This window comes from uncultured Campylobacter sp. (assembly GCF_938017775.1).
GTDB lineage: Bacteria > Campylobacterota > Campylobacteria > Campylobacterales > Campylobacteraceae > Campylobacter_B.
Window position 1 is genome coordinate 1 of record NZ_CALIIU010000075.1, and the last position, 50,939, is coordinate 50,939.

At 48.3% G+C, this 50,939-nt stretch carries 40 protein-coding genes and 1 pseudogene; 24 read left to right on the forward strand and 17 right to left on the reverse strand.

Going from position 1 to position 50,939, the window contains the following annotated elements:
- Window positions 1-182: 182 nt before the first annotated feature.
- A complete protein-coding gene (locus Q0537_RS09630) occupies window positions 183-710 on the reverse strand; it encodes a hypothetical protein (RefSeq protein ID WP_299227605.1) in 528 nt (175 codons plus the stop codon).
- Window positions 711-807: 97 nt separating this feature from the next.
- Here Q0537_RS09630 and Q0537_RS09635 point away from each other — a divergent pair, with 97 nt between their 5' ends.
- Complete coding sequence (locus tag Q0537_RS09635) at window positions 808-4,251, forward strand: acyl-[ACP]--phospholipid O-acyltransferase (RefSeq protein ID WP_299227608.1); 3,444 nt, start codon at window positions 808-810, stop codon at window positions 4,249-4,251.
- A gap of 813 nt (window positions 4,252-5,064) precedes the next feature.
- On the opposite strand, the gene fldA is transcribed toward Q0537_RS09635, so the two are convergent.
- The 5 genes from fldA to nifJ form a co-directional block, all read right to left on the reverse strand.
- On the reverse strand, window positions 5,065-5,556 hold the full coding sequence (fldA, locus tag Q0537_RS09640; protein ID WP_299227611.1) for a flavodoxin FldA: 492 nt from the start codon (window positions 5,554-5,556) through the stop codon (window positions 5,065-5,067).
- Window positions 5,557-5,567: 11 nt separating this feature from the next.
- The gene (locus Q0537_RS09645; RefSeq protein ID WP_299227614.1) at window positions 5,568-6,803 is read right to left on the reverse strand and encodes a hypothetical protein; all 1,236 of its coding nucleotides are present in this window, start codon (window positions 6,801-6,803) and stop codon (window positions 5,568-5,570) included.
- Window positions 6,796-7,119, reverse strand: a complete 324-nt coding sequence (locus Q0537_RS09650) for a DUF2325 domain-containing protein (protein ID WP_297945424.1) — start codon at window positions 7,117-7,119, stop codon at window positions 6,796-6,798. Before Q0537_RS09650 ends, Q0537_RS09645 begins: the two co-directional genes overlap by 8 nt.
- A gap of 118 nt (window positions 7,120-7,237) precedes the next feature.
- Window positions 7,238-7,930, reverse strand: coding sequence for an aspartate/glutamate racemase family protein (locus Q0537_RS09655; RefSeq protein ID WP_299227617.1), 693 nt, complete (start codon window positions 7,928-7,930; stop codon window positions 7,238-7,240).
- 110 nt (window positions 7,931-8,040) lie between these two features.
- Complete coding sequence (nifJ, locus tag Q0537_RS09660) at window positions 8,041-11,622, reverse strand: pyruvate:ferredoxin (flavodoxin) oxidoreductase (protein WP_299227620.1); 3,582 nt, start codon at window positions 11,620-11,622, stop codon at window positions 8,041-8,043.
- A 787-nt stretch (window positions 11,623-12,409) separates the two neighbouring features.
- Here nifJ and Q0537_RS09665 point away from each other — a divergent pair.
- Window positions 12,410-13,573, forward strand: a complete 1,164-nt coding sequence (locus Q0537_RS09665) for a sugar transporter (RefSeq protein ID WP_299227623.1) — start codon at window positions 12,410-12,412, stop codon at window positions 13,571-13,573.
- Window positions 13,574-13,874: 301 nt separating this feature from the next.
- Here the strand turns inward: Q0537_RS09665 and ttdB are convergent, their stop codons facing one another.
- The 8 genes and pseudogenes from ttdB to Q0537_RS09710 form a co-directional block, all read right to left on the reverse strand.
- Window positions 13,875-14,486, reverse strand: coding sequence for a L(+)-tartrate dehydratase subunit beta (gene ttdB, locus Q0537_RS09670; protein ID WP_299227626.1), 612 nt, complete (start codon window positions 14,484-14,486; stop codon window positions 13,875-13,877).
- Window positions 14,483-15,381 (reverse strand): annotated as a pseudogene (gene ttdA / locus Q0537_RS09675) (L(+)-tartrate dehydratase subunit alpha). Before ttdA ends, ttdB begins: the two are co-directional and overlap by 4 nt.
- Before the next feature lie 13 nt (window positions 15,382-15,394).
- A complete protein-coding gene (locus Q0537_RS09685) occupies window positions 15,395-15,832 on the reverse strand; it encodes a DUF2809 domain-containing protein (RefSeq protein WP_299227632.1) in 438 nt (145 codons plus the stop codon).
- 52 nt (window positions 15,833-15,884) lie between these two features.
- A complete protein-coding gene (gene larB, locus Q0537_RS09690; RefSeq protein WP_299227703.1) occupies window positions 15,885-16,631 on the reverse strand; it encodes a nickel pincer cofactor biosynthesis protein LarB in 747 nt (248 codons plus the stop codon).
- Window positions 16,618-17,400: an ATP-dependent sacrificial sulfur transferase LarE gene (gene larE / locus Q0537_RS09695; protein ID WP_299227635.1), complete on the reverse strand. Its 783-nt coding sequence runs from the start codon at window positions 17,398-17,400 to the stop codon at window positions 16,618-16,620. The genes larB and larE overlap by 14 nt, the downstream gene beginning before the upstream one ends.
- Window positions 17,372-18,619, reverse strand: coding sequence for a nickel pincer cofactor biosynthesis protein LarC (gene larC, locus Q0537_RS09700; protein WP_299227637.1), 1,248 nt, complete (start codon window positions 18,617-18,619; stop codon window positions 17,372-17,374). Before larC ends, larE begins: the two co-directional genes overlap by 29 nt.
- 2 nt (window positions 18,620-18,621) lie before the next feature.
- A complete protein-coding gene (larA, locus tag Q0537_RS09705) occupies window positions 18,622-19,872 on the reverse strand; it encodes a nickel-dependent lactate racemase (RefSeq protein WP_299227640.1) in 1,251 nt (416 codons plus the stop codon).
- A gap of 209 nt (window positions 19,873-20,081) precedes the next feature.
- Complete coding sequence (locus Q0537_RS09710; protein WP_299227643.1) at window positions 20,082-21,749, reverse strand: anaerobic C4-dicarboxylate transporter; 1,668 nt, start codon at window positions 21,747-21,749, stop codon at window positions 20,082-20,084.
- Between the two features lie 295 nt (window positions 21,750-22,044).
- Here Q0537_RS09710 and Q0537_RS09715 point away from each other — a divergent pair, with 295 nt between their 5' ends.
- The 19 genes from Q0537_RS09715 to Q0537_RS09805 all read left to right on the forward strand — a co-directional run bounded on the left by Q0537_RS09715 (window position 22,045) and on the right by Q0537_RS09805 (window position 43,722).
- The gene (locus Q0537_RS09715; RefSeq protein WP_299227646.1) at window positions 22,045-23,202 is read left to right on the forward strand and encodes a hypothetical protein; all 1,158 of its coding nucleotides are present in this window, start codon (window positions 22,045-22,047) and stop codon (window positions 23,200-23,202) included.
- A gap of 12 nt (window positions 23,203-23,214) precedes the next feature.
- The gene (nosZ, locus tag Q0537_RS09720) at window positions 23,215-25,806 is read left to right on the forward strand and encodes a Sec-dependent nitrous-oxide reductase (protein ID WP_005870833.1); all 2,592 of its coding nucleotides are present in this window, start codon (window positions 23,215-23,217) and stop codon (window positions 25,804-25,806) included.
- A gap of 42 nt (window positions 25,807-25,848) precedes the next feature.
- Window positions 25,849-26,625: a hypothetical protein gene (locus Q0537_RS09725; protein WP_005870834.1), complete on the forward strand. Its 777-nt coding sequence runs from the start codon at window positions 25,849-25,851 to the stop codon at window positions 26,623-26,625.
- Window positions 26,622-27,827, forward strand: coding sequence for a nitrous oxide reductase family maturation protein NosD (locus Q0537_RS09730; protein WP_299227649.1), 1,206 nt, complete (start codon window positions 26,622-26,624; stop codon window positions 27,825-27,827). Before Q0537_RS09725 ends, Q0537_RS09730 begins: the two co-directional genes overlap by 4 nt.
- On the forward strand, window positions 27,824-28,648 hold the full coding sequence (locus tag Q0537_RS09735) for a 4Fe-4S dicluster domain-containing protein (RefSeq protein WP_299227652.1): 825 nt from the start codon (window positions 27,824-27,826) through the stop codon (window positions 28,646-28,648). The genes Q0537_RS09730 and Q0537_RS09735 overlap by 4 nt, the downstream gene beginning before the upstream one ends.
- Window positions 28,645-29,262: a hypothetical protein gene (locus Q0537_RS09740; protein WP_299227655.1), complete on the forward strand. Its 618-nt coding sequence runs from the start codon at window positions 28,645-28,647 to the stop codon at window positions 29,260-29,262. The genes Q0537_RS09735 and Q0537_RS09740 overlap by 4 nt, the downstream gene beginning before the upstream one ends.
- Window positions 29,259-29,705, forward strand: coding sequence for a cytochrome C (locus tag Q0537_RS09745; RefSeq protein WP_299227658.1), 447 nt, complete (start codon window positions 29,259-29,261; stop codon window positions 29,703-29,705). Before Q0537_RS09740 ends, Q0537_RS09745 begins: the two co-directional genes overlap by 4 nt.
- A gap of 3 nt (window positions 29,706-29,708) precedes the next feature.
- Entirely contained in the window at window positions 29,709-30,611 is a 903-nt protein-coding gene (locus Q0537_RS09750) for a NapH/MauN family ferredoxin-type protein (protein WP_297883280.1), read from the forward strand.
- 8 nt (window positions 30,612-30,619) lie between these two features.
- A complete protein-coding gene (locus Q0537_RS09755) occupies window positions 30,620-31,258 on the forward strand; it encodes an ABC transporter ATP-binding protein (RefSeq protein ID WP_298101800.1) in 639 nt (212 codons plus the stop codon).
- Window positions 31,242-31,838: a hypothetical protein gene (locus tag Q0537_RS09760; RefSeq protein WP_299227662.1), complete on the forward strand. Its 597-nt coding sequence runs from the start codon at window positions 31,242-31,244 to the stop codon at window positions 31,836-31,838. The genes Q0537_RS09755 and Q0537_RS09760 overlap by 17 nt, the downstream gene beginning before the upstream one ends.
- A gap of 768 nt (window positions 31,839-32,606) precedes the next feature.
- Complete coding sequence (locus Q0537_RS09765) at window positions 32,607-33,434, forward strand: ABC transporter permease subunit (RefSeq protein ID WP_298082342.1); 828 nt, start codon at window positions 32,607-32,609, stop codon at window positions 33,432-33,434.
- Entirely contained in the window at window positions 33,431-34,069 is a 639-nt protein-coding gene (locus Q0537_RS09770; RefSeq protein ID WP_299227665.1) for a nitrous oxide reductase accessory protein NosL, read from the forward strand. Before Q0537_RS09765 ends, Q0537_RS09770 begins: the two co-directional genes overlap by 4 nt.
- Before the next feature lie 217 nt (window positions 34,070-34,286).
- A complete protein-coding gene (locus Q0537_RS09775; RefSeq protein WP_299227668.1) occupies window positions 34,287-37,007 on the forward strand; it encodes a carbon monoxide dehydrogenase in 2,721 nt (906 codons plus the stop codon).
- A gap of 873 nt (window positions 37,008-37,880) precedes the next feature.
- Window positions 37,881-38,873, forward strand: a complete 993-nt coding sequence (locus tag Q0537_RS09780) for an iron ABC transporter permease (protein WP_299227671.1) — start codon at window positions 37,881-37,883, stop codon at window positions 38,871-38,873.
- Window positions 38,866-39,642, forward strand: a complete 777-nt coding sequence (locus tag Q0537_RS09785; protein ID WP_298706275.1) for an ABC transporter ATP-binding protein — start codon at window positions 38,866-38,868, stop codon at window positions 39,640-39,642. The genes Q0537_RS09780 and Q0537_RS09785 overlap by 8 nt, the downstream gene beginning before the upstream one ends.
- Window positions 39,643-40,011: 369 nt before the next feature.
- The gene (locus Q0537_RS09790; RefSeq protein WP_299227674.1) at window positions 40,012-41,451 is read left to right on the forward strand and encodes a DUF4139 domain-containing protein; all 1,440 of its coding nucleotides are present in this window, start codon (window positions 40,012-40,014) and stop codon (window positions 41,449-41,451) included.
- Between the two features lie 480 nt (window positions 41,452-41,931).
- Complete coding sequence (locus Q0537_RS09795) at window positions 41,932-42,759, forward strand: hypothetical protein (protein ID WP_299227677.1); 828 nt, start codon at window positions 41,932-41,934, stop codon at window positions 42,757-42,759.
- Between the two features lie 49 nt (window positions 42,760-42,808).
- On the forward strand, window positions 42,809-42,958 hold the full coding sequence (locus tag Q0537_RS09800; RefSeq protein WP_299227679.1) for a hypothetical protein: 150 nt from the start codon (window positions 42,809-42,811) through the stop codon (window positions 42,956-42,958).
- A complete protein-coding gene (locus tag Q0537_RS09805) occupies window positions 42,955-43,722 on the forward strand; it encodes a hypothetical protein (protein ID WP_299227681.1) in 768 nt (255 codons plus the stop codon). The genes Q0537_RS09800 and Q0537_RS09805 overlap by 4 nt, the downstream gene beginning before the upstream one ends.
- A gap of 157 nt (window positions 43,723-43,879) precedes the next feature.
- Here Q0537_RS09805 and Q0537_RS09810 read toward each other — a convergent pair whose 3' ends face one another.
- Window positions 43,880-44,002: a hypothetical protein gene (locus Q0537_RS09810; protein ID WP_297948934.1), complete on the reverse strand. Its 123-nt coding sequence runs from the start codon at window positions 44,000-44,002 to the stop codon at window positions 43,880-43,882.
- A 60-nt stretch (window positions 44,003-44,062) separates the two neighbouring features.
- Here Q0537_RS09810 and Q0537_RS09815 point away from each other — a divergent pair, with 60 nt between their 5' ends.
- Window positions 44,063-44,638: a hypothetical protein gene (locus tag Q0537_RS09815; protein ID WP_299227685.1), complete on the forward strand. Its 576-nt coding sequence runs from the start codon at window positions 44,063-44,065 to the stop codon at window positions 44,636-44,638.
- Between the two features lie 276 nt (window positions 44,639-44,914).
- Window positions 44,915-45,100: a hypothetical protein gene (locus Q0537_RS09820; protein ID WP_299227688.1), complete on the forward strand. Its 186-nt coding sequence runs from the start codon at window positions 44,915-44,917 to the stop codon at window positions 45,098-45,100.
- 446 nt (window positions 45,101-45,546) lie between these two features.
- On the opposite strand, the gene Q0537_RS09825 is transcribed toward Q0537_RS09820, so the two are convergent.
- Complete coding sequence (locus tag Q0537_RS09825; RefSeq protein ID WP_299227691.1) at window positions 45,547-46,230, reverse strand: alpha/beta hydrolase; 684 nt, start codon at window positions 46,228-46,230, stop codon at window positions 45,547-45,549.
- Window positions 46,231-46,365: 135 nt separating this feature from the next.
- Window positions 46,366-47,187: a DUF364 domain-containing protein gene (locus tag Q0537_RS09830; protein WP_299227695.1), complete on the reverse strand. Its 822-nt coding sequence runs from the start codon at window positions 47,185-47,187 to the stop codon at window positions 46,366-46,368.
- Between the two features lie 241 nt (window positions 47,188-47,428).
- On the opposite strand from Q0537_RS09830, the gene Q0537_RS09835 reads away from it, so the two are divergent.
- Window positions 47,429-50,701: a S8 family serine peptidase gene (locus Q0537_RS09835; protein WP_299227698.1), complete on the forward strand. Its 3,273-nt coding sequence runs from the start codon at window positions 47,429-47,431 to the stop codon at window positions 50,699-50,701.
- The last annotated feature ends 238 nt before the right edge of the window (window positions 50,702-50,939 follow it).

Genomic DNA, 50,939 nt, shown 5'->3' on the forward strand with positions numbered 1-50,939 from the left:
GGGTTTGGGGCGGGAAGGGGAGCGACCTCGCAATTCAAGCCCCTTTCCCGCCCCAAGATTACGATATCACGAACAAAAATTTAAATGCAATTTTGCAAGTAAAAGCTACTGCGACGACCTAAATTCTAGAATTTTAAATTTATATCGCGAATTTTGCGAGCCGCGAATTTAAAAGCAAAGCTTTAAATTTCAACGTCCAGATCTACGGGTTCGATCTGCAAGCCGCGCAGACCGGCAAGATGCTGTACCGCAGCGTCCGTCTCGGCGTTTTTGGGAAGGACGATGTGAAAGCCGCGATCAAACGCCAAGAAAAAATTCTCCCCGCCCGCAGCGATGCGATTTAGCGAGCGCGCGGTAAATTTCTCGCTTGCACGCGGCTCGCCCTTTGAAAACGAGATCGTCTCGTCGTCCGCGACGAAGCTCATCTCCGTGCTCGAGTTTTGCGCGAGCTTGGCGGCAGAGAGATGCTTTCTTAGCATGCGGCGGTAAAATTTCGGATAAAAAATAAGCCACGCCGCACCCAAAATAACCGACGCCACGCTCGCAATCGGCGCCGTTTTTAAAAGCCCGTCGATGATGATGCCAACGAGCAAAAACTCAAACGGTATGGCGTAGGTACTGACTAGGCGCTGCTTGCGCGCCTTTTTGCTGTAAAGCAGCATAAATTTATTGAGGTTATCCACGTCGCGATTGGTGATACGTACTTTCATATTTTTCCTTTAATTTTTGCGTAATTGTAGCGAAGCCGCCTTAAATTTGCGTCCGTTAACTTCCGTGAGATAAAATCCCGTTTTTAAAGGAGCGCCCGTGAAATCTCTATTAAAAATCAACGGATTTTTGCCGTTTTTGGCGATTATGTTTATCAACGCAAGCGTCGATCTGGGCCATAAGATCACGATCCAAAACGTCCTTGTTAAAAGCGCCGATTCGGGCGCTCTCATCGCCCTTACCTCGCTTGTAAATTTGCTGATTTTGCTGCCTTACGTATTTCTTTTTAGCGCCAGCGGCTATCTCAACGACAAATTCTCGCGCACCCGCATTACGCGGATCTGCGCGAAACTCGGCGTCGCGCTTACCGCGCTCATTACGCTCGGCTATGCGTGCGGGTGGTTTTATTTCGCATTTTTTATGACGATCCTGCTTGCGGCGCAAAGCGCGATCTACTCGCCCGCCAAATACGGTCTGATTAAAAAGATCGTCGGCGCGAAAAATTTAGGCGCGGCAAACGGCCTCGTGCAGGCTCTTACCATCATCGCGATTCTGCTTTCATCTCTTGTTTTTTCGGTAATTTTCGAGCTGTTTGCAGCTCGCAGCAGCGACGCGGGCGAGCTGATGAGCTCGGTTTGGTTCATCGGCGTGCTTTTGGTCGCGGGCTCCGTGCTTGAAACATACTACTCATATAAAATTCCATTCTTCGACGCCGCGCAGCCGCAGGCGGAATTTAACAAAGACGACTATCTTAAGCTTCGCTATCTAAGGCAAAATTTAAATTTTGTGCTAAAAGACAAAAATGTCCTACTCTGCACGCTGGGACTTGCGATGTTTTGGGCGGTCTCGCAGCTCGTGATCGCGACCTTCCCGGCTCACTACAAGAGCCTTAGCGGCAGCGACAACGTAATGGTGATCCAGGTGATCTTAGCTCTTAGCGCGATCGGAATCGCGCTAGGCTCGATCTTTGCGGGCAGCTACTGCAAAAAGCATATCGAGCTCGGTATCGTGCCGTTCGGCGCATTCGGGCTCGCGCTTGCGCTAATGGTGCTAGCCAACGCGCACTCGGTATTTTGGCTCGGCACGGCGTCGTTTTTCTTCGGATTTAGCGGCGGAATTTTCATCGTGCCGCTCAACGCCGTCATTCAGTTTTTCACCGCCGATGAGCGCATGGGGCGGGTACTCGCGGGTTCAAATTTCATCCAAAATATCTTTATGGTGCTGTTTTTGCTCATCGCCATCATCTTGGTGCATTTTGCGGTCGCCAGCGGCGAAATTTTCGTTATGGCGGCGTTGTGCGTACTTATCTGCGGGATCTTCGGCGCGAAATATCTGCCGCAGCTTTTCGTTAGAATTTTACTCATTCCGTTTATGAAATTTGGCTATCAAGTCCACGTAGACGGCATCGAAAACATCCCGCAAAAAGGCGGCGTGCTACTTTTAGGCAACCATATCAGCTGGATCGATTGGGCGGTGGTGCAGCTTGCCTGCCCGCGCGGGGTGCGCTTCGTGATGCATCGCAGCTACTACGATCTGTGGTATTTGAAGTGGTTTTTTAAAATTTTCCGCGTCATTCCGATCGGAGCGGGCGTGAGCAAAAGCGCGATCGAAAGTATCCGCGAGGCGCTGAATGCTGGTGAAGTAGTGGGGCTCTTCCCCGAGGGTCACATCAGTTACAACGGCCGCATAGACGAGTTTCAGGGCGGATTTGAGCTAGCCGCGCACGATACAAACTCCGTAATCGTGCCTTTTTATATAAGAGGGCTTTGGGGATCGACATTCTCGCGCGCCAGCGAGCATTATAAAAGAACGATCTCGCAAAGCGGCAAAAACGCGCTTCGCGTAAGCTTCGGCGCGCCGATTGAGGCAAATTCCAAAGCGCACGAGGTAAAGCGTGCGGTAACGGAGCTATCGTTTTTCAGCTGGGGCAAATATCTCGCAAGCCTAAAGCCGCTTGCCTACAACTGGCTAAATCAAGCCAAAAGATCGCCTTTTAAGCGCGTAGCGGTCGATAGTACGGGAGCAAGTCTCACAAATTTAGCGATGATGAGCGCCGTTTTGATACTTCGCAAAAGGCTAAAGAGCCGCATAAGCAGCGAGGAAAACGTCGGTATCGTTTTGCCTAGCTCGGTCATCGCAAGCGCCGTAAATTTAACGCTTTTTGCGATGGGCAAAACGAGCGTAAATTTAAACTACACGCTAAGCGAAGAAAATTTAATCTACTGCGCGGATAAAGCGAATATCCGCACGATCATCAGCTCGCGAAAATTCGTAGAAAAGCTCAAATCAAAGGGCTTTGAGCTGGAAAGCTCGATCGGCGATCGGCTCGTGTATCTTGAGGATCTAAGCGAGGGCGCCTCTAAAAACGAGCGCATAATCTGCGCGCTAAAATCGCTACTGATGCCTAAAATTTTATTTCGCGCGCTGTATTTTAAGCCGCACGCGATAGATGACGTAGCGACAATTTTATTTAGCAGCGGCAGCGAGGGAAAGCCCAAAGGCGTGGTTTTAACGCACAAAAATATAATGGCGAACGTCCGTCAAATTTCAGAACTCATAAACGCCACCGAGCACGACGCGATTTTAGCGTCGCTGCCGATCTTTCACTGCTTCGGGCTTACCGTAACGACGCTATTTCCGCTAAACGACGGAATTTTAAGCATCCACGTACCCGATCCTACGGACGCCTTTAGCGTCGGCAAGATGAGCGCAAAATACGGCGCTACGATAATGTTCGGTACTTCGACGTTTTTTAGGCTCTACACCAAAAACAAAAGGCTCAATCCTCTAATGCTAGCAAGCATTCGCCTGGCGATTGCGGGCGCGGAGAAGCTAAACGAAAACGTCCGAAAGGAATTTAAGATAAAATTCGGCATCGAAATTTACGAGGGCTACGGCACGACCGAGACTGCACCGGTGGTTAGCGTAAATACGCCGAACGTCCTTGAGCCCGATTTTTTCAAAGAGCTTCACTTCAACCGCGAAAAGAGCGTCGGCTTGCCGCTTGCAGGCACGGTCATAAAGATCACCGATCCCGCCTCGCTGCAACCGCTATCAAACGGGCAGGAGGGTCTTATCTTAATCGGCGGACATCAGGTTATGAAGGAGTACTACGATGAACCGGCAAGAACCGCCGAAGCGATCGCACAAATAAACGACGTGCGCTACTACAAAAGCGGCGACATCGGCTATATCGACGATGACGGGTTTTTATTTATCACCGACCGCCTCTCGCGCTTTGCTAAAATCGGCGGCGAGATGATTAGCCTGGGCGCAGTAGAAAGCGCCGTGGGCGAAATTTTAGGCGAGAGCGCGATCTATTCGTGCGTGAACCTAAAAGACGAGAAAAAGGGCGAAAAGATCGCTCTGCTTTACGTGGGCGAGGCGAGCGAGGATGAAATTTCGCGCCGCCTAAAGGACTCCGCACTGGCGCCGATAATGCAGCCAAGCGTCGTGAAAAAGGTCGAGCAAATCCCGGTGCTCGGCAGCGGCAAGGTAAATCTCAAAGCGGTAAAGGATCTGGCGATAGAGCTAGGGCTGTAAATTTTAAAGCCTTAAAATTTGCGCCCTAGATTTTAAATTTACGTCTCGTCGCGCTATTCGCGTGGGATAGTACAAAGAGGATAAGCCCTCTAAATTTTAAATTTATGCTTTGTCGCGCCGCATAGTTTTGCGGTTTTCGCTCCTAGCAGCGGGCGATCTCGCGGTCGCGGCGGCGGTTTATTTGGGGCGATAGCCGCGTGTGGTCGCGGCGCCAGATTTATGCTAAATTTTGCAGAGGTGGGCTGCTGCTGATCCTACGATTTTTCGCGGTCGCAGCGCCAAATATGCTAAATTTTGCAAACAGACGGCAGCCGCTCGCTGTGGGGATAGACAAAATTCCTGTTTTAAACGGCGTGCGAAATTTCACGGCGGAGCCGCGGAGAGAATTTTAACGGCGTACGCACGGAAAGAAATTTCAATGGCGTACGGCGAGAAATTTTAGCGACATCGCCCCTCGCTTCGCCGCTTATAAAATTTGCAAATTTTATCTCCCGAGCGTTCGCCGATGAGGTTTATAAACCGTGACTCAAACTCCCAGCTTCGTCCTTCCGTCATAACGGCGGCTTAAATTTTATCTACTCGCGCTATGTGCGCCTCAAAGTCGGCGCGCATTTACGCTAGCGCAAAGTATCGCGCACCTAAATTTGAAAGATAAATTTCATTCGCGCAGGTATAAAATTTGAAAATTTCAAAGCCGTTTAAATTTAACCGAAGTCGGCAGAGCTTAAATTTTAAAAAGGTCTAAGCTTTAAGGATTTTAAAAAAGATGAAAGAGCCGCGAAGCGCACGCTTCGCAGCAAATTTAAAGGAGGACTATTTAAAAGATGGAGCGATTTGCGCTACCCACGCCTCGATGCGGCTCTCGGTAAGGTCGCTTTGATTGTCATTGTCTAGCGCAAGACCTACGAATTTGCCGTTCACTACGGCCTTGCTCTCGTCAAATTCATATCCGTCGGTAGGCACTGCGCCTACGATATTTGCACCCGCTTTTTTGAAGTTATCGTATAGCTCGCGCATTGCGTTGCAGTAGGCGTCGCTGTAGCTTGAGCTATCGCCCATACCAAAAATCGCGACGGTCTTGCCCGCGACATCAAGGGCTGAGAAATCAAAGCCCGCCCAGTCGTCCTGCAACTCTCCGTCGTTCCATGTGGAGCTGCCGATGATGAGCGCAGTGTATTTATTTAGATCTGCAGGCGCGATGTCCGCAACATTTTTTAGCTCGTTTTCTATGCCTAGCTTTTCGGAGATCAGCTTCGCGGCGTCCTCGGTATTGCCCATCGAGCTTCCAAAAATAATTCCAACCATTTGGTATCCTTTTAATAAATTTTGTCGGTAAGCTTGTATGGTACTAATTTCATAATGAAATTTCCCTTAAAGCATTCGCTTTTTATCTCGACATGGCGGCTAAAATTTTCATTTTTTGGATAGACAAGATACACGGCGTCGAGGTTTGCTCCGCGGCAAAGCTCTAGCGCTTTTTTTATATCATTATCATAAATGGCTGGATTTTGAGGTAAAATTTTTTTAAAGCTCGTAACCACGCCTAGGCTAAAACTGCTCTTGCGAACTACGATGAGCTCGCCCGATTTGCCCACAAGCTGCAGCTGTGCGCCTGCATTTCGCAGCGCGATCTTTGAAAACACAAAATCGCTAAACGCCTCGCAGGCATTTAGCAGCACGCCGCTACGCAGACTCACGATTGCGCGAGTTAGCTTATAAGCAGGCTTAGCGGCAAATACGGGCAGCGGCATGCCGCGCAGATAAGAAAAGATTATCACATTATCCGCTGCGCAAAATTTTACGGCGGGCTTGAAACGGTAAATTTTATGAGCACCGCGCCCAAGCTCGGAAGCGATGAAATTTAAAAACGCAGCGCGAAACTGCGAAGCGCTTTTTAAATTTGCGGGTGGAATTCTATAATCCGCATTAACGTTAAAATTATATAGAGCTAGCATCGCCCGCGCTCGCGAAGCCGCATCATAACCCTGTAGCGCCTCTGGTGCAATCTCGCGTCCATTCGCATCAAAGCCAAAAATTTCGCCGTCAAAGAATTTTTTATTAAAAGCTTCGGTATTTAAAATTTCATCATCAATAAGCTCATTATCGCGCCGCAGATCCGCTTTTTGGCGTTTTTCGCGCGCCGCGATATCTCGTTTTGGCGCGGCAATATCTCGTAACAAAGCTGATTTCTCGTCCGAACGCTTAGTGCAGAAAAAAATCTTTTGCGCGGAGCTAGTGTCGTAAAAGGCCCTTGCTGTAAAATTCCTATTTGCGCCGCCTTTTTGCGCGCTCTTTGCAGCGCACGGCTTAGAGGCATTACGACTAAGTGCGTACGATTTACCACTTGAAAACTTTTTAAATTTGCCGTTAAATTTCTTGCTTTCGGTGTGTGCAAGGCAAGTAGCGTTAAATTTGCTAGAATTTAAAAAATCCTTGGAATTTAGCTCGCCTGTTTCATCGTCGTAAGCATTTGATTGCGACGCAGTGCGCGATTTTTTAACCGCTTGGCTGGGCTTGCCGGCATTATTTAAATTCCTTGGAATTTTAATCATCTTCGCAAGGCTTGCAACCGAATTCTTGATTTAAATTGAAAACCTTACAGTATTCGCAAAATACGCAGCTAACGCTTCTTTTAGCGCATACAAGCGGAATTTTGCGCTTTTTTACTTCGCCTTTGATCTTTTTCATCGTGTTGTGGTTTAAAAAGCTCGTAAGCATAACGACACACTCGGTATCTTGCGGGATCGGCTTACGATTTACGCGATTTTCGTTTCGTGCATCCCAGTGCTCGATGTTACTCGCGCCAAGGTCTTTTAAAACCGCCTTAATGGGCGTAATTTCATCTGCTCCTATAACTAAAACGTTCATTTCATCCCCTTTTATGATTGATAGTTGTTATTATAACAGAGAAAGATTAAATTTAACTGATAATGTATATAAAAATTTGAAATTATAAGCCGGAATTTTACCGGCTCATATTTGATATTTACTCGCTTAAAGCTAGACTTACTGCCGCATCGATGTGGATCTGCGTAGTATCAAATAGCCACGCGGCGGTATCTGCTTGCGATACGAGCAGCCCGATCTCCGTACAGCCCAGTATCACGCCCTGCGCGCCGCGAGCTCTAAGTCCTTCTATAATCCGTAAAAATTTCTCTTTGGAGTGCGGTAAGATTTTACCAAAGCAAAGCTCATCAAAAATTACTTCGTTTACCGCTTCCATTTCGTCCGCGTTCGGTACGAGCACCTCTACGCCACCATCTATCAAGCGCTGTTTGTAAAAATCCTGCGTCATCGTGTAGATCGTGCCGAGCAGCCCTACTTTTTGCACGCCACGTTTTCGCAACTCATTTAGCGTAGCGTCCGCGATATGCACGAAAGGCACGGAGATAGCGGCATTTATCGCCTCGTAGCACTTATGCATCGTGTTAGTGCAAAGAAAAATATAATCCGCTCCGCCGCTTTGCAAAACCCGCGCGTGACGAGCTAAAATTTCGCCCGCCCTGCCCCACTCATTATCTCTTTGGCACCGCTCGATCTCGTCGAAATTTAAGCTACTTAGCAGGATTTCGCCGCTACTTAGCCCACCTAGACGCTCGTTAATTTTGCGATTGATCCCATCATAATAGGTAATCGTAGATTCGTAGCTCATGCCGCCGATTAGTCCGATTTTTTTCATGGATTTCTCTTTTAAAATTTATACGGAATTTTATGCAGTCCCGCGAAATTTAATAAAATTCCGGATTGCAAAATTTGCAGAGCCGGAATTTCAACAAATAGCCGCAACGCTTAAGCATTCTCGCTCGCGACGCCCGCAGAGATAACCTCATCGCCGAAATCGGCATTCGCAAGCCGCTTGAGCTGGCGGTAACGTCTCATCGCATCAGCTTTGTTTGCCTCATAAAGCTTGCCCGCGTGCTCAGGATCGATCTTTTTAAGCGCGTTGTAGCGCACCTCGTTTAGCAAAAATTCCTCATAAAGGCTCCAATCCGGCTCTTTGGATGAAATTTTAAGCGGATTTTTGCCCTCCGCCGCAAGCCGCGGATCGAAGGTGTAGGTCGGCCAATAGCCGCATTTGCTCGCAAGCTCGGCTTGATCGCCGGAGCTGCCCATGCCGCCTTTGATACCGTGCGCGATACACGGCGAATACGCGATGATGAGACTAGGTCCTGGGTAAGCCTCCGCCGCCATGATCGCTTTTAGCGTCGCAGCTTGGTTTGCGTTGGAATTTACCTGCGCGACGAAGATGTTGCCGTAGGTCATCGCGATCTGGCCGAGGTCTTTTTTCTGAACGCGCTTGCCACCTGCAGTAAACTGCGCGATCGAGCCGCGGCGGCTAGCTTTGGAGCTCTGTCCGCCCGTGTTTGAATAAACCTCCGTATCCAGCACCAGCACGTTTACGTCCTCGCCGGTAGCTAGCACGTGATCGAGCCCGCCGTAGCCGATGTCGTAAGCCCAGCCGTCGCCGCCGATGATCCACTGCGATTTTTTGTTTAGATACTGCTTCAGCTCTAAAATTTCACGAACTCCGGGCGCGTCCAAATTTTGTTCTAGTAGCGGCACCAGCCTATCTCTAATCTGAGCGGATTTTAGCGTATCGTTTCTGTTTTCGATCCAGTCGTGATAAAGCGCCTTTAGCGCGTTTGGCACGCTTGAGAGCGAGCCGAGCATCAGATCCTCGATCTTATGGCGCAGCGTCTCGCTTGCGATCTTCATTCCCAGCCCGAACTCGGCGTTGTCCTCAAAAAGCGAGTTCGCCCACGCGACGCCGCGGCCGTTCTCGTCCTTGCGGTACGGCATCGAAGGCGCTGATCCGCCGTAGATCGAGCTACAGCCCGTGGCGTTGGCTACGATCATATGATCGCCGAAAAGTCGCGTGATCAGCGTGATATACGGCGTCTCACCGCAGCCTGGGCATGCGCCATGAAATTCAAAATACGGGCGGGCAAAGCCCATGCCCTTGACGCTTGATCTGTCCATCAAATCATCTTTGTATCTTACGTGCTCGAATAAAAAGTCTGCGCTTTCTTGCTCGCCCTTTGCGAGTTCTTCTTCAAGCGGCACCATGACGAGCGATTTTTCCTTGCTCGGGCAGTTTTCGGCGCAGAGCGCGCAGCCCGTGCAATCTAGCGGGCTTACTTGGATCTTGTATTTTAGCCCCTTTAGCTCCTTGCCCTTAGCTTCTAGCAGGTGCTCTTTTAAATTTAAAGGCGCGGCGGCCTCGTCCTTTTCATCTAGCAAAAACGCTCTGATTACTGCATGCGGGCAGACGAAGGCGCACTGGTTGCACTGGATGCAGTTTTGCTCGATCCATTTAGGTACCGTGATGCCCACGCCGCGTTTTTCAAATCGCGTCGTGCCCGCGTCAAACCCGCCGTCCTCGTGCCCTAAAAACGCCGACACCGGCAAGCTATCACCGCGCGCTGCGTTCATCGGCTTTACGATCTTTTCTATAAAATCGTCGCCTCTGTATTTATCGTCCGCGCCCGCTGGGTCGTCCTTTAAATTTGCCCACGCGGGATCGATCGCTACCTGCACTAAGGCGTCCGCGCCCCTATCGATCGCGTCGCAGTTCATCGCCACGACCGCTTCGCCCTTTTTAGCGTAAGTTTTCTTGGCGTATTCCTTCATATAGCTCTGCGCCTGCTCGAACGGGATGATGCCGCTGAGCTTGAAAAACGCCGATTGCATGATCGTATTAGTGCGGCCTCCGAGCCCTATATCGCGTGCTAGCTTGGTGGCGTTTAGGATATAAAATTTTACCCGCCTGGCAGCTAGAATTTTTTTGACCTTATTCGGAAGCTTTGCCGCCGTCTGCTCGGCATCCCAGATGGAATTTAAAAGAAAGGTCCCTCCTTCGCGGATGCCCCCGATGACGTCGTAGATGTCCAGATACGCAGCGACCGAGCAGGCGACGAAATGCGGATTTGAGACGAGATAGGTCGAGCGGATTGGTCTTTTGCCGAAGCGCAGGTGCGAGCGCGTGTAGCCGCCCGATTTTTTGCTATCGTAGGCGAAATACGCCTGCGCATAAAGATCTGTTTTATCACCGATGATTTTTACGGAATTTTTATTCGCACCCACGGTGCCGTCTGCGCCCAGGCCGTAAAATAAGCACTCGGTCTCATCCTCGTAGCCGAGCGAAATTTTATCTCCCACGGGTAGGGATAGATGAGTCACGTCGTCGTCGATGCCGATCGTAAAGCCGTTTCTAGGCTCGTCCGCCTTTAAATTTTCATACACGGCGATTAGCTGCGCTGGATCAACGTCTTTAGAGCTTAGCCCATACCTGCCGCCCACGATGAGCGGAGCGTCCTCGCGTCCGTAAAACGCGGCTTTTATGTCCAGATACAGCGGCTCGCCGAGGCTGCCCGGCTCCTTCGTGCGATCGAGTACGGCGATTTTACGCACGCTTTTAGGCATCGCAGCGAAGAGATATTTGAGGCTAAAAGGCCTGTAGAGATGCACTTTTAGCACGCCCACTTTCTCGCCCTTCGCGTTTAGATGATCGACCACTTCTTCGAGCGCTTGATTGACCGAGCCCATCGCGACGATCACGCGCTGCGGCTCGCTAGCGCCGTAATAGACGAAAGGCGCGTACGACCGCCCCGTGATCTTTGAAATTTCGCTCATATATTCCGCGACGATGTCCGGAAGCGCGTCGTAAAATTTATTAACTAGCTCGCGCGTCTGAAAATACACGTCGTCGTTTTGCGCCGTGCCGCGAGTTTTAGGATGCTCGGAGTTTAGCGCACCCTCTCTAAATTTACGCACGGCCTCGCGATCGAGCAAGCGATCAAACTCGGCATAGTCCATCACCTCGATCTTTTGAATTTCATGGCTCGTGCGAAATCCGTCGAAAAAGTGCAAAAACGGCACTCGCCCCTTAATAGCCGCAAGATGCGCGATGCCGCCTAGATCCATCACCTCCTGCACGCTGTCGCTTGCGAGCATCGCAAAGCCGCTTTGGCGACAGGCATAGACGTCTTGGTGATCGCCGAAAATGGAGAGCGCTTGCGCCGCAAGCGCACGCGCCGCGACGTGAATGACGCCCGGAAGCATCTGGCCCGCGATCTTGTACATATTTGGGATTTTTAGCAAAAGCCCCTGCGATGCGGTGTACGTCGTCGTAAGCGCGCCCGCTTGTAAGGATCCGTGCACGGTACCCGCCGCGCCGCCTTCGCTTTGCATCTCGACTACTTTAACGGGCATGCCGAAGAGGTTCTTTTTGCCCTGCGACGCCCAAATATCGGTGTAATCCGCCATAGGCGAGCTAGGCGTGATCGGATAGATGCCCGCGACCTCGGTGAAGGCGTATGAGACGTAAGCCGCCGCCTCGTTTCCGTCCATAGTTTTCATAACTTTTGCCATTTTTCGTTCCTTTGGAATTATCAAATTTCACTAATTTTACATATTTATTGCTTAAAAATTTAAATGCTTCGCAAACCGAATAAAATTCTAAAGCTTTATCACAGCAGGCGGGCTACAAGCGCGATCTGCTGGCAGTTTTAGACGAGCATTGCGGACGATTTGAGACGGGCTCTTTCGCCGCTTTGAAAATAAAATTTTGCGCACTTTAAGCGCAGATCGCGAGCAATGGGTAGAGATTAAATGCAAATTTAGCCGTCTGACTCGAAATTCCAACCTAAATATCAAATGACGGGAATGCGCGAAAATTAAGAAATTTAAAAATGCACGTACCACAAAATGGGGCAAGTCTCATATCGTTAACAAGACCGGGGTGATAAAATTTAGCCACTACAAAATCTCAACCGCTATACGCATCCAAACTCGACGTAGCGAAATTTTGTTTATGACTTGCTATATCGCGGTACATAAAATTTCAGCGCATTCTGCTAAATATAAGAAATTTTATTGCCACCTGCCGAGCGCAGCGCAAATTTCATTTTAAATTTTCATTGATTGATCGCTATGTGAATTTTGCCCCATGCAACTTTGCGTTTTGAGCGCAAATTCTATTTCCGCAAGCTGCGAGGAGGATAAATTTAGCTATAATCCTCCGCTTAGAATTTAGCGCGGCACGTATATACGGCACGGAATTTAAAATTTTAAAATTCCAAGCAGAACTCGAAAAGCTGAAAACCGCTAAATGCGCTAAATTTAAATTCTAAATTTAAAAGCTGGAAAGAGAAAGCCGATGAACGTCCATAAAATCGCTTACACGAGAGTTATCGCGCTGGCGTTTGCCGCCTTTATTTTTAACACGACGGAATTTATCCCCGTGGCTCTGCTAAGCGACATCGCGGCGGATTTTAGCATGGACGTTACAAGTACGGGGCTAATCATCACGATCTATGCGTGGGCGGTGAGTATCCTTTCGCTGCCGCTGATGCTGCTTACATCGAGGCTCGAGCGCAAGAGGCTGCTTTTGCGGCTTTTCGTACTATTTACGCTAAGCCACGTCTTGGCGGCGGTAGCGTGGAATTTTGCCGTTTTGGTAATCGCGCGACTCGGTATCGCGATTTCGCACGCGATCTTTTGGTCGATCACCTCATCGCTCGTCGTGCGCCTAGCGCCGATAAACAAAGACTCTCAGGCCATCGGCATGCTGGCTTTGGGCACCTCGCTAGCCATGGTTTTGGGACTTCCTTTGGGGCGCGTGGTCGGCGAGCTTTTCGGCTGGAGAATTACGTTTTTTGCGATCGGCGCGCTTGCGGCGGCGGAGGCGCTGTTTCTTTGGAAAATTTTACCGTTTTTGCCAAGCCGCCGCGCGGGCTCTCTTGCGAGCTTGCCGATGCTAGCAAGACGCCCTATGCTGCTTTCTTTGTATCTGCTGACGCTTTTGATCGTAGGCGCGCATTTTACGACCTACAGCTACGTCGAGCCCTTCGTGGCGAAATTTAACCCTGCAGGCGATCACTTCGTAACCTACGTCCTGCTTGCGTTCGGTGCTTCTGGTATCGCTGCGAGCGTGCTTTTTTCGAAGCTTTACCGCTCATTTCCGAACGCATTTTTGATCTGCTCGATTTTATTTATATTGGCATCGGTGCTGACGCTAAAAGTTTTTGCCGCAAATAACGTAGCGCTGCTGCTCGCGGCTTTCGTCTGGGGAGTGGGGATTTTCGGCTTCGGACTCTGCTTGCAGATTAGGGTTTTGGCGCTAGCTCCCGACGCTACCGACGTCGCGATATCGATCTATTCGGCGATCTATAACGTAGGCATCGGCGGAGGAGCACTTTTGGGGCATCAGATCGCAACGAGATTCGGGCTTGAATACATAGGCGAGGCGGGCGCGATACTGGGCGCACTGGGACTTGTAAGCTACCTCTACGCAAGCGTGAAATTCGCAGCGAAAAAATAGCGCGTAGGTTAAATTTATGAAAGAGCTTCGGAGAGATTAGTACGCTTTTATATGGTGCTTTAAAACAGCGGCTTTGCGGGATAAATTTTTAAAATTTATCCACGCGATTAGCTAAATTTTGCAGATAAAATTTAATCTCGCGCCTAGCCCCGCCGGCTGTTTTATTAATCGATTACGCCCGCGCCATCCGTCCAAAGCACTTTAAATTTGCCCCCTCGTTATAGCGCTAAATTTTAAAATTTAGCGGCAAGGCACAAAAATTTAAGTCGCAGAATTTAAAGCGCAAGCCGCCAAATTTTAACTACTTTATAAACCCGACCTGTGGTAAAATTTCAGCCAGCGCCGCGTCCTTTTTCTCGTTAAATTTGACCTTGTTCTGCTCGAAAAGATTATTTCCGTGCGCGTCGATCGAGACGATGAGCGGGCCAAACTCCTTTACGCGGCACTTCCACAGCGTCTCGGGCATCCCAAGCTCCGTCCAGTCGGCACTCTCGATCTGCTCGACCTGCGTCGCAGCCACCACCGCGCAGCCCGCCGGAAATACGCAGTGTATCGCGCCAAACTCCTTGCAGCCGCTCATCGTGCCCTCGCCCATGCCGCCTTTGCCTACGATCAGGCGCACGCCCGTTTTGGCGATAAATTCTCGCTCAAATTTCTCCATCCGCATGCTCGTAGTCGGCCCCACCGAGACCATCTCAAAGCTTTGTTCGCCCGTTTTTCTGATGATCGGCCCCGCATGCAGGATCGCGCCGCCTCTGATATCAAGCGGCAGCTCGCGACCCTCCTGCACGACGCGTCTGTGCGGCACGTCGCGGCAGGTGACGATGTGTCCGCTGAGGTAGATCACGTCGCCGATCTTGATATCCGCCAGATCCTCGGCGCCGATCGGCGTGGTTAAAATTTTCTTACTCATAGCGCGAACTCCTTGTGCGTTTTTACGGCAAAGCTTAGCTGCTCGTCCCAGACGATGTGGCCTTTGCGGTGCGACCAGCAGCCTACGTTTACGGCGACGGCGATGACGCTTGGGTGGCGGGCGCAGTTTTCGATATGCATGCCCATGACCGAGCTTGCGCCGCTCATGCCTTGCGGGCCCAGGCCGATTTTATTTATGCCCTCTTCGAGCAGCTTTTCGGTTAGCGCGGCGCGGTCGTTTGGATTATGCGAGCCAAGAGGCCTCATCAGCGCTTTTTTAGATAGCAAGGACGCCACGTCGATCGAGGTGCCCACGCCTACGTCCACTAGCAGCGGCGGACAGGCGTTTATGCCGTAGCTCGTCATTATATCCATGACGAATTTCACGACCCCTTCGTAGCCCATGCCGGGCATCAGCACGGTCGCCTTGCCGGGCAGGCTACAGCCGCCGCCCGCCATATAGGTGTGGATCTCGCACTCGCCGCTATCCGGCACGATCTCCCAAAATACGCTAGGCGTGCCCTTGCCGATGTTTTTGCCGGTGTTGTACTCATCAAAGGTCTCGACGCTGTTGTGGCGCAGCGGAGCCTCGCACGTCGCTCGCAGCACGGCCTCTCGCAGCAGCTCCTCAAGCTCGCCTATGAGCGGGAATTTGCGCCGCAGCGTACGAAAAACTGGATCACGCCCGTATCCTGGCAGGACGGACGGTCTAGTTTCTTTGCAAGGCGCTGGTTTTCAAACATCGTTTTGTAGATTTCTCTCGCCAGCGGCTGCGTTTCGCGCTCGGCGAGCTCGCTCAGCTTCGCCGTCACGTCGTCGGGCAGCACCTTACCCGTGTAGCCGACGAATTTCGCCATGACCTCGGTCATCTTTTGCACGGCTTTTTCTTTATCCATCGCTTCTCCTTTGCTAAATTTTACTTTCAAATTTTTCATAAATGCCCGCCAGGACGCAGCCCGCAGCGTAGCAGAGCAGGTCGGCAAAATCAAACGTCCCGCCGATCATTATCTTTAAAATTTTATTTTCTATGCCTAAAATTTGCACCGCGCCAAAATACTGCGCTAGCTCCAAAGCCGCCGCAAACGCGAAAATTTTAAGCGGCAAATTTAAAGGCGGCACGCTAAAAATAGTCCGAGCCAAAGCGTAAAGCAAGATGACGGCCAAAACGTCGCCCGCGTAGTGGCGCACGAAGCCGCCTTTTACGCAGATCGCGATGTAAATTTCGATCGCTAAAATCACGCCAGCCGCGGCTAAAAACGCTAGCCTAGTTCGCGTGCTTTGCCTCATTTGCGGCTTTTGCGCGAGCTTTGCGGCACTTTTTTGCTCTCTTAAATTTTCCTCTCGCAACGCTTTCCTTTTAAATTTGGCTTTTAATTTGACCAGCGCGGCGAACGTAAATTTATAGATGATTTATCAGACTTGCGTTATATGCTGCGCCGAATCCGTTATCGATATTTACGACGCTAACGCCGTTTGCGCAGCTGTTTAGCATCGCTAGCAGCGCCGCCAGCCCGCCGAAACTCGCGCCGTATCCCACGCTGGTGGGCACCGCGATCACCGGCACGCTCACGAGGCCTGCGAGCACGCTAGCTAGCGCGCCCTCCATGCCGGCTACTGCGATCACGACCTTTGCGCCGCGTATCTGCTCTAAATTTGCGATCAGCCTGTGTAGGCCCGCCACACCCGCGTCGCTAAATTTGCGCACGTCGTTGCCTAGAAATCTCGCCGTCTCGTACGCCTCCTCCACGACCGCGCCGTCTGCGGTGCCTGCAGATAATATCGCGATGTAGCTTTGCGTGAGCGCGGGCTCTTTAAATTTGACGCTGATGATGCGGCCGCGAGCGTTAAACTCCGCCTGCGAAAACGTCTCGCGCAGCCGCTTGAAAACCCGCTCGTTCGTGCGCGTGATTAGGATATTTTGCCCTCTCGCGCCGATCGCACCAGCGATGCGTAAAATTTCATCATCCGTCTTGCCCTCGCCGTAGATCACCTCGCCCGCGCCGTTTCGCAGGGCGCGCTGAGTGTCGATCTTGGCGCAGCCCACGTCTTCGTAGGGGTAGTTTTTCAGGTATTTTAGCGCCTCCTGCTCGCTCACGCGGCCGCTTTTTATCCCAGCAAAAAGCTCTAAAATTTCATCCTCTCTCATGCAAAACATCCTCTCTAAGCCCCTTTAGATCGAGCGTCACCTCAGCAGCGCCAAGCGCTACGAGCTGCCTAACGATGCTCTTAAATTTAGCGTCGTTTAGGAAGCTTTGCATGCTAGAAAAGGGCATTTGCAGCTTTATATTTTTTTGGTCGCACCGCGCGCGGACATTTGCGTAGCCGCTTGCGATGAGTAGATTTTCCGCCGCTTCGATCAAATTTAGCTCGCCCTGATCGATCTCGCGTCCGTGAGGCAGGCGCGTTAGCAAGCACGCGTAGCTCGGTTTTTCGGCGGTGGGTAAATTTAACTCGCGCGATAGCTCGCGGATTTCTGATTTGGTTAAATTTATCAGCGGCGAGAGCACGCCCAGCTCATCTTTTGCTTTGAGCCCCGGGCGGTATTCGCCCAGATCGTCTCGGTTCGTGCCGTCTGCGATGCGGCTAAAACCAAGCTCACGGGCGCGCTCGATTAGGCGCGAAAACACCGCCTTTTTACACAGATAGCAGCGGTTTTCTGGGTTGTCTTTGATCTCCTCCGCGACGCCAAGCTCTAAAATTTCGTGCCTGATGCCGTAAGCGCGGGCAAATTCCACGGCTTCGGCGATCTCGCGCGAGGACATGTAGGGCGATCTTATCGTTATGCCGATCGCTCGCGCACCCAGCGCGTCGTGCGCCGCACGCAGCAGCAGCGAGCTGTCCGCTCCGCCGCTAAATGCGACCGCAAGTTCGCCCAGCCAGCGCAGATCAGCCTTTAGTTTTTCTAGTTTCGTCATAGATTTTCAGCGCCTCATTTCGCACCCACTCTATCGTCGTGCCGTACGCGAGCGCCGCGGCCTTGCAGTCCTCAAATTCGGGCTTTGCTTTTTGCGTTTGGCTGCTGCCTGAAATTTTGAGCCCTATCTCGCCGAATTTCGTCTGTACCCGCACAAACTCGCGCTTTAGCTCGGTTTTAGCAACCTCTATCTCGCGGACGCCGATCGCCGTCGTGTGCGTAAATATCAGATCCTTTAAATTTTGCGCGTCCTGCTCGCGGCACAGCGCGTTTAGCTCAAAGCCCGCGCGCCCCTTTTTCATAAAAATAGAGCGGCTAAATACGTCTAGCGCGCCGTTTTTGCGTAAAATTTCGCAGGCAAAGGCGAAGCTCTCGGCATCCATATCGTCGATGTTGGTGGAGATTAAAATTTGTTTGCAAACCTCGCCATAGCCTGAGCGTGCGCCTAAATTTCGCTCGCCCCCTTCGCCGCCTAGCTCCTCATCGGTTTCGCAAAGCATCACTCGAAGCATGTTTGCAAAGTCTGCGGCATCTTTATCGCCCGCGCCGTAGCCGATCTTTTCGATCCTAAAGCTCGCGCCGTCCGCAAACTCGTCCGCGCAGGCCCTTAAAATCGCCGCTCCCGTGGGCGTAGTCATCTCGAAATTTGCGCGTCCTAGGTTTACGGGCACGCCTTTTAAAATTTCGCAAACGGCGGGCGCAGGCACGCTAAGCGCGCCGTGATCGCAGATCGCTACGCCGCCGCCAAGCTCGATTTTAGAGCTTACGACGCGCGAGACGCCGAGCTTTTCAAAAAGATACTCGAGGCAGATCGCCGCGCCAGCGACGTCGGCGATGCTATCGATCGCGCCGATTTCGTGAAAATGCACCCGATCTACCTCTGTGCCGTGGACTTTGGCCTCGGCCTGCGCAATCGTGCGAAATATCGCACCCGCTCTTTGTTTGCAGCTCTGGCTTAAATTTGAACTCTCTAAAATTTGTCTGATATCCGCGTAGCTTCTGGCGTGGGGCTGCGATTTTAGCGGCATGACGTCGATTTTGGTCGCGGCGATGCCGTTTTTTAGCACGTTTTTGCGCTCCAGACGAAATTCACCGGCTAAATTTAACTTCACTAGCTCGGCGCAAAGATAGTCAAAATCCACTCCGAGCCCCACCAGCGCTCCTAAATTCATATCGCCGCTGATACCAGCGCTCGCGTCGTAATATAAAATTTTAGCCAAACTTACGCCTTAGGTACCGTCATCGAGCCAAACGGCAGGATGATGATTTTAGCGTCCGCGCCCTTTTGCGCTAGCGCGTCGTCCACGGCCTTTTGCAGATTGTGATACGGTTTTAGATGCACGGCTCGCATCTCATCGTCGCTAAGATCCGACACCGCCCAGGTCTGCGCCCAGAGCGAGATTTCGGCCATTTTAGCGGCCTTATGATAGCCGAGCTTAAAGCCTGCGCTGATCTTTTCTAGCACCTTTTTAGGCGTATCCGCGGAGGCCATCAGATCAAAAAACGGCTTTGGTCCGATGCCAGTGCGGCACTTTGCGACCATTATTAAAATTCCCCCTTCAGCAAGCGCCAGTTTGCCGTTATCTAGGGCTTTTTGCGCCTGATAGAGATCGACGTCCATCGGATAGGGCGCGACCGAGATCACGATATCGGCCTTGCGCGGGATATTTACGCAAAACACCTCATCGGCTTTTCTTACGCAGTCGTAAAAGCTATCGTTGAGGTCGCCCGCGCTTGCGTAATACACGCCGTGCTCGCTATCAAGCACCGTCTGGATCGAAAAAACGTCGATGTGCGCAAGAACTTTCATCGCGTCTATCATATCCTCGTGCACGGGGTTGCCCTCTAGGCGCAGAGCTTGCGCGTCGGCGCTAAGAGCTAGTTTATGGTTTTGCGTGATGCTCTCATAAGACGCCGTGCCCGGCAAAAAAGCCTTTCTGCCGCCCGTATAACCCGCGAAATAGTGCGGCTCGACCGAGCCTATGACGATCACCTTTTTAGCCTCTGCTACGACTTTATTTAGATACATCTGCGTGCCGTTTTTGCTCTCGCCTAAAAATACCATCTCGTCGTGCTTCGAGTCGTGATCGTGCACCTCGCCTTTGGCGTTAAGCTCCGCATAAATTTCTTTGCCGAAGATCATCTCGTATTCTTCCTGCGTGCCTTCTCTGTGGCAGCCGGTGGCGATGATGAAAATTTTATTTTTCTCGCGGATTTTCGGGTAAATTTGCTTTAAAACTTTTGCCGTAGGCGTCGGTCTCGTGCCGTCGTTTACGATGATGACGATCTTTTCGTCGCCTGCTATGAACTCATCGAAGCTTTTTTGATTTATCGGATTTGCGAGAGCCTTTGCGATGAGCGCCGTTTCGTCAAATTTAGCCACGGGGTTTGGATCGAAAACGCCGAGCAAATTTTTCTCGTTTATCTCTAAGCTTAGATGATCGTCTTTGCCGTATGCGATAGGGATTTGCATATCTGTCTCCTGTGTGGAATTTGGCGGGATTATAACGTAAATTTTATTTAAAACGATTTAGCTTTGCGCGGGTTATGAACGGAATTTAGAAAGCTTTAGAATTTAAAAATTTAGAGCATTTAAAATTTCAAAATTTTATAAAATTTTATAAAGCCACTGGGATTTGAAATTTAAAGCTCGCGAGTGTTGAACTCGCGAGCATATAGCTATTATAAATAGCCGTAAATATGAGCGAAGATAAAACCCATCGCGCATGAAGTAAGAACGCCTATTAGCCCAGGGAAAATGAAGCTGTGGTTAATGACGAATCTGCCGATGTGCGTAGTGCCGGAGCGGTCGAACTGGATCGCCGCAAGATCGCTCGGATAGGTAGGTAGGATATAGTATCCGTAGCAAGCAGGTGCAAACGCAATAATAAGACCCGGATCGATACCGATGCTAACCGCTAGCGGTACGAAAGTAGCAACAGCTGCCGCTTGAGAGTTAAGGAATTTACTAATCAAAAGCGAAACGATGACATATGTCCACGGATACGCCATAACGACCTTACCTAGCGACGCTTTAAGCATTTCGATATGAGCAGTAAACATAGTCTCTGCCATCCATGAAATTCCATAAATGGCTACGAGCGCGATCATACCGCTATGAAAAATTTCGTTTTTAGCGATATTACCCGCTTTGATACCCGAGACAATCATCATAATGGATGCTGCAAGAAGCATGAAAATTTGAATGGTTAAGACCATATTTAAATTTGTGGTCTTTTTCATAGTATCTTTTACGACTATGCTTGCGTTTGCGATGCTCTCGCTCTTATCACCTATCGTAATTACTACATTTCCGTCTTGAGCGACGATGCTTTGAGTAAGCTTTTTATCTTTGTCGTAAATTTCGACGCTATTAAATTTCGTCGCATCTTTGGCTTTGGACTCTTTGATGTTTGAGACGACCTTACCGCCGTCCACCATGGAGATAACCTGACCATCTTTGATCGTGATATTTTTGACCGTTTTTTTATCGACGATGATCTCTACGGATTTGCCCGGAACATTTTTAGTCCACGCAGGGCGCAAGCTTTTTTCGTAACCTAAAACCGCAACTAGCGCAATAGTGGCTAAGAATATCCACATGCAAACCCACTTAATCCTAGGAAGCTTTTGACCTAACAAGGTCGTGCTTTCGCCGTAGATATATTTTTTCTGCTCTGGGTCCTTGATCTTTTCTTGAAATTCCGGATCTTTATCTAGATCTTTACCTCTAAAAATCGACCACGTTCCGATCGCAAGCATACCGATGAAAGTAGAAGGGATAGTGAGTTTTAGCAGATCCAAATACGTACTAAAGCCCTCGATATGCACGCCTTGACCTAGCAAGATCGCGACCATCGAAACGCCGGCAACCGAAACAGGGCTAGCGATGATAGCAAGCTGCGAGGAGATTGTAGAAGCAGCCATCGGGCGCTCAGGGCGAATTCCATTTTTAATAGCTACGTCATAGATGATCGGAAGCAGCGTATAGACGGTGTGTCCGGTTCCGCATAAGATTGTAAGCGTCCACGCAACAGTTGGAGCGATGATACAAACCATCTTTGGATGCTTACGAAGCAATTTCTCCGCTATTTGAAGCATTACATCAAGCCCTCCCGTAGCCTGTAGTGTTGCACTTGCTACGACAACTGCGAGGATAGTTAAAATAACGTCCACTGCCGGCTTACCCGGCTCTAATCTAAATCCAAACACTAAGATCACTAAGCCTATACCGCCTAGAATTCCCAGCGCCATACCGCCTTTTTTAGCACCATAAAACAAACAGCCCAAGACTATAATGAGCTGCAAAAAGAATTGAGTGCTTTCAGACAAACTTGTCAGAAACTCCATAGTTTCTCCTTCAGTAAAATTTAAAACAAACTTTGGCGATTATACTAACTTTTTATTTAAACAAAATTAAAGGAGCGTTACGAATTGTAAAAATCTGCCAAAATAAAAATTTACTGAAATTATAATTTTAAAGCAGAATTTATAGCGAAATGTGAAAAATAAAATTTCACTTAGAGCTGTTTTTATATCATAGAATTTCGCAACTTTTAAGAAAACTTAGAATTCCATTATAGCTCAAGCTTTAAACCGATTTTTAAGCCTTGGGATAGTATCATTTCGCAAAGAGCGGATTAAGATGAATTTTAAAAAATTTTGTATTGCCTTTTTGATTTGTTTATCGCAGATGGCAGCAGCAGGTAGCTTTGATCTAAACTCCACGCTGCGTCTGGGCGCATTCGACGCAAGCTCGCACCGACTGCTTTTATGCGGTAGTGGCGGCGAGCTTAGGATGTTTGATACTGCTAAATGGGACGTGGAGTTCGCGCAAAAATACAGCGATAACGAAATTACGGCTCTAAATTTCAAAAACGGCAAAATTTATCTAGCTTGTGGCGGAGCCGAAATCGCGGTGCTAAACGATAGACTAAAATTTTTACGCACGCTTAAGACGGGGCGTAGCGGCACAGCCCAAATAGATGCGATCTATGCCGCAAAAGACGTGATTTACGCGGTAGTGGATAAGAATCAACTAATAAGATTAGACGAGGACCCTGATAACAGCGCGGACGGCGGCTACGCCCCAGATGAGAATTCCACCGCGAACGGGCAATCTTTAAATAGAAATTCCATCCCCGATGGGCTGCGCGGAATTTCGTTTCATTACGGCAGGATCAATGCCGTTAGCCTAGGCGCTAACGGACTTTGCGTCGCAAGCTGGAACGGCGTAGCCTGTTTTAGCGCAGATCTTGTCGCGACTAAATTTAGCGGCATCGATACAGCGCCTAATCGCGCCGCGCAGGGAGAGCTTGGTAGCGTGAAATTTAAAGATGCGGAATTTAATAATGCGAAAAGCGCGCAAGCCTCCGAGCCAAATAAAACGAAAGCTAGCGGTGCAAAGAGCGCGAAATTTCAAAGCTTAGAATTCAAAGGCGCAAAATTTCAAGACGAGGGGCTTAAAACTCAAAGCGAAATTTCAGCCGAAGCTGGCGATAAAAATTTAAGCGGCTCTATCACTACTGCGCTTGCAGACTGCGATGGGACGCTATTTACAGGCGATATAGAGGGGGATTTTATAAATTTAAAAAGCGGCGAGCGCAAAAGCGTGGGCTCTTGGATCAAATCCATCGTGTGCGCCCGCGGTACGCAGTTTATCGCTACTAAAGATAAAATTTACGAAAATCAAAAAGCAGGATTAAAGGAGGTTGTGGATTTAAAAAGCGAATTTTTAGCGATGTACGCAGACGGGGATACGATCCTCGTAGTCAGCAAATCAGGTAAAATTTTAAAATTCTAAGAAAGGATTAGTATGTTAAAAAGTTTCAAACCCGTGCTTTTGGGCTCGGTTTTGTTCGCCGCAAGCGCCCTGTGTGCCGCAGATAGTGACCTAGAGCGCGTGATGAAAGAACGAAATTTAAGCGAAAAAGACGTTTTGGCGGCGGCTAAGACCTATCAGCCGACCGGTAGGAAGGACGATTATATGGTCTTCTCCTCCGGCGGTCAAAGCGGACAGGTGATCGTTTACGGCGTGCCGTCGATGAGGATCTACAAATATATCGGCGTATTTACCCCGGAGCCTTGGCAGGGATACGGCTTTGACGAGGAGAGCAAGGCGGTCTTAAGATCGGGCTCCATTAACGGCAAAGAGATCAACTGGGGCGATACTCACCACCCAAATTTCAGCGAAAAAAACGGCGAGTATGTGGGCGATTATCTCTTTATTAACGATAAGGCAAACCCAAGAATCGCGGTTATAAATTTATCCGATTTCGAAACCACTCAAATAGTCGTAAATCCCGTAATCAAAAGCGATCACGGCGGCTCTTTCGTAACGCCTAATACCGAATACGTCATCGAAACCAGCCAATACGCAGCCCCTTTTGATAACGACTGGCACCCGATCGAGGAGTATCAAGCAGTCTATCGAGGTGCGGTAACGCTATGGAAATTTGACTACGATAAAGGTAAAATCGACGTAAATAAATCCTTTTCTCTAGAGCTTCCTCCATATATGCAAGATCTAAGTGACGCAGGTAAGGGCGAGAGCTTCGGCTGGGCGTTTACCAACAGCTTCAACTCCGAAATGTACACAGGCGGCATCGAAAAGGGTCTGCCTCCGATGGAAGCTGGCATGAGCCGCAACGATACCGACTACTTGCACGTTTACAACTGGCAAATTCTAGAAAAACTTGCTCAAGATAGCAAAAACTATAAGGTCGTAAACGGACACAGAATCGTTACGATAGACGCTGCTGTAAAAGCGGGAGCGCTATTTTTGATCCCTGAAGCTAAATCCCCTCATGGCGTCGATGTTAGCCCCGATGGTCGCTATATCATTATCGGCGGTAAACTAGATACTCACGCTAGCGTTTATGATTTCAAAAAGATCAAAGAGCTAATTGATAAAAAAGAATATGCAGGCAAGGATCCATACGGAATTCCGATCCTAGATATGCAAAAGACGCTTCACGGACAAGCAGAGCTTGGTCTTGGACCTTTGCATAACACCTTCGATTCGCAAGACGGCGTAATCTATACATCGCTTTACGTTGATAGCCAGATCGTAAAATGGAATTACAAAACGCTAAAGGTTTTAGATAGGATCAACGTCCACTACAATATCGGTCACCTTGATTCTATGGAGGGCAAATCCTCAAAGCCTGTCGGCAAATACGTAATCGCGCTAGATAAGCTTTCGATCGATAGATTTAATCCTATCGGACCACTTCATCCGCAAAATCACCAGCTGATCGACATTACAGGACCTAAAATGGAGATGCTTTATGATCTTCCTATCGGTCTTGGCGAGCCACACGACGTAGTTTCTATCGCAGCCAGTAAGCTTCATACGAAACCTACCTATACTATGGGAACGAACTCTCGCACCGGTAAGCAGCACCCTGCTATGACGCTAGCAGGTCAGGAGCGCATCGAGCGCGACGGCAAAAACGTAAAAGTCTATGCTACAGCGATCCGCAGCCATATCAATCCTGAGCACATCGAGGTTAATAAGGACGATAACGTAACGATCTATATGACAAATTTAGAGCGTGCTGAGGACGAAACTCACGGCTTTACAGTTGATGATTACGATCTGCATATGTCGCTTGAGCCGGGTAAGACTGCGAGCGTAAATTTCATCGCAGATAAAGAGGGCGTATTTCCTTTCTACTGCACAGAATTCTGCTCTGCGCTACACCTTGAGATGTTTGGATATCTATATGTAAAAGATCCGAATAAAAAATACACTTCAGCTAAAGCGTCTATGCTAAAAGCTCTTAGCCCAGAAGCTCTAAAAGCCGAATACGACAAGGTAGTAGCTACAAATAAAGCCACCGATGATGTTATTCAATCAGTCGTTAAATTCTTAAAAGAGAAAAACTACGAGAAATATCCTAAGGTCAAGGCTTTAGTCGATGACGCGCTGGATCAATACGGCAAAATTCCTGAAACCAAAGCCAAGGCAGACGCCGCGGTAAAAGCAGGCGATATGAATGGCGCGATACTTTGGGAAGGTCAAGTTTGGCAGTATCTAGTAAAAACCGCAGATGTTGGACTTCGCGCTAAAAATAACCTGATCCGCGAGCTCTCCACTCCTATGAGCGAGGCTGCGTCTAACGGCGAGAAGGCTTACCTACGCGGAGGCTGCAACGGCTGCCACGTCATCGGTCAAGTAAGCTCCGGTCCTGATCTAACAGGCGTCCTACTTCGCCACGAAAACGGCGAGAAGTGGGTAGCTGATTTTATCAAAGACCCTGCTAAATTCTACGAAGACGACTACGTTAAGGCAATGATAAATTACTTCAACCTTCGCATGCCAAATCAGCATATGAAAGACGAAGAGATCAAAGATATCATCGAATACCTAAAATGGGTCGATGAGAACGCGGGTCTTAACTAGCCCTACTCTCCCCCGCAAGGGGGAGAATTTAAAGGAGATGAAATGCCAAAATATAAAATTTACGCGATTTTAGCGCTGCTTATTATGACGGTCGCTTTTACCATCCCTACGCTCGGATTTTTCAAAGTCCAAGGCAAAATCGTATCGGGGCAGGTTAGCAGCGTCTCGCAGCTGCCCGCATACTCCGCACCGATATGGAATTTTTATACGAAAGCATCGTATAAAAATCACTTAATTCCTAGTGATGTTAAAAACGATCTAGGCGCGATGCTGGAGCATAAATTTGAAGTGGGAGTTCCTAGCATACCGGTGTGGAAAATTTCACTTGAAGCGCCGAACTATCCAAAAGAGGCCTTCCCTGATGGAATTCCGCTCTACGTCCACGTTGACGGCTTTAGCGGCGATGTCGGCGAGATGAATACCCTAAACCACTATATCGGCATGTATCCCGTCTGGCGCGGCGGCACGCTCGAGCACTCTCTATCGCCGTATTATCTCATAATCGCTACGATCGGTATGCTTGCGTTTTTGTACTATGACGGCAAGGGGCAGACTCTGCTTATGATCCTGCCGATCATTGCGCCGCTTATCTTCATCGGCTGCTACGTGGGTTGGCTGTATTGGTTCGGGCATAACCTGCAAGACTGGGGCGCGTTTAAAATAAAGCCTTTTATGCCTACAGCATTTGGCGACGGCAGCGTAGCGCATTTTACTACCCATTCATATCCCGCTCTTGGCTTTTGGCTGATGCTGGCCCTGTCGCTGCTATCGGCGTTAGCTCTACTATCTAAGAAAAAATTCCTACGAGAGCATAGATGAGGCTTTTGCTTCTAGCATTCTCGCTCGCGCTAAGCTTAGGCGCTGGCGAGCTTCAAGACGCGATCGATAGCGCAAAAGCGGGCGATATTATCGAACTAGCCGCAGGCGAGTACCACGGCAATATTTTAATCGATAAACCCCTTACTATCGACGGACTAGACCGCTCTGCCGTGATCATAGGCGATCGCAACGGAACGGTGATCCGCGTCCGCTCTCCGCATGTTACAATCAAGAATTTAACAATTCAAAACGGAGGCTTCGAGCATCTTAGCGAGGATGCAGGGATCAACGTAAGCGACGTAAACAGCGTAATCATAAAAAATAATCTCATCAAAGACGTGCTCTACGGCGTCGTGCTAAGCAAGGCAAACGACGTAACGATCGAGGGCAACGAAATTTCAAGCAATACCTACCGCACGAGTTTTAAAGGCGATGGCATCAAGCTTTGGTACTCCAATGCCAATAAAATTTTAAATAACGACGTCCACAACGTCCGCGACACCGTTTTTTACTTCTCAAACGGAAATCTCGTCGCAGGCAATAAAGGCCATAGCTGTCGCTATTCTCTGCACTTTATGAACTCCGGGCATAACGTCGTGGAGGATAACTACTACGACGGCAATAGCGTGGGATTATTTTTTATGTTTTCAAGCGACAATATCGCCAGACGTAACGTCGTGCGCAACGCAGACGGCGCTTATGGCGTAGGCATCGGTATGAAGGATAGCTCAAATTTCAGGGTTACGGATAATAAAGTCGTTTACAACGCCCGCGGATTTTATCTGGATCAATCCCCCTACCAGCCGGGCTCGCTTAACGTTTTTGAAAACAACGATATCGAATACAACAGCATCGGCGTGCAATTCCATGCCACGCAGCTAAAAAGCGTATTTAAAAACAATAAATTTAAAGGCAATATGGAGATTGTGCTAAACGATACGCCCCAATCCAAGCTCTTGCAAAACGAATGGAGTGGCAACTACTTCGACGATTACGACGGATTTGACCGCGACGGCGACGGCTACGGCGACGTTAGCTACAGCTCATACGCCTACGCGGATAGGCTTTGGGCGTATAAACCTAATGTGCGGTTTTTTTACGGCTCCAGCGGGATCGCGCTTTTAAATTTCATCTCCAAGCTAGCTCCGTTTTCAGAGCCTGAGCTACTGCTAAAAGATCCAAAACCTAGGATGAAGCAATGATAAAGAATAGACGCGAAGCGATAAAACTACTCGGCGGAGCGCTTGGGACGCTAGGGACAGCGAGCTTATTTGCGGATGAGAATTCCACAAATTCCGTAAATTTTACGGGCGGCGAAGCGCAGAATTCCGGCGCGTCAAATTCCGTAAATTCTGCGGGGCAAAATTCCGCGCCGAATTCCATAAAGCAAAATTCCGCAAAAAATTCTAGCGGGGATTCCGCCTCTTTATATCTGCGCCCGCCGGGAGCGCTTGCGGAGCGCGGCTTCCGCAGTAGCTGTATCAAGTGCGGCCAATGCGTGCAGGTCTGCCCCTATCACAGCATCTATCTGCTCGATATTACGCATCTTTTTGACATCGGCACGCCCGTCATCGACGCCAAAGAGCGAGGCTGCTATCTTTGCGGCGCGCTTCCTTGCGTGCTTGCCTGTCCAAGCGGCGCGCTCAGCCACGAAACGAACGAGCCTAAAAAGGTCAAAATGGGTATCGCCGTGATTGAAAATTTAGACGCCTGTTTGGCGTATCGCGGGCAGACTTTAAAGTCTAGCGATCTGCGCCTAAAGCCCGCCAAGACCGAGCAGGAGCGCGAGCTAAACTCCGCGCTGGCAGCCAAAGAGGGCAAGCCCTGCGATCTATGCGCGTCGCTGTGCCCTTACCCGCAGCCGCTCGATGCCATCGCGATGATAGAAGCAGGCAAGCATTTCGTCCCGCAGATCCGCAGCGCTTGCGTCGGCTGCGGTGCGTGCGCCGAGCTCTGCCCGGCGCGTATCATCGAGATAATCCCGCGGGCGGATTACAAATCAATCTATGAAGGGAAACAATGAAAAACTCCATTAAATTCTACCTCTGCTCGCTAGCTGCGGCACTTTTGCTATGCGGCTGCGGAGATGACGGCGATTCAGGCTCCGCCGCGGCAAGCTCCGCGGGGCAAAATTCTGTCTCGCAAAATTCTGTAAGTTCAAATTCTACGCCGCAGAGCGTGGAACAAAATCATACTGCCAAGCCTCGCATAAGCGTCAAAAGCGGCGAAGCGCCCAAGAAGGACGATAAGTTCGTAAGCTACGATTTTTACGGTGAGCGAAAGGTAAATTTTAACCTAAACGGCGATGTGAACGAAACGACCAAAAATATCGTGGCATATTCGAGCATCAAAAACCAATACGAAAAGCTAAATTTCGATCTGATGAAAAAACGGCTCGGACATGATTTCATTTTGCGCTGTTCGGCGTGCCACGACGACTACGCCAACGGCATCATAGGCCCATCGCTTCTAGATAAAACCGACGCGCAGATCGTGGATATGATTAAAAAGTATAAATTCAAAGAAAAGCCTAACCCTCTTATGGTGCAGCTCGTAAACGGCATGAGCGAGCAGCAGATAGAGACGATGGCGAAAGAAATTTACGAGTTCAACAAACAATTTAAGGAGCAGAAATGAAACCGGGCAAAATTTTAGTTTTGATTCTAGGCGTCGCGCTGATCGCGCTGATGATCTTTATGGCTAGTTCGGACGATTCTAGCGCGCCGCAGCAAGAAGTCAAGCCGCAGGTGCAAGCAAAGCCTGCGCCGCAGAGCAAAAGCGTCGATCTCATCGACGATAAGGATGTAAAAAATATTAAAATTTTGCAGCAGAGCGTCAAAGAGCGCGATTTTAAGGTTAGTAGCTCCTATCTGGTAAGCTGCGCGCCCTGCCATGGCGATGACGGACGCGGCAAGATCGCTCCGCCGATCGGCGGCAAGAGCAAGGATCAAATTTTAGCAAGCCTCAAAGATTATAAAGCGGGCAAGATCAAAAACAGCCTGATGAGCGGACTGCTAACCAACGTAAGCGACGAGAGCCTAGATAAGCTCGCGGATGAAATTTCAAAATTTAAAGAGTAAGTCTTGGATAAATATAATTCGCGATGCACGATCAAAAATACGAGCTTTTTCTCGACCTTTGCGCTTAAAAATAAAAGCGGCAAATGGCGTCCCAGCATTCGGGCTCTGCGCTACGCCACGGTATTTTTGGTGCATCTGCTTTTCGTGCTTTCCTTTCGCGCCGATATTCAAATTTTAGAAGGCGACATCAGCGGCTCGCGGATACTTGGCTTTCACCTAGCAGATCCCTTTGCCACCCTTGAGGTGATCGCCGCGCACAAGGATCTGCCGATAAATTTGCTTATCGGCTCGGGCACTATTTTGCTGTTTTATTTCATCGCGGGCGGCAAGGCGTTTTGCTCGTGGATCTGTCCTTACGGAGCGCTTAGCGAGATCGGCGAAAAGCTGCATAATACGCTAATCGCTAAGCGCGTCATCAAGGAGCGCGCCCTGCCTCGCGGTATGCGATATGCGATCTGGGCGGTGTTTTTGCTGCTAAGCGCGATTACAGACCTGCTCGTTTTTGAAATTTTTAACGTAGTTGGAATTTTATCGCGCCTCATCATCTACGGCTTTTCGCTGGCGGGGCTTTGGATAGTTTTTGTGTTTTTGCTCGAAGTATTTTTTAGCAGGCGGATGTGGTGCACGCACCTATGCCCGCTAGGCAGTACCTATTCGCTTGCGGCGAAAGCTAGCCTTAGCAAGATTACTTGGGATAAAAGCAGGTGCGATCACTGCGGCGTTTGCCAAGACGTCTGCTTCGTCTCGCACGTACTGGACATCACCAAAAAAAAGGCATCCGAAAACCTAGGCGATAAGAGCAAATTTATGCTAAAAGGGATCGACTGCACGCTGTGCGGACGCTGTATCGACGTGTGTCACCAAGACGCACTGGGTATCGGTAATAAGCTAAAAGATATGGTCTAAGGAAGTCTATGATAGAGATTAAAAACGTAAGCAAGAAATTCGCAGATCAATTCGTTTTAAAAGATATCAATCTAAATATCGCGGACGGCGAGCAGGTGCTTTTCGTCGGGCAAAACGGCGCGGGCAAAAGCTCGCTGATGCGGACGATTTTGGGCGAATACATACCCACAAGCGGCAGCGTAGCTATCGACGGATTTGATTCGTTTAAGCAGCGTAGCCGCGCGCTACGCGGTATCAGCTTCGTGCCGCAAACCCCGCCGCCGCTTAAGCTGAGCCTAAATGAGCTCATCTACTTCGCCGAGCGCACGGCGGACGCAAGCAGAGCGGATATAGTAAAATTTTGCGACGAAATGGAGCTTGATCTGAGTTCAAATTTAAACAAACCCTTTCATAAGCTATCCGGCGGTATGAAGCAGAAATTTTTAATCGCGCTAGCCTTCGGCAGAGCCAGCAAGGCGATGATTTTCGACGAGCCGACTGCCAATCTCGATCCGAGCGCGCGCGAGCATTTTAAGACGCTTTTGCACAACCACGCAAAAGATAAGAGCTTGATCTTTATCTCGCATAGGCTCGAGGAAGTGGGAGGACTGGTAAAAAGAATGATTTCAATGGATCTAGGGAGGATCGTAGATGACAAAAATGTTTAAAATTATGCTTTGTGCGCTTGCGGCGCTTACGTTTTTAGGCTGCGGCGACGAGAAAGACTACGGCAACGTCCACTACGACAGAGACGTATGCGAGCACTGCCAGATGGCGATCAGCGACAACCGCTTCAGCGTCGATGTGCGCGTGGACGGTAAAAACCACTACTTTGACGACATCGGCTGCTTGGTGGATTTTATGGTTACCAACGACAAACTAAACTGGCTGAAGGACGCCAAAATTTACATCAATGACGCTAGCGGCAACGGCGAGTTTATCGACGCACGCACGGCGCATTTTTACAAGGGCTTTAAAACCCCTATGTCGTTCGGCTGGGGCGCGTTTAAAAACAAGCAAGAGGGCAAGCAAGACTTCAGCTTCGATCAAGTAGTCGCGGCGCTTAAAGCAGGCGGCGGCTCGCACGGCATGGGAATGGGCGATATGGGGCATACTCACGGCTCAGATCATGGCATGAGCGGCGATGCGGGCAGCACGGCTCACTCTCAAGGCGCGCCGCACGATATGGGGCAGATGCACGAAAGTAACGGCACGGCGCACGATATGCCTTCAGGGCACTCGCATTAAGGACGTTTTGGCTAAAGCGAAATTTTGAGCAGCCCTATGTTTTGCGCTAAATTTAAAGCGTGAAATTTCAGCGTACCGCCCGTGCCGATATAGATGAGATAAAATTTTACTTTGCAGCGTCGTGAATGACGGATAATAGGCGACACTGAACGACGCGATGTTTAAGCGCATGCGAGCCGGAGCCGTAAATTTAAAATTTATGCGCGAGTCGCGGTCGCAGGCGGGCGCGAGGCAGAGATGGGTTTAGAAAACGGCTACGAAATTTTATCTCACGGTGCGATTAAATTTAACGCGTGGCGCAAAATTCGCTTTGCCGAATTAAAATTTACGCAAGCACGCTAATTGAAAAGTTCGCCGTAAATTTAAAATTTAACCGGCGCAGAATTCGCCGCTTTGGGATTTTTAGAATTTTAAAATTTTATGCCACGGGATACGCCAGGCTTTGAAATTTTATAAAGCTGAAATTTAAGCGATCCACCAGACGGCTAAATTTTAAAACTACGGCGGATTACGGATAGCGGGCGGCAAGCGACGCGCTGTTTGAGTACGCCGCAAGTCCGGGCCGTAAATTTAAAATTTATGCGCAATCCGCAGTCGCAGGCGGCGGATAAAATTTCGCCGCCTGTTTTTAAACGCTAGACGGGCAAAATTTAAGGCCGCGAAATCCGCGCCGCAAAACGAGGCTAAAATTTAAAGACGGGCGGCGTATTTAAGCCGCGCGAGAAATCTTAATTTAAAAGCGCACCGAGGCGCAATAAAGGAATATGAATGAAAAATTTACTCACCATCGCCGCTTTGGATATCAAAGAGTCCTTCCGCTCGCGCTGGTTTTTGCTCTATCTGCTGATCTTTAGCGGGCTCGTGGCGGCGTTTTTCATCACGGGGGTGACCGATTCGCGCGTGCTCGGTTTCAGCGGGCTTTCGCGACTGCTGCTGCTGTTTATTCAGATCTGCATCATCATCCTGCCCGTCTTCGTGCTCGTAACCACCAGCAAGGCGATCCTAGCCGATCGCGACCTAAACATCCTCGAATACCTGCTAAGCTTTCCGATCTCGCAGGCGCAGTATTACTACGGTAAGGCGCTAGGAAGGCTGTTTGGAGTGTTCGTGCCGATATTTTTGTCGCTGCTGCTTGCGATCGTTTGGGGCGCGATCAAAGGCACGGGCATTCCGTGGGCGATCTGCCTGCTTTATGCGGGGCTGCTTTTTAGCTTATGCGCGGCGTTTTTAGGGATCGCTTTTTTGATCTGCGCCGTTTCAAAAAGCCAAGAGATGGGGCTTGGGCTCGCGTTTTTCGTCTGGCTTTTCTGCCTTGCGTTTTTAGATCTCGTGCTGATCGGACTGCTCGCAAAAACGGGCGTGAACGAAAATCTGATCTTTGCGATCGCTCTGGCAAACCCGATGGAGGACTTCCGCATCGCCGCTATCAGCCTATTTGATCCCGATCTTGCGGTCATCGGCACGACGGCGTATTTTATCCTAGATCACTTCGGGCGCGGGCTTTTCATCGCCTTTTCGCTGCTCTATCCGATCGCGCTGGGCGCGGCGAGCCTGATTTTGGGCTATTTTATCTTTAGATCGAAGGATTTAGCGTGAAATTTCCACTCATTTTGGCGGCATTTATAGCGCTTTGCGGTGCAGCTGAGATGCAAAATTCCGCGGCTCAAAGCTCCGGCTTGGCGCAAAATTTAGGCACGTCAGATAAGACAGGCTCCGATTCGGCGCAGAATTTTAAAAGCGTGCGCGATCTTACGTGGCTTAAAGACGTAAATCTTACCTGCGCCAAATACGGCATCGATACTAGCGCGCACCCTGAATTTCGCGCCTATGCAAGGCTCAAAGACGGTAGCGCGCTCGCGTTTGCTTCGCCCAAGGCGATGTTTGCATATTTTTTCGAGGGCGAAAATTTGAGCGGCAATAACGGCGGGGCTTCCGCAGAGGAAAATTTGATGAGCAAAAATCCCGCTAGCGGCAATTTCGGCGAGTCAAATTCCACGAACGCAAATTTCGGCGGCGCGGAGCTTTACGTCACCGATTACGCAAGCGGCGAAATTTTGCGGGCGCAGGACGCGTTTTATGTCTTCGGCAGCGTACTGCAAAGCGCCAGAGGCGATGATCTTATCACGTTTGCGAGATTGCGCGACGCGCAAGACTTCATGCGCGAGAAAAAGGGGCATAAAATTTTGCAGTTTCGCGAAATCTCCGCCAAGCTAATCGATTATCTAAGATGATCGAGCCGCTTGGCGAAATTTAAACTAAGTTATTTAGTATATTTTATTCATAAAAATTTATCTTTTATTTTAGTGCGCTATTAAGGGAATTTAAAGCAATTAAAAAATACAATCACGTTAAATTTTATCTATAAGAATTAAATAATGTAGTTTTTTAGTATATTTATTGAGGGCTGCATTCTCGCTTATTTTTAAAATAAATTTTAAGGAGACAACCATGGCAAACGACAAAATCTCAAAACAAAAAGGCTCACGCAAGAAGGCTTCGACGGATGAAAATTCCGCTGCGAATACGGGAGAAAATTTCGCCGTAGACGCGGTCAAAAGTTCCACCGCATCCGTTTTTGATAAAAGCGCAAATATGACTCAAAATTCCGCTGCAAATTCTACGACTTCCGCCTCACATGCTCGCGACAAAATTTCTAAAAATCGCGCCGCAGGCGAGAATTTCTGCGACGAGTGCGACTGCGAAGCCAAAAATTCCGCGTCTAGCTACGATGATAGCGCAAGCTCTGCTTCAAGCACGAACTTTGCGGCGCACTCAAGCGCTCAAAGCGCAGGCAACGCTAAAAAATCCGCAATAAACTCTACAATAAATTCCATGGCTGATTCTTTGATAAATTCCATCTCAAATCCTGCGAAGAGCCCAAGCAGCAAAGACCACTTCTCTTACTCACACGAGCATAATGATAACTCCGCAGCCCATTCGCATCTACACGACGAAGATCTTGCGACCCACCCACACGATCAAGAAGAAAACCTCGCAGCTTATTTGCACGAATACGGAGCAAATTCTTTGACATCTTCACATGAGCACGACGAGGATTCCTCCATCAGCTCGCACGAGCACGACAAACATTGCCATGATCACAAGCCTCACTCTCACCGCGCGATTATCGGATTTGACGAGCACGGCATCCCAAAAGTTTTAGTGCCCGCAGAGGCTAGTCCGCACACACATAAAGACGCGCAGGGCAATCTTTTCGAGCATTTTCACGAGGCGGAATTTACGGCGGATTATATGAAGGCGTTGCTTGAATACAAAAAGACCTTCCCTACAAAGCAAGAAGTACTTGAGAAAACCCCTGATCCCGCCGTGCGCGAAATGATGCTTAGGATGGAGCAGATCGGCGTAGATACGGCGTTTGATCGTTTCGACAAACAGATGCCTATGTGTAGTTATGGACTTAGCGGGGTATGCTGTAAGATCTGCAATATGGGACCTTGCAAAATTACTAAAAAGGCCGATCGTGGTACTTGCGGTGCGGACGCCGATCTCATCGTATCGCGCAACCTACTGCGCCAAGTAGCTGCAGGCGTAGCTCAACACGGCGCGCACGCCAGAGAGCTTCTGCTGTCGCTAAAATGGGCGGCGCAAGGCAAGCTAGATCTGCCCATAATAGGCGAATACAAAATCATCAATACCGCCAAAGCCTTTGGAATTCCAACTGAAGGCAGAGAATTAAAAGAGGTAGCGATCGAGCTTGCCGATACGCTTTTAACAGATCTTTCGCAAAGCAGCGGCGAGTATAAAACCATCACTGCGCTCGCACCCAAGGAGCGTCAAGAGGTATGGCGCAAGCTGGATATCTTGCCGATTAGTGCGTATAACGAAGTCTTTGAGGCGTATCACCGAACGGGTGTAGGCACGGATGGAGACTGGCGCAGCGTGATGCAGCATCTTTTGCGCTGTGGGCTTGCTTTTACATTCACTGGCGTAGTAGCTGCGAATATCGCTACAGATGCGCTATTTGGAGTAGGAGATCGCGTAACTTCCAAAAGCAATATGGGCGCACTTAAAAAAGGCTGGGTCAATATCGCCGTGCACGGACATCTGCCGACATTGGTAAGCCTAATAGTGGAGATCGGAAATTCTAAGGAGTATCAAGACAAGGCTCGCGCAATAGGCGCGCAGGGGATCGCATTTTACGGCGTGTGCTGTTCTGGGCTATCGGCGATGTATCGCAACTGGGGCGTCGTGCCGCTCTCAAACGCCGTAACTGCTGAACTCGTCATAGGCACAGGCGCACTTGATCTTTGGGTCGCCGATGTCCAAGATGTCTATCCTGCAATCATGGACGTGGCTAACTGCTTCCAGACCAAGGTCGTTACCACAAGCTCATCAGCTAGACTTCCCGGAGCCGAGCATATAGGCTACGATCATCACCATAGTAATATCGCCGATACTAGGAATTTAGCGCGTAAAATTCTAGACCGCGCATTGCAATCTCACGAAAAGCGCAAGGGACTGCCGGTATATATCCCGCCGTATGAAGTCGAGGCCGAAGTGGGCTTTTCGGTAGAATTCGTCCATAAGCACTACGGCGGCATGGAGCCGTTAGCGCACGCGCTAAAAAGCGGTGAAATTTTAGGCATCGTAAATATGGTCGGCTGCACCAATCCTAAAGTGCCTTATGAGCGCGCTATCATAGATGTCGCACAAACCCTAATCGAAAATAACGTCCTAATCCTGACCAACGGCTGCGCGTCGTTCCCGCTAATGAAGCTGGGCTTTTGCCAAAAAAGCGCGTATAAAAAAGCAGGCGCGTCGCTGCGGGCGTTTTTAGAAAAAGATGAGCTTCCGCCGGTTTGGCACGTGGGCGAGTGTATCGATAATACCCGCTCCAGCGGAATTTTCGCAGGTATCGCAGGGGTGCTAGGCAAAAATCTCTACGAGCTGCCGCTTGCCTTCACCTCTCCCGAGTGGGCGAACGAAAAGGGCGTAGATGCCTCGCTCGGATTCCGCCTAATGGGCATCGACTCGTATCACTGCGTCGAGTATCAAATCCACGGTTCCGCAAATGTCATACACTTTTTCAAAGAGGGTACCAGGCGGGCACTTGGCTCTGTGATGTACGTAGATACCGATCCAGTCGCGCTTGCCCTAAAAATGGTAAGCGATATGCGCCTAAAGCGTAAAGCTCTAGGCTGGCAGTAGCGACGAACGGATTCATTTCGCATCGCATTTTAAAGCGATGCGAAATTTCATGATAAAATTTAACTCCTTGCCGGCAAATAAAATCCCGCAGCTAAACGAGTAGTAAAATTCTACGACTAAGTGGCTAGCAAAACCACGATCGAATAAAGAGAAAATTTTCGTACCGCATCCGTTCGTGGAATTTTAAATCAAATCTTCAGACTCTGTATAAAATTTCGCCGCACGCCGTGTCTGCTGCTAAATCGATGGAATTTAGCCGGGCAAATTCCACCATCAGGCTTAAGTCTATCTTTCGCGAACGGATGAAATTTTAAAATTCCATCTCAGCGTAAATTTCGTAGACGTTCATCTGAAATCCGCAAGCTAAATTTTGCTAAAAGCCTTATTACACGGAGCTGCACGCCATTAAATTTCGCTCGTATATGAAAGCTAAAATCATAAAAATTTAATACGATATGTGCTAAAATGCCACATCTGTTTAAGGATTTAGATGTATAAATCAAAGCTGCTGCAGTCTTTGCGTCATCATCGGCAGAAAACGTCGCACGAGGCGGAGGCATTGCTGCCAAGTCCTGCGTTTCGCAGCTTGAGGCGGTGCGGCAAAAGTGCGTCTATGCTGCGCCTACAAACATTTTCGGCTGAGACCGCACGGGCATGGAGACGACACTATAAATCTTGCAGGCGGCTAAAATTTTCATCCGGATCTTTTCTGAAATATTGATCTTGGAGCTATCACGAAGGAATTTTGCCGCAAGCCTTTCGCCTACGAGCCGGAAGGCGGAATTTAAAGCGAAATTTTAAGCGAGTTTCGATGAAGCGAAATTTCAAAGATTAAATTTAAGGCAAAAGATAAAATTTAAAGCAAGGGAAGGTATGAAAAATTTTAAATTTATTCTCCTGCTGCTGATACTGGCGACGATTGCGACGATTGCGATATCGCTTTGTATAGGGCGCTTCGGCCTAAGCATCACTGAGGTGCTAAAGGCGCTTAGCGGCGGCGAGGTAGCGCAAAACGTCCACAATGTCGTCATGCAGGTGCGCTTGCCGCGTATCATCGCCGCAGTGCTCGTGGGCGCAGCGCTGGGCATCAGCGGCACGGCGTATCAGGGCGTCTTTAAAAACCAGCTCGTCTCGCCCGATCTCTTAGGCGTCAGCGCCGGAGCTTGCGTGGGCGCGGCGATCGCGATCCTGCTTGATCTAAACATCCTTTTGATCCAGCTTTTCGCCTTCGTTTTCGGGCTCGCGGCGGTTTGCATTACGCTTCTAATCACGCGAGCGCTGCGTTCCAGCGCCACCATAATGCTCGTGCTTGCCGGCATCATCGTAAGCGGTCTGATGGGCGCGCTGATCGGATTTTTAAAATTTATGGCAGATCCCGAGACGAAGCTTGCAGACATCGTGTATTGGCAGCTAGGAAGCCTCGCGAAAGTAGATCCCTCCGTGTTAGCGATGATAGCGCCGGTGATGGGGGTTTGTATCGCTATCTTGGTGCTGATGAGCTACCGCATAAACGTCCTATCCATGGGCGATGCGACGGCGGCGAAACTCGGCGTAAACGTCGTGCTGGAGCGGGGCATCATCATCGTCTGCGCGACGCTGCTAACCGCAAGCAGCGTGTGTATCAGCGGCATAGTCGCGTGGGTGGGGCTTTTGATGCCGCATCTAACGCGCATGATCGTGGGCGTGAGCAACACCAAAGCGATCCCGGCGAGCATATTTTTAAGCGCGATCTTCGTGCTAATCGTAGATGACGTAGCGCGCAGTATAAATCAAAGCGAGATCCCGCTAGGCGTGCTTACGGGCTTTATCGGCACGTTATTTTTTATATTCATCCTGCTTAAAAACAAAAGGAAGCTAAATGGTTAGGGTTGAGAGTTTAGACTTCGGCTACGTAAAATCCGCCCCTCTGACGCTGCACGACGTGAATTTCAACCTCGAAGCGGGCGCGATGCTGACGATTTTGGGGCAAAACGGCGCGGGCAAATCGACGCTTTTAAATTTAATCAGCGGCACGCTTGAGCCCCTGCGCGGTAAAATTTCAATTGACGGCAAGGATATGGCGAGCCTCAGCGCCAAAGGGCGCGCCGAGATCATCGGCTACGTCTCGCAAAGCGAGGTCTGCGAGTACGACTACAGCGTCTTCGAATACGTCCTGATGGGGCGCACGGCGCATATAGGGATCTTTTCGCAGCCAAGCGAAAACGACTACAAGCTCGCGCAGCGCTACATGAAAATGCTTGAAATTTGGCACCTAAAAGACAAGATCATCACGCGCCTAAGCGGCGGCCAGAGGCAGATGGCGTCCATCGCGCGCGCCCTTTGCAGCGAGCCCAAGATCGTGATCTTCGACGAGCCTACCTCGGCGCTGGATTTTGCCAACCAATACAAATTCCTCCGCGCCACAAAGGAGCTTCTCAAAAACGGCTATACCGTCGTTTTAGCCACGCACAATCCGGACTTCGCGCTGCTTTTGGGCGGATACGTCGCGCTCGTAAAAGGCGGTGGCGAGGTCGCATACGGCAAGGCCGAGCAGATCATAAAGAGCGAAATTTTAAGCAAGCTATACGATCTGAAGCTCGACGTCAGCTACAACGAAAAGGTCGGCAGGGTCTGTTGCTTGACGTATCCGTTTTGATCTTAACTTCGCGGACGAGCAAAGCTCGCCCTTGCGAGCGGGAGTGCAAGCACTCCCTGCACCCACCTAAAGTTACGGCAGGCTAGCGCCTGCATTTTTATCGGTTTAACTTTCGCGGACGAGCACAGCTCATCCTTGCAATAGAAGCTTCGTAAATTTAAATTTTATCGCTTCGGCTGTGCGAGCAAGAGGACTTAATGGGCGCTAGCAGCGGTAAAATTTTAGCGCCCGCGGCGGAGTTTTTACGGCGGCGAAATTTTGAAATTTCAAAGCGGGCGGCGGGGCCGGAATTTTAAAATTCGCTCCAAATTTTAAGCATAAAAATCAAAATTTATCGTTACAATTACGTAAAATTTTTAAGGAGCGAAAATGAAAAAAATAGTGCTTTTAAGCGCAGCTGCGGCGCTTGCCGTAAATTTAAGCGCACAGGAAAATAGCCTTGAGATCTACGCGAACTCCGCCTTCTTGCACCAAAACTTCGGCGCGCAAAAATCAAACTTCAGCGTGAACGTGCCGGAGTACTTGGATATCCGCAGCATCGAGATTGTGGGCTCTTGCGAAATGCGCGAAGCGTCTTTGGATGGGAGCGAGCCCGTTAAAAACGCGGAATTCGCCAAAAAAGAGGCGGACGAAAAGAACTTGCGCGAGCTAAGCGACCGCCTGGTCGCGCTTAAGGCGCAGCAGCGCTTTTTAAGCGATTTTGCGAGCTTAAAAGATAGAAGCTTGGCGAGCTTAAAGGCGGATTCGCAAAAAGTTTACGACGAGGTCTTGCTCGTAGCGGGCGAAATTTCAAAGACGGACGAGCAGATCGTAAAGCTCAAAGAGAAAATTTCAAAATACCGGATCAAGAACGAACGCCGCTTAAACGCGAACTTTGGCTGCGATCCAAGCTTTGTAAAAATAAGCTACCCCGTTGATGTTAGCGCCTACACGCACAACGAGCTCTCGGCAGATCTTGCAAGCGGCAAGATCGAGGTCGCGCAAAAGCTCTCGGTGCAAAATCCGCTAAACGCCGAGCTAGCGAATTTGACGATCGCGCTGTATCCTTACGAATACTCCTCGCAGACCGCGCCGCAGCCCTTTTACCCGTGGTACGAGGGCGAACCTGCAAAGCCGGCGCCCGCAGCGGCTTATAAAAAGGATGTAATGCTAGAGGAGGCAACTATGGATAGGGTCGCGCCTGCGATGGAGGCTAGATCGTCGTATCAAAGGACGGGCGCGAATATCGAAAGCTCGCTCTCAAAGGCGTGGAAAATCAGCGGCGTAAGCCTCAAAGCGGGCGAAGCGGGCGAGTTTAGCTTCGATAAACAGAGCCTGGATGCGAAATTTGATCTGCTCATCGACGGCTACGGCAGCGAGGCGGCCTACGTGCGAGCTAAATTTAGCCCCGTAAGAAACATAGAGGAGAGCGAAACGCTAATAAAGCTCGACGGCGTGCAGATCGGGCTCGTGCATCTAGGCTTTGCCGCAAACGCGGAGGCTACGGCGTATCTGGGTAAAAATAGCCTGATCGAAGTTAAAAAAGAGCAGGCGAACAACTTCACGAAAAACTCCTTTTTCGGCGGAGAAAGCAAAAATTCCATGGCTTGGAACTACGAGATCAAAAACGGTTCCAAGCGCGCGTGGAACGTGGTTTTGCAAGAGCGAGCGCCCGTTTCGACGCATGAGGACGTAAAGGTCGCGCTGAAAAACTCGCCCGAGCAGAGCAGCCTCGGCAAGGACGGACTACTTAGCTGGGACTTCGAGCTAAAGCCGGGCGAGAGCAAAAAGATCCACTTCGGCTATGAGCTAAGCAAGCCGAAGAAGTAAAGAGCTTTGGCGCTCGCGGTTAAATTTTGCGCAGCGGAGTAGCTTTTTGCGATGCGGTTAAATTTTATGCGGCATCGCTTTACGAGACGGGCCCCCTTTCGCCGCGCCGCTGAATTTTACGCGGCAGACCGACTTTTTGCGGCGCGATTAAATTTTGCCGGCATAAAACCAAGGCGCGGCTTTAGAATTTATCTGAAATTTTTGGCGGCGCGCCGCTGAATTTTACGCGCCGTGCCTGGGAAAATTTAAGCGTCGCGAGAACCAAAAATTTAAATGTTGTGGCGATTTAAAATTGGCTAGCGTTAGATATGAAATTTAGCGATGCAAAGGGGTTTTGGCGCAGGTAGAAAAACTTTGAGCATCGCTAAAGCTTATCTCAAATTTAAAAAGCTCAGGGCGATGAACGCGGAGCGAAGGTATAAATTTAACGAGGCGGCTAGGTGTGCGGTTTGCTTCGCTGGCGGCGCCTAAAGGATCGTAATGAAATTTGGCAAACTTAAATTTAAAATCCTAGCCGCGGCACTACTTTTCTGCGCCCTGTTTATCCGCATCGTGCCGGATTACTCCACTTCGCAGGGCTCCTGCATAGTTAATATTTTTAGCTATTACAAATATCAAAAGGGATATTGTCTAAAAGAGAATAGAATTCTGAGCAACGAAGAGTTACTTCAAAATGCCGCTATAAATTATTTTAAAAGATATTACGACTATGAAATTTTGCGAAATACCATTATCGATGAGCACGATATAAAAATTTTCGGCCATAGTTTTTATACGGCACGCATCTCCAAGCTCTATCTAATCGGCGATTTCAATGAAGAAAACTGGTTTGATTTTTTAGTTGAAAATACCGACAGAAAGAGTTTTGATTATGAGATAAAAGACAAGACGCAAATAGATATCTCCGATCTATCAAAATATTTTGTATATAAGGATGAAATTCTGGGCTTTAGACAGCCTATTATCTTATCGGAAGAGAAAAATCCATTTCATAACGGAAAAATGTTTTTAGAAAAATCATTTTTAATAAAAGAGAATCAATTTTTTGTGAATTATGCCAGACCTGATTATATAAGTTGGTATATTGAGCTTAACAATAAAGAAGATTTAACAAAAATCAAAAGCAAAGAAAATTTAATACGAATAAAAAACGGATATGAGAACTTAGAAAGCCTTAACGAAGTCTTGGCTTATACTCATATGAAAAATCTACGACGTAAATTCTCATACGATAATTGCGGAAATATAAATTTTGATATCAAAGCTCCGGCGGAACAGGAGCTGGATATGTGGATTCACGGCGGATAAGATTGGTTGAAATTTTATCTTAACGAATGTAACCGAAAAAGGATAAGAGATGGGCAAAAAAGGAACTGATTTGAGATTAGAATTAGAGGGTAATTACGGCGCCGATATATTGAGTTATTATTTGTGGGGGAAGAAAACTCCTCCTGGTCCGAAAGAATTAGCCTCTAACGAATGGATGGATAGAAAAGAAACGATATGAAATTCTACAGGTCTATTAAATTTAAAGCGCTAGCTGGCACACTACTTCTAGCGGCGATACTCTGTGCCGCATTTATCCGCATCATCCCCGATTACTCCACTTCACGAGGTTTCGCTGTCGTTTCTCTTTCCGACTATAACAAATACAAACAAGGCTATTGTCTAAAAGAGGATAGAATTTTACCCAAAGAGGAGTTGTATAAAAAAGTGGGAGGAGCATATTTAGATAATAATGTGAAATTATACCAAATGATCGATGCTTATAGGTTGAAAACCTTCGGTAGTCTTTGGTCCAGTAGATACGAGGTTGCATACTATGAACTAGAAAATATAAACTTATCGAATTGTTTTGAAGTATTAGAAAAATATTATCAAGAGGGAAAAACGACCGAGGAGATACTGATGAAAGAATTAAAAGCTAAAAAAACCAATCCAAAGAAATATTTAAAAATAAATTTGAAAGATACGAGCGTTGGATTTGACAGACCGATAGTTAGGGTTGACGGTGGCGAGAAAGAAGTCACAGGTACTTTGTTTCTTGATAAATTTGCTATATTTAACGGCAATTATATGCAATTTAACCATTCGGAGTATCTGTGCGATACGAGAGAGAGAGGAAATTTTATTATCGTGAAGAAATACTATAAAGAGAGAAAAAATGCCGTAGTTGGTATCGGAAAAGGTTTTAAATTTGATAACTGCGGCAATATAAATTATCCGCTGGAAGAATATTATTTGGGCGGTAGAGATATAGAGAGGCGCTAAATTCTCTAATATGAATTTTATTAAAAAATTTACGGGACTTAAGACCGATGGATGCGGAGCAAAGGTATAAATTTCACAGGACGGCGAAGTATGCGTTTGCTTCGCTGGCGGCATTTAAAGGATCATTATGAAATTTCGCAAACTTAAATTTAAAATCCTAGCCGCAGTGCTGCTTCTTATAATAATACTCTGTGCCGCATTTATCCGTATAATTCCCGACTACTCCACTTCGCGAGGCTTCGTGATAGTTTCTACTTTCGACTACAACAAATACAATCAAGGATACTGCCTAAAAGAGGATAGAATTTTGCCCAAAGAGGAGCTGTATAAAAGAGCGATTTTGGATTTTTTAGAAAAAGGCAAAATAATTCTTTATACGATGAGGAGTAACGATTGTAAAAAATTTAAGGGCATCAAAGAATGTAGAGATATCTATAATAAAATGCTGAATTATTACGCTGCCTATGGGTACGGCAATAAAATAACGTATGATAAAGTATTGGAAATAAACCGAGATAGAAATATCTCTTATAATAAATCAAGATATATCTATTTTGAATTACTCAATTTAAAGCCTATTGTTTTGAAGCCGAAGTTTATAAGCGTAAATTTAGATAAAAATAGTGCAGGATTTACTACTCCGATAATTCAATTGGTAGGCGAGCATGAGTATTATCTATATAATGGAGATGGCATAATTCTAAATAGAAATAAATTGGCTTTTACTTATATCTATCTTTTTGATAACGAAAAATTTATGGAGCAAATAAATAAAGAATTAAGTTGGTATGAGAACCACAAATCAGATCTTAAACAAAATATTAGTTATTTAGAATTTGATAACTGCGGCACTACGAAAACTGATATAGACAAAAGTGTTGAGAGTATGATAAAAGAATTGGCAGATATGCCCTGATAAAATGTCAAGGAGTGCGCAAGATATAGTGAGTGCAGAGCAAAGGTATAAATTTCACAGGGTGGCGAGATATTTGCTCTCTTAGCGGGTGGTTTTCTTGCTTATTTGGTGGGCAGCGGCTTTGATTTTGGCGGTTTTGCCTTTGTTAGGTGCACCTAGAATCGCTGTTTTTACGGCAATATTTGCAATTTTGGCTTGCGCGCTGCTTTGGTATTTGTTCAAAAGGTATAAAAATTTTAAGCTAAGCAAGCTGTTTGTAAAAAACCAAATCTTAGTTTGCTACTTTTTACGGTAGAAAATTTATCGCTCGACGCTTTTTACGGCGGGTTTTTGACATGCCTCGCGGCGGGGTATTTTTGGGGCGAGCGTGCGGCAGTCTGGAGTATAGCGTTTGTTATCGTTGCGCCCGTTTGTTTGCTCGTTTTCGTGATCTCATACATGTTTAACGAAAATAAAAGCTAAGCCTATGCGCCTTTCGCGCCCACTAAATTTTATCTCTCGCGCAGCACGGGCTTAGGCACGGATTTAGCCCGCGCGGGCCAAGCGAGATTTGAAATTTCATCATCCCGCTTGCTTTAAAATTTTAAAATTTCATCGTCGCAAAAGCTCTGGCGCGCTCTTTAAATTTTATCTCGCCGTAACCCGAAACCTACTTACCGTCGCATTTTGACATTTGCGCAGAATACCCTTATGCCGCTGCGACATTTACAAAATTTTAAAACGGCGCAGAACTCGCCTCGCAAACGGCGATTGCACCGCGGGCTTATCTATGCAAGCTCGGAGCTTTGCAGCTAACGAAGAGGTCTTATTTTTGCCGCTCTTTAAATCAAATCCAAGCTTCAGGAGAGAAAACGCGAGCGGCAAATGCAGAAGTAAATACCGATATAGCGGGCGCGTTTACCCCAAATCTAGCCTTTTAATTTCATCATTTTTTCTAAAATTTCATACACAAGATCGAGCTTCGTAAAGCCGTCTCTATCCAAAAAATGCCCGCCCTTCTCCACTTCGTAAAACTTAGCGCCGATCTGCCCCGCTAGCTCGCGGCTAAAGCTAAATGGCACGATATAATCGTCCTTCGCAGCAACCACCGCACGCTGTTTTGCGGCGGCTTTTATGCGCCCAAAATCAAAGCCCTTATCCATAAACTCATCTAAAATTTTAAATTGCGGATCGCTAAGCGGCTTTGCAAGCCCCGAGACCAGCACGATCCCTTCTACTGCGCCGCCCAAAGCGTCGCTTTGTAAGAAATTTAAGATCGTAGGGCAGCCGAGGCTGTGTCCGACCAGATAGACTTCGCCTTCAAATTTTACGCTTTCTCGCAGAGTTTTCAGCCACTCATCAAGCCTCGGATGCGCAGGCGTGGGCATTGTTAAAATTTCCGCCCTTGCGCCCGATTTTTCGATCTCGCCTTTGAGCCAGGCAAACCAATGGCTTTTAGGCGAAGCGTCGTAGCCGTGCACGATATAGACGCACTTTTGCATATTTTTCTCCTTCGAATTTAAGCTCGCCCCAAACGAGGCGGTACCGACGCAAAGCAGCGAAGCTGCGCACGCTAGGCTAAATTTCATCGCATTTCGTCTTTTGCTATTCATCTATAGCTCCTCTCATTTCTAAAACGGACATTTTACATCGTTTTTAAAAAAGTTTTCTTAAAACGTTCGCGTAGATCTATAAAAATCCGCTGCAAAGCCGCTTGCGCGCAGAATTTTAAAATTTCAATCCGCGCACTAGCCCTTGCAGATCGTGATTTTATCGGCAAATTTACCCAAAAAGTGATACCCCGAGCCTGCCTGCGCGATGATATCGAGTACCGCGTCCGCATCCCGCACGAGCGTGCCGCCCGCAAAGTCCACGCCGCGCTCAAACAGCGCCTGCGGCAGTAGCGGCGTGGTGGGCCCCACGAGCACGAGCTTGGCGCCGCTTTTTTTCAGGCGCAAAAGCCCATCCAGCGTGTCGTTGATGAGCGTCGTAGCCGTGATTATCACGTTATCGGCGCGCGGCACGACGCTTGCAGCCTCGCTTGCAGGCAGGTAAAACGGCAGCTCGGCCTGCTTGAGCGTACTTTTGTCAAGCTCTAAAATTTTAAAATCCGCACCATTTTTCATAAGCGTCTTGATGTAGGGCACCAGCGCGCCCACGACGACGCTAAAGCTGCCGCGCTCGATCTGCAGCTGCTCAAAGGGATCGGCGCCGAATTTCACGTCGTAATCCGCGCGGATTTTATCGAAACACGCCCTTCCAAGCGCGTTTAGCGCGGCGAGCGCGAGCGTCTTTTTAAGCGGCGCAGCAGAGCTCAGATCGCGTAGCAGATAGCGCACGCTCTTGCCCGCGATATTGCCGGAATCGGGCATCGCGCTTGCTTGCGAGGGGCAGCAAACGGCGCCCGATAGGGACTTTAGCGGCGTATAGCTAAGCCCGCACGCGCCTCCGCTCAGCTTCACGCCGCTAAAAAACAGCCCCACGACCGCGCGCTCGATCTTAAAATCCAGCGCCCCTGTGCCTAAAATTTCTTTCGCACGCTCTAGCGTCTGATCTAAAATTTCGCTCATTTTCGCTCCTTTGATGTGGAATTTAGCGCCATTATAGCTTAAAATTTCGGCGCCCGTATTGATATAAATTTATTTGTTGAGCATTTGTTTTATATGCCGTAATATATAAAAAGTTTAACTTACGCAAGCTCATTCCTTCTGGTATTATCTAAAATTTGTAATTGAAATTTCTTATTTATAATAATTAATATTTAATTTTAAGCAATGTATAATTAAATAAATTTTTTACGAAAGGATATCTATGAATTACGATCTAACATCGAAATTTACAAATTTGCACTGCAAAGAGCGCTTAAACCTACCTACGCTATCCATAGCGGCATGTTTGCTGCTGTCGGGTACTTGTCTAGGCGCCTATACCGAAACGGGAATGCTCGGTAATACGAGTAGTTGGGAGAGTGACGAATATAAAAAAGATTGGGGTTTAACCTCAATGAATGCTTCTACGGCTTATGCGCTAGGCTTTGACGGTAGTGGCGTAAAAATCGGCGTTATGGACTCGGGCGTACTGCTTAGCCACCCAGAATTTGGAGGCGGAAGGATAAATATTGTAAAAAGCAGTGGCGTATACGATAAAGACGGAATGAGATATCCCGATACTAAATATGGCAATTCACCCTTTAAGGCAGGTTCAAGCAGTGAATACGACGAGACAAATAAGGGTGAGTTTAAAAAGGGTGAAAAATTCGACATCGATGGCTCGTGGCAAGCAGGCGTAAATGATAGCCACGGCACGCATGTGAGTGGTACTATGGCTGCAAGCAGGGACGGTAACGGAATGCACGGCGTAGCGTATAAGTCGAATTTATACTCCGCAAATACAGGCGGCAACGATGGTATGACTTACGGACCGAATCAGGATTACAATTTTTTTCTAAAAGGTTACAACGCGCTTGCCGATGCAGGCGTTAGGGTAATCAATAATAGTTGGGGGTCAAATAGAAAGGTAAATTCCGCCTACTCGGGCGCTACGGGCTATAGACCATCCTCCGGCTTAAGGCATATAAACGAATACAATACGAACATCAGAGATACTATCAGTGTTACTGAAACTAACAACGCTAAAGATCATATGTATCTAAAAGACTTAAACGCAGCCAAAAAAGCTTACTATCAGTTTGTTACTAAAGGCGAGAAAAGCTTCATAGACGCCGCATACGAAGTAGCGGTCAAAAGGCAGGTCATTCAGGTTTTTACGGCAGGAAATAGAAGCCTTATGGCGGAGTCTTTTACTCGTGCAGCCCTGCCGTATTTTAGGCCTGATGCAGAAAAATACTGGGTAAATGTCACGGGACAAAATGGTACTTGGGGCTATCCTAACGGCAGTAACGCAAACGGCGAAGTAAGTGATGCACAGAGATTTAATCTCGCAGGAAATTCCAAATGGTGGACGATCGCCGCACCCGCTGCAGATATTTACTCCTCCACCGTAAATCTAAAAACTAAAAAGGCTTCATACGCTAGCTGGGGTGGTACCTCTATGGCGGCTCCACACGTAAGCGGTGCGTTAGGTGTCATATTCCAGCGCTATCCATATATGAATGCGGCACAGGTCCGCGATACGATGCTTACTACCGCAAGACAAACTACGCTTAGAGCAGGTCACGAAGGGCAACCCTTGGAGCGCTGGGGCAGTGACGGGCTCGGCGTACCAAGCAAAGTCTGGGGCTGGGGTATCTTAGACCTTGGCAAAGCAATGTTTGGTCCTGGGCAATTTTTAGGAAATTTCGACATTACTATGGATCAAGACGATATATGGAGCAACGATATATCTGATAAAGCTATCAAATTTAGAAAAATCGAGGATCAAAACGAAGCAGCCGTTTGGGCAGCAAGAAAAGCCGTCCTTGCTTCAAAACAAAATTTAAGCCCAGAGGAAAAAGCTGAGCTTACTTTTGAGACCGCAAGAGAGAAGGCGAGAGCCGAGCGGGCCGCACAGGGCTATGAGGGTGCGCTCATCAAAAGAGGCAGCGGCACCTTAACACTTACGGGCGACAACACTTTCACCGGAACTACTACTATATATAGTGGCAGAATTTCGGCACTCAATCAATCAATCGGTAAAAGTAAACATATCGATGTACAAAATGGCGGTGAACTTGAAATTTTGCACTCTGCAGTATATAGAATACCTGAAAGGAACGGCTGGCGAAGCGTGAGCAAGGCAAGCGATGCAACTACGGTAAAAGCGACAATCAATAGCGGTGGTGCATTCGTAGTAAATGATGGCGTGAATAATTTAAATTTGAGCTTTAAGCAAGGCTCATTACTAAGAGCAGGGCAAGTTCATACTAGCGATCTTCAAAACCTCGTCGACAACCCCGGCTCTAAGAAAATTTTAACCGCCACGGGCACATTTAGCGGTGCAAATTTAGCGAGCACTCAGGATAGCTATGCGTTTTTCAAAACGAGCAAAGAGGAGGCGAGTGGCTCAAATTTACGCCTTTCGATCCAAAGTGGAACGAGTATGCAAGATTTCGCATTAAGCTCTTCGCAAAGGGCGTTCGCAGATCTACTCGTCGCCAATCGCGGCAGCGGAATTTATACGCAAATTTTAGGCTCAAACCATGCTCAAGCGCGAGAGTATTATAGCGCGTTCGCAAATGATGCTGAATTCGCTGCGGCAAATAATTCCGCGATAAATTCCATAATGATGGCAAGCATCGTTAAAAACCGAGGTGGCGCGAATGCTGTAAATATTGATAAAGACACTAGATTTTGGATCTTTTCGGGCACAAATCGAATTAAATCCGATAAAGATACCGGTATTGGTAAATTACATTCCGATTCGTTCGTAAATTTAATCGGTATTGACTCTTTAATCGGCGATAGTTCAAGCGTCGGTGTATTTGTAGGCGCAGGGCGTACGGACGATAAAATAAGCGGCACCAAGGAAGTCAAAAGCAAGGATTTTCATAGCGGAATTTATTCCAACATCGGTTTTGAACCTGTTAAATTTAGCTTCGGTGCGATATATTCGAAATATGATCGAGATAGAAAGCTAATCTCATCGGTTTCGCCTATAGCTTACGAATATGTAGGCTCAAATGCCTCTAGTTTAAGTGCATTCGCACAGGTTTCTTATATGGGTTTTAGCAACGCGGACAGCTTTAGTGTAGAACCCTATGCTGGTGTTTCGCATACTCGCACGAAAATAGATAACGTCAGCAACTCTTTGATTCGCATTGAAAACAAAACGCGAAATTTACAAGCCGTAAGCATTGGTATAAAACCTAGCGTTCCGTTTAGAATCGGCGGAGTAGGTTTAAGAGCAAGTGCAGACGTGGCATATAATCGCTTCTTTTCGGATAAGCAGCCGCAGGCTTATTTATACGTAAACGGGCTAGGTGGTACCCAGCTAAAAGGTGAGAAGTTACAAAACCTAACGACTGCCGAAGCAGGAATCGAGGCGTCTCTTTCAAGCCGTGCTACGCTTAAGCTCTCCTACGTCGGAGCATATGGAAGCGATATTAAATCTAACGGCATAGGACTAAGATTTAGACTGGAATTTTAGTAGAAAGGTAACGATGAATTTCAGTGGCACCGAATTTTGAGCCAAGCGTTTTAATTTGGATCGAATTAGACATTTTTTAATTCTATGGCAAGACGGCGTAGGGGGTGTGAATTTCGCATTTTAAAGGCGATAATTTTCGCGCCTCACGCCGAAAGCCGTATAAAATTAACGAGCGAGTGCGGTCTGGAATTTTAACGCGGACGAAGCGGCAAACGAGCAAGCGATATTGATGGGGTAG

Bases quoted from the DNA above. Each gene is read 5' to 3' on its own strand.
- Q0537_RS09655 (WP_299227617.1), bottom strand. From the start codon at position 7,930: ATGAAAAAAATCGGACTAATCGGCGGCATGAGCTACGAATCTACGATT.
- Q0537_RS09650 (WP_297945424.1), bottom strand. From the start codon at position 7,119: ATGAACGTTTTAGTTATAGGAGCAGATGAAATTACGCCCATTAAGGCG.
- Q0537_RS09790 (WP_299227674.1), top strand. From the start codon at position 40,012: ATGAAAAAAATAGTGCTTTTAAGCGCAGCTGCGGCGCTTGCCGTAAAT.
- Q0537_RS09645 (WP_299227614.1), bottom strand. From the start codon at position 6,803: ATGATTAAAATTCCAAGGAATTTAAATAATGCCGGCAAGCCCAGCCAA.
- nosZ (WP_005870833.1), top strand. From the start codon at position 23,215: ATGTTAAAAAGTTTCAAACCCGTGCTTTTGGGCTCGGTTTTGTTCGCC.
- Q0537_RS09725 (WP_005870834.1), top strand. From the start codon at position 25,849: ATGCCAAAATATAAAATTTACGCGATTTTAGCGCTGCTTATTATGACG.
- Q0537_RS09830 (WP_299227695.1), bottom strand. From the start codon at position 47,187: ATGAGCGAAATTTTAGATCAGACGCTAGAGCGTGCGAAAGAAATTTTA.
- Q0537_RS09775 (WP_299227668.1), top strand. From the start codon at position 34,287: ATGGCAAACGACAAAATCTCAAAACAAAAAGGCTCACGCAAGAAGGCT.
- Q0537_RS09755 (WP_298101800.1), top strand. From the start codon at position 30,620: ATGATAGAGATTAAAAACGTAAGCAAGAAATTCGCAGATCAATTCGTT.
- larB (WP_299227703.1), bottom strand. From the start codon at position 16,631: ATGAGAGAGGATGAAATTTTAGAGCTTTTTGCTGGGATAAAAAGCGGC.
- Q0537_RS09760 (WP_299227662.1), top strand. From the start codon at position 31,242: ATGACAAAAATGTTTAAAATTATGCTTTGTGCGCTTGCGGCGCTTACG.
- Q0537_RS09780 (WP_299227671.1), top strand. From the start codon at position 37,881: ATGAAAAATTTTAAATTTATTCTCCTGCTGCTGATACTGGCGACGATT.
- Q0537_RS09740 (WP_299227655.1), top strand. From the start codon at position 28,645: ATGAAAAACTCCATTAAATTCTACCTCTGCTCGCTAGCTGCGGCACTT.
- Q0537_RS09735 (WP_299227652.1), top strand. From the start codon at position 27,824: ATGATAAAGAATAGACGCGAAGCGATAAAACTACTCGGCGGAGCGCTT.
- larA (WP_299227640.1), bottom strand. From the start codon at position 19,872: ATGCAAATCCCTATCGCATACGGCAAAGACGATCATCTAAGCTTAGAG.
- Q0537_RS09795 (WP_299227677.1), top strand. From the start codon at position 41,932: ATGAAATTTGGCAAACTTAAATTTAAAATCCTAGCCGCGGCACTACTT.
- Q0537_RS09825 (WP_299227691.1), bottom strand. From the start codon at position 46,230: ATGAATAGCAAAAGACGAAATGCGATGAAATTTAGCCTAGCGTGCGCA.
- Q0537_RS09630 (WP_299227605.1), bottom strand. From the start codon at position 710: ATGAAAGTACGTATCACCAATCGCGACGTGGATAACCTCAATAAATTT.
- Q0537_RS09785 (WP_298706275.1), top strand. From the start codon at position 38,866: ATGGTTAGGGTTGAGAGTTTAGACTTCGGCTACGTAAAATCCGCCCCT.
- Q0537_RS09710 (WP_299227643.1), bottom strand. From the start codon at position 21,749: ATGGAGTTTCTGACAAGTTTGTCTGAAAGCACTCAATTCTTTTTGCAG.
- nifJ (WP_299227620.1), bottom strand. From the start codon at position 11,622: ATGGCAAAAGTTATGAAAACTATGGACGGAAACGAGGCGGCGGCTTAC.
- Q0537_RS09715 (WP_299227646.1), top strand. From the start codon at position 22,045: ATGAATTTTAAAAAATTTTGTATTGCCTTTTTGATTTGTTTATCGCAG.
- Q0537_RS09800 (WP_299227679.1), top strand. From the start codon at position 42,809: ATGGGCAAAAAAGGAACTGATTTGAGATTAGAATTAGAGGGTAATTAC.
- larE (WP_299227635.1), bottom strand. From the start codon at position 17,400: ATGACGAAACTAGAAAAACTAAAGGCTGATCTGCGCTGGCTGGGCGAA.
- Q0537_RS09765 (WP_298082342.1), top strand. From the start codon at position 32,607: ATGAAAAATTTACTCACCATCGCCGCTTTGGATATCAAAGAGTCCTTC.
- Q0537_RS09805 (WP_299227681.1), top strand. From the start codon at position 42,955: ATGAAATTCTACAGGTCTATTAAATTTAAAGCGCTAGCTGGCACACTA.
- ttdB (WP_299227626.1), bottom strand. From the start codon at position 14,486: ATGAGTAAGAAAATTTTAACCACGCCGATCGGCGCCGAGGATCTGGCG.
- Q0537_RS09730 (WP_299227649.1), top strand. From the start codon at position 26,622: ATGAGGCTTTTGCTTCTAGCATTCTCGCTCGCGCTAAGCTTAGGCGCT.
- Q0537_RS09665 (WP_299227623.1), top strand. From the start codon at position 12,410: ATGAACGTCCATAAAATCGCTTACACGAGAGTTATCGCGCTGGCGTTT.
- fldA (WP_299227611.1), bottom strand. From the start codon at position 5,556: ATGGTTGGAATTATTTTTGGAAGCTCGATGGGCAATACCGAGGACGCC.
- Q0537_RS09745 (WP_299227658.1), top strand. From the start codon at position 29,259: ATGAAACCGGGCAAAATTTTAGTTTTGATTCTAGGCGTCGCGCTGATC.
- Q0537_RS09835 (WP_299227698.1), top strand. From the start codon at position 47,429: ATGAATTACGATCTAACATCGAAATTTACAAATTTGCACTGCAAAGAG.